The organism is Streptomyces sp. NPDC005963, assembly GCF_040638655.1.
Lineage (GTDB): Bacteria > Actinomycetota > Actinomycetes > Streptomycetales > Streptomycetaceae > Streptomyces.
The window spans coordinates 1-54,525 of record NZ_JBEXVD010000034.1; the positions used below are offsets into that span (position 1 = coordinate 1).

At 67.0% G+C, this 54,525-nt stretch carries 68 protein-coding genes (1 of these 68 only partly in view); 18 read left to right on the forward strand and 50 right to left on the reverse strand.

The annotated features are described in order from the left end of the window. Nucleotides 1-193: 193 nt before the first annotated feature. From ABZ348_RS30700 to ABZ348_RS30720, 5 genes are all read left to right on the forward strand, one after another. Nucleotides 194-415: an acyl-CoA carboxylase subunit epsilon gene (locus ABZ348_RS30700; RefSeq protein ID WP_358938596.1), complete on the forward strand. Its 222-nt coding sequence runs from the start codon at nt 194-196 to the stop codon at nt 413-415. A gap of 211 nt (nt 416-626) precedes the next feature. Continuing rightward, the gene (locus ABZ348_RS30705) at nt 627-1,070 is read left to right on the forward strand and encodes a DUF3093 domain-containing protein (protein WP_358938598.1); all 444 of its coding nucleotides are present in this window, start codon (nt 627-629) and stop codon (nt 1,068-1,070) included. Between the two features lie 316 nt (nt 1,071-1,386). Beyond that, nucleotides 1,387-2,889, forward strand: coding sequence for an FUSC family protein (locus ABZ348_RS30710; RefSeq protein WP_358938600.1), 1,503 nt, complete (start codon nt 1,387-1,389; stop codon nt 2,887-2,889). 505 nt (nt 2,890-3,394) lie between these two features. Then, on the forward strand, nt 3,395-4,492 hold the full coding sequence (locus tag ABZ348_RS30715) for a nitric oxide synthase oxygenase (RefSeq protein WP_358938602.1): 1,098 nt from the start codon (nt 3,395-3,397) through the stop codon (nt 4,490-4,492). Nucleotides 4,493-4,558: 66 nt separating this feature from the next. Then, the gene (locus ABZ348_RS30720; RefSeq protein ID WP_358938604.1) at nt 4,559-5,608 is read left to right on the forward strand and encodes a lactonase family protein; all 1,050 of its coding nucleotides are present in this window, start codon (nt 4,559-4,561) and stop codon (nt 5,606-5,608) included. Nucleotides 5,609-5,741: 133 nt separating this feature from the next. Here ABZ348_RS30720 and ABZ348_RS30725 read toward each other — a convergent pair whose 3' ends face one another. Further along, complete coding sequence (locus ABZ348_RS30725) at nt 5,742-6,734, reverse strand: hypothetical protein (RefSeq protein ID WP_358938606.1); 993 nt, start codon at nt 6,732-6,734, stop codon at nt 5,742-5,744. Between the two features lie 118 nt (nt 6,735-6,852). Then, nucleotides 6,853-7,848: a BadF/BadG/BcrA/BcrD ATPase family protein gene (locus ABZ348_RS30730; RefSeq protein WP_358938608.1), complete on the reverse strand. Its 996-nt coding sequence runs from the start codon at nt 7,846-7,848 to the stop codon at nt 6,853-6,855. Between the two features lie 374 nt (nt 7,849-8,222). On the opposite strand from ABZ348_RS30730, the gene ABZ348_RS30735 reads away from it, so the two are divergent. Continuing rightward, the gene (locus tag ABZ348_RS30735) at nt 8,223-8,900 is read left to right on the forward strand and encodes a uracil-DNA glycosylase (RefSeq protein ID WP_358938610.1); all 678 of its coding nucleotides are present in this window, start codon (nt 8,223-8,225) and stop codon (nt 8,898-8,900) included. Between the two features lie 76 nt (nt 8,901-8,976). On the opposite strand, the gene ABZ348_RS30740 is transcribed toward ABZ348_RS30735, so the two are convergent. Then, on the reverse strand, nt 8,977-10,065 hold the full coding sequence (locus tag ABZ348_RS30740) for an exo-alpha-sialidase (RefSeq protein WP_358938612.1): 1,089 nt from the start codon (nt 10,063-10,065) through the stop codon (nt 8,977-8,979). Nucleotides 10,066-10,241: 176 nt separating this feature from the next. Beyond that, nucleotides 10,242-11,321 (reverse strand): NADH:flavin oxidoreductase/NADH oxidase, encoded by a 1,080-nt coding sequence (locus ABZ348_RS30745; RefSeq protein WP_358938614.1) that lies wholly within the window; start codon nt 11,319-11,321, stop codon nt 10,242-10,244. A 187-nt stretch (nt 11,322-11,508) separates the two neighbouring features. Between ABZ348_RS30745 and ABZ348_RS30750 the strand changes: the two genes are divergently transcribed. After that, on the forward strand, nt 11,509-11,859 hold the full coding sequence (locus ABZ348_RS30750) for a helix-turn-helix domain-containing protein (RefSeq protein ID WP_358938616.1): 351 nt from the start codon (nt 11,509-11,511) through the stop codon (nt 11,857-11,859). A gap of 19 nt (nt 11,860-11,878) precedes the next feature. Here ABZ348_RS30750 and ABZ348_RS30755 read toward each other — a convergent pair whose 3' ends face one another. Next, nucleotides 11,879-13,243 (reverse strand): FAD-dependent oxidoreductase, encoded by a 1,365-nt coding sequence (locus ABZ348_RS30755; protein WP_358938618.1) that lies wholly within the window; start codon nt 13,241-13,243, stop codon nt 11,879-11,881. A gap of 232 nt (nt 13,244-13,475) precedes the next feature. Here ABZ348_RS30755 and ABZ348_RS30760 point away from each other — a divergent pair, with 232 nt between their 5' ends. Further along, nucleotides 13,476-14,063: a DUF6214 family protein gene (locus ABZ348_RS30760; protein ID WP_358938620.1), complete on the forward strand. Its 588-nt coding sequence runs from the start codon at nt 13,476-13,478 to the stop codon at nt 14,061-14,063. Between the two features lie 41 nt (nt 14,064-14,104). Here ABZ348_RS30760 and ABZ348_RS30765 read toward each other — a convergent pair whose 3' ends face one another. Continuing rightward, nucleotides 14,105-14,737, reverse strand: coding sequence for a DUF305 domain-containing protein (locus ABZ348_RS30765; RefSeq protein ID WP_358938621.1), 633 nt, complete (start codon nt 14,735-14,737; stop codon nt 14,105-14,107). 236 nt (nt 14,738-14,973) lie between these two features. On the opposite strand from ABZ348_RS30765, the gene ABZ348_RS30770 reads away from it, so the two are divergent. Further along, nucleotides 14,974-16,536, forward strand: coding sequence for a hypothetical protein (locus ABZ348_RS30770; protein WP_358938623.1), 1,563 nt, complete (start codon nt 14,974-14,976; stop codon nt 16,534-16,536). A 44-nt stretch (nt 16,537-16,580) separates the two neighbouring features. Here ABZ348_RS30770 and ABZ348_RS30775 read toward each other — a convergent pair whose 3' ends face one another. From ABZ348_RS30775 to ABZ348_RS30790, 4 genes are all read right to left on the reverse strand, one after another. Then, on the reverse strand, nt 16,581-17,177 hold the full coding sequence (locus ABZ348_RS30775; RefSeq protein WP_358938625.1) for a helix-turn-helix domain-containing protein: 597 nt from the start codon (nt 17,175-17,177) through the stop codon (nt 16,581-16,583). 155 nt (nt 17,178-17,332) lie between these two features. Beyond that, nucleotides 17,333-18,022, reverse strand: coding sequence for a phosphatase PAP2 family protein (locus ABZ348_RS30780; protein ID WP_358938627.1), 690 nt, complete (start codon nt 18,020-18,022; stop codon nt 17,333-17,335). A gap of 59 nt (nt 18,023-18,081) precedes the next feature. Beyond that, on the reverse strand, nt 18,082-19,017 hold the full coding sequence (locus ABZ348_RS30785) for a M56 family metallopeptidase (protein ID WP_358938629.1): 936 nt from the start codon (nt 19,015-19,017) through the stop codon (nt 18,082-18,084). A 179-nt stretch (nt 19,018-19,196) separates the two neighbouring features. Then, nucleotides 19,197-19,733 carry a DUF5134 domain-containing protein gene (locus ABZ348_RS30790; protein WP_358938631.1) on the reverse strand — a complete coding sequence of 179 codons (537 nt, stop codon included), beginning with the start codon at nt 19,731-19,733 and terminating at the stop codon, nt 19,197-19,199. A gap of 266 nt (nt 19,734-19,999) precedes the next feature. Here ABZ348_RS30790 and ABZ348_RS30795 point away from each other — a divergent pair, with 266 nt between their 5' ends. Further along, nucleotides 20,000-20,551, forward strand: a complete 552-nt coding sequence (locus tag ABZ348_RS30795; RefSeq protein WP_358938633.1) for a GNAT family N-acetyltransferase — start codon at nt 20,000-20,002, stop codon at nt 20,549-20,551. 104 nt (nt 20,552-20,655) lie between these two features. Here ABZ348_RS30795 and ABZ348_RS30800 read toward each other — a convergent pair whose 3' ends face one another. Continuing rightward, nucleotides 20,656-21,339, reverse strand: coding sequence for a glycerophosphodiester phosphodiesterase family protein (locus ABZ348_RS30800; protein ID WP_358938634.1), 684 nt, complete (start codon nt 21,337-21,339; stop codon nt 20,656-20,658). A gap of 440 nt (nt 21,340-21,779) precedes the next feature. Here ABZ348_RS30800 and ABZ348_RS30805 point away from each other — a divergent pair, with 440 nt between their 5' ends. The 6 genes from ABZ348_RS30805 to ABZ348_RS30830 all read left to right on the forward strand — a co-directional run bounded on the left by ABZ348_RS30805 (nt 21,780) and on the right by ABZ348_RS30830 (nt 26,240). Then, complete coding sequence (locus ABZ348_RS30805) at nt 21,780-23,189, forward strand: DUF6421 family protein (protein ID WP_358938636.1); 1,410 nt, start codon at nt 21,780-21,782, stop codon at nt 23,187-23,189. Between the two features lie 87 nt (nt 23,190-23,276). After that, entirely contained in the window at nt 23,277-24,518 is a 1,242-nt protein-coding gene (locus ABZ348_RS30810; protein ID WP_358938638.1) for a helix-turn-helix domain-containing protein, read from the forward strand. Between the two features lie 169 nt (nt 24,519-24,687). Further along, nucleotides 24,688-24,825, forward strand: a complete 138-nt coding sequence (locus tag ABZ348_RS30815; protein WP_358938640.1) for a hypothetical protein — start codon at nt 24,688-24,690, stop codon at nt 24,823-24,825. Next, nucleotides 24,825-24,971: a hypothetical protein gene (locus ABZ348_RS30820; protein WP_358938642.1), complete on the forward strand. Its 147-nt coding sequence runs from the start codon at nt 24,825-24,827 to the stop codon at nt 24,969-24,971. Before ABZ348_RS30815 ends, ABZ348_RS30820 begins: the two co-directional genes overlap by 1 nt. Nucleotides 24,972-25,301: 330 nt before the next feature. Continuing rightward, a complete protein-coding gene (locus ABZ348_RS30825) occupies nt 25,302-25,685 on the forward strand; it encodes a hypothetical protein (protein ID WP_358938644.1) in 384 nt (127 codons plus the stop codon). 342 nt (nt 25,686-26,027) lie between these two features. Beyond that, nucleotides 26,028-26,240 (forward strand): hypothetical protein, encoded by a 213-nt coding sequence (locus ABZ348_RS30830; RefSeq protein ID WP_358938645.1) that lies wholly within the window; start codon nt 26,028-26,030, stop codon nt 26,238-26,240. A gap of 43 nt (nt 26,241-26,283) precedes the next feature. Here ABZ348_RS30830 and ABZ348_RS30835 read toward each other — a convergent pair whose 3' ends face one another. From ABZ348_RS30835 to ABZ348_RS30925, 19 genes are all read right to left on the reverse strand, one after another. Next, entirely contained in the window at nt 26,284-26,670 is a 387-nt protein-coding gene (locus ABZ348_RS30835) for a hypothetical protein (RefSeq protein WP_358938647.1), read from the reverse strand. Further along, entirely contained in the window at nt 26,671-27,018 is a 348-nt protein-coding gene (locus ABZ348_RS30840; protein WP_358938649.1) for a hypothetical protein, read from the reverse strand. Further along, nucleotides 27,015-28,217 carry a hypothetical protein gene (locus tag ABZ348_RS30845; protein WP_358938651.1) on the reverse strand — a complete coding sequence of 401 codons (1,203 nt, stop codon included), beginning with the start codon at nt 28,215-28,217 and terminating at the stop codon, nt 27,015-27,017. Before ABZ348_RS30845 ends, ABZ348_RS30840 begins: the two co-directional genes overlap by 4 nt. Next, nucleotides 28,210-28,428 carry a hypothetical protein gene (locus ABZ348_RS30850; protein ID WP_358938653.1) on the reverse strand — a complete coding sequence of 73 codons (219 nt, stop codon included), beginning with the start codon at nt 28,426-28,428 and terminating at the stop codon, nt 28,210-28,212. Before ABZ348_RS30850 ends, ABZ348_RS30845 begins: the two co-directional genes overlap by 8 nt. A gap of 42 nt (nt 28,429-28,470) precedes the next feature. After that, nucleotides 28,471-28,662, reverse strand: coding sequence for a hypothetical protein (locus ABZ348_RS30855; protein WP_358938655.1), 192 nt, complete (start codon nt 28,660-28,662; stop codon nt 28,471-28,473). Further along, nucleotides 28,659-29,042 (reverse strand): hypothetical protein, encoded by a 384-nt coding sequence (locus tag ABZ348_RS30860; protein WP_358938657.1) that lies wholly within the window; start codon nt 29,040-29,042, stop codon nt 28,659-28,661. Before ABZ348_RS30860 ends, ABZ348_RS30855 begins: the two co-directional genes overlap by 4 nt. After that, complete coding sequence (locus ABZ348_RS30865) at nt 29,039-29,329, reverse strand: hypothetical protein (RefSeq protein WP_358938659.1); 291 nt, start codon at nt 29,327-29,329, stop codon at nt 29,039-29,041. The genes ABZ348_RS30860 and ABZ348_RS30865 overlap by 4 nt, the downstream gene beginning before the upstream one ends. Next, nucleotides 29,326-29,661: a hypothetical protein gene (locus ABZ348_RS30870; RefSeq protein WP_358938661.1), complete on the reverse strand. Its 336-nt coding sequence runs from the start codon at nt 29,659-29,661 to the stop codon at nt 29,326-29,328. The genes ABZ348_RS30865 and ABZ348_RS30870 overlap by 4 nt, the downstream gene beginning before the upstream one ends. Nucleotides 29,662-29,674: 13 nt before the next feature. Further along, nucleotides 29,675-30,325, reverse strand: coding sequence for a toprim domain-containing protein (locus ABZ348_RS30875; protein WP_358938663.1), 651 nt, complete (start codon nt 30,323-30,325; stop codon nt 29,675-29,677). A gap of 14 nt (nt 30,326-30,339) precedes the next feature. Further along, nucleotides 30,340-30,786: a CHC2 zinc finger domain-containing protein gene (locus tag ABZ348_RS30880; protein WP_358938665.1), complete on the reverse strand. Its 447-nt coding sequence runs from the start codon at nt 30,784-30,786 to the stop codon at nt 30,340-30,342. Then, nucleotides 30,774-30,911, reverse strand: a complete 138-nt coding sequence (locus ABZ348_RS30885) for a hypothetical protein (protein WP_358938667.1) — start codon at nt 30,909-30,911, stop codon at nt 30,774-30,776. Before ABZ348_RS30885 ends, ABZ348_RS30880 begins: the two co-directional genes overlap by 13 nt. Next, the gene (locus ABZ348_RS30890; RefSeq protein ID WP_358938669.1) at nt 30,908-31,285 is read right to left on the reverse strand and encodes a hypothetical protein; all 378 of its coding nucleotides are present in this window, start codon (nt 31,283-31,285) and stop codon (nt 30,908-30,910) included. Before ABZ348_RS30890 ends, ABZ348_RS30885 begins: the two co-directional genes overlap by 4 nt. Nucleotides 31,286-31,347: 62 nt before the next feature. Next, on the reverse strand, nt 31,348-32,112 hold the full coding sequence (locus ABZ348_RS30895) for an AAA family ATPase (RefSeq protein ID WP_358938670.1): 765 nt from the start codon (nt 32,110-32,112) through the stop codon (nt 31,348-31,350). A 214-nt stretch (nt 32,113-32,326) separates the two neighbouring features. Further along, nucleotides 32,327-32,764: a hypothetical protein gene (locus ABZ348_RS30900; RefSeq protein WP_358938672.1), complete on the reverse strand. Its 438-nt coding sequence runs from the start codon at nt 32,762-32,764 to the stop codon at nt 32,327-32,329. 89 nt (nt 32,765-32,853) lie between these two features. Continuing rightward, entirely contained in the window at nt 32,854-33,057 is a 204-nt protein-coding gene (locus tag ABZ348_RS30905; protein ID WP_358938674.1) for a hypothetical protein, read from the reverse strand. Beyond that, nucleotides 33,054-33,542, reverse strand: coding sequence for a hypothetical protein (locus ABZ348_RS30910; protein WP_358938675.1), 489 nt, complete (start codon nt 33,540-33,542; stop codon nt 33,054-33,056). Before ABZ348_RS30910 ends, ABZ348_RS30905 begins: the two co-directional genes overlap by 4 nt. 142 nt (nt 33,543-33,684) lie before the next feature. Continuing rightward, the gene (locus tag ABZ348_RS30915; protein ID WP_358938677.1) at nt 33,685-34,497 is read right to left on the reverse strand and encodes a hypothetical protein; all 813 of its coding nucleotides are present in this window, start codon (nt 34,495-34,497) and stop codon (nt 33,685-33,687) included. Between the two features lie 110 nt (nt 34,498-34,607). After that, the gene (locus ABZ348_RS30920) at nt 34,608-34,979 is read right to left on the reverse strand and encodes a hypothetical protein (RefSeq protein ID WP_358938678.1); all 372 of its coding nucleotides are present in this window, start codon (nt 34,977-34,979) and stop codon (nt 34,608-34,610) included. Nucleotides 34,980-35,221: 242 nt separating this feature from the next. Beyond that, nucleotides 35,222-35,683 carry a hypothetical protein gene (locus tag ABZ348_RS30925; RefSeq protein WP_358938680.1) on the reverse strand — a complete coding sequence of 154 codons (462 nt, stop codon included), beginning with the start codon at nt 35,681-35,683 and terminating at the stop codon, nt 35,222-35,224. 123 nt (nt 35,684-35,806) lie between these two features. On the opposite strand from ABZ348_RS30925, the gene ABZ348_RS30930 reads away from it, so the two are divergent. Then, entirely contained in the window at nt 35,807-36,175 is a 369-nt protein-coding gene (locus ABZ348_RS30930) for a hypothetical protein (RefSeq protein ID WP_358938682.1), read from the forward strand. A 49-nt stretch (nt 36,176-36,224) separates the two neighbouring features. Here the strand turns inward: ABZ348_RS30930 and ABZ348_RS30935 are convergent, their stop codons facing one another. The 18 genes from ABZ348_RS30935 to ABZ348_RS31020 all read right to left on the reverse strand — a co-directional run bounded on the left by ABZ348_RS30935 (nt 36,225) and on the right by ABZ348_RS31020 (nt 52,271). Beyond that, a complete protein-coding gene (locus ABZ348_RS30935; protein ID WP_358938684.1) occupies nt 36,225-36,389 on the reverse strand; it encodes a hypothetical protein in 165 nt (54 codons plus the stop codon). A 38-nt stretch (nt 36,390-36,427) separates the two neighbouring features. Continuing rightward, nucleotides 36,428-37,261 (reverse strand): N-acetylmuramoyl-L-alanine amidase, encoded by an 834-nt coding sequence (locus ABZ348_RS30940; RefSeq protein WP_358938686.1) that lies wholly within the window; start codon nt 37,259-37,261, stop codon nt 36,428-36,430. Nucleotides 37,262-37,333: 72 nt separating this feature from the next. Further along, nucleotides 37,334-37,651, reverse strand: coding sequence for a DUF2746 domain-containing protein (locus ABZ348_RS30945; RefSeq protein WP_358938688.1), 318 nt, complete (start codon nt 37,649-37,651; stop codon nt 37,334-37,336). Nucleotides 37,652-37,743: 92 nt separating this feature from the next. Beyond that, nucleotides 37,744-39,012 carry a tail fiber domain-containing protein gene (locus tag ABZ348_RS30950; protein ID WP_358938690.1) on the reverse strand — a complete coding sequence of 423 codons (1,269 nt, stop codon included), beginning with the start codon at nt 39,010-39,012 and terminating at the stop codon, nt 37,744-37,746. Between the two features lie 59 nt (nt 39,013-39,071). Beyond that, nucleotides 39,072-40,619, reverse strand: coding sequence for a hypothetical protein (locus tag ABZ348_RS30955; protein ID WP_358938692.1), 1,548 nt, complete (start codon nt 40,617-40,619; stop codon nt 39,072-39,074). Between the two features lie 3 nt (nt 40,620-40,622). Further along, nucleotides 40,623-42,110, reverse strand: a complete 1,488-nt coding sequence (locus ABZ348_RS30960) for a siphovirus ReqiPepy6 Gp37-like family protein (protein ID WP_358938694.1) — start codon at nt 42,108-42,110, stop codon at nt 40,623-40,625. Then, the gene (locus ABZ348_RS30965; RefSeq protein WP_358938696.1) at nt 42,111-42,938 is read right to left on the reverse strand and encodes a phage tail family protein; all 828 of its coding nucleotides are present in this window, start codon (nt 42,936-42,938) and stop codon (nt 42,111-42,113) included. It abuts the gene before it with no gap. Between the two features lie 34 nt (nt 42,939-42,972). Then, nucleotides 42,973-46,218, reverse strand: coding sequence for a hypothetical protein (locus ABZ348_RS30970; RefSeq protein WP_358938698.1), 3,246 nt, complete (start codon nt 46,216-46,218; stop codon nt 42,973-42,975). A gap of 42 nt (nt 46,219-46,260) precedes the next feature. After that, the gene (locus ABZ348_RS30975) at nt 46,261-46,455 is read right to left on the reverse strand and encodes a hypothetical protein (protein WP_358938700.1); all 195 of its coding nucleotides are present in this window, start codon (nt 46,453-46,455) and stop codon (nt 46,261-46,263) included. Between the two features lie 194 nt (nt 46,456-46,649). Beyond that, entirely contained in the window at nt 46,650-46,991 is a 342-nt protein-coding gene (locus ABZ348_RS30980) for a phage tail assembly protein (protein ID WP_358938702.1), read from the reverse strand. 123 nt (nt 46,992-47,114) lie between these two features. Then, nucleotides 47,115-47,855 (reverse strand): hypothetical protein, encoded by a 741-nt coding sequence (locus tag ABZ348_RS30985; RefSeq protein WP_358938704.1) that lies wholly within the window; start codon nt 47,853-47,855, stop codon nt 47,115-47,117. A gap of 79 nt (nt 47,856-47,934) precedes the next feature. Continuing rightward, the gene (locus tag ABZ348_RS30990; RefSeq protein WP_358938706.1) at nt 47,935-48,432 is read right to left on the reverse strand and encodes a hypothetical protein; all 498 of its coding nucleotides are present in this window, start codon (nt 48,430-48,432) and stop codon (nt 47,935-47,937) included. Next, complete coding sequence (locus ABZ348_RS30995) at nt 48,432-48,809, reverse strand: DUF5403 family protein (protein ID WP_358938708.1); 378 nt, start codon at nt 48,807-48,809, stop codon at nt 48,432-48,434. Before ABZ348_RS30995 ends, ABZ348_RS30990 begins: the two co-directional genes overlap by 1 nt. Then, on the reverse strand, nt 48,809-49,147 hold the full coding sequence (locus ABZ348_RS31000; RefSeq protein WP_358938710.1) for a phage head-tail adapter protein: 339 nt from the start codon (nt 49,145-49,147) through the stop codon (nt 48,809-48,811). Before ABZ348_RS31000 ends, ABZ348_RS30995 begins: the two co-directional genes overlap by 1 nt. Next, the gene (locus tag ABZ348_RS31005; protein ID WP_358938712.1) at nt 49,144-49,608 is read right to left on the reverse strand and encodes a hypothetical protein; all 465 of its coding nucleotides are present in this window, start codon (nt 49,606-49,608) and stop codon (nt 49,144-49,146) included. The genes ABZ348_RS31000 and ABZ348_RS31005 overlap by 4 nt, the downstream gene beginning before the upstream one ends. A gap of 74 nt (nt 49,609-49,682) precedes the next feature. Further along, nucleotides 49,683-50,729, reverse strand: coding sequence for a hypothetical protein (locus ABZ348_RS31010; protein WP_358938714.1), 1,047 nt, complete (start codon nt 50,727-50,729; stop codon nt 49,683-49,685). 64 nt (nt 50,730-50,793) lie between these two features. Continuing rightward, the gene (locus ABZ348_RS31015; RefSeq protein WP_358938716.1) at nt 50,794-51,300 is read right to left on the reverse strand and encodes a hypothetical protein; all 507 of its coding nucleotides are present in this window, start codon (nt 51,298-51,300) and stop codon (nt 50,794-50,796) included. A 2-nt stretch (nt 51,301-51,302) separates the two neighbouring features. After that, the gene (locus tag ABZ348_RS31020) at nt 51,303-52,271 is read right to left on the reverse strand and encodes a hypothetical protein (protein WP_358938718.1); all 969 of its coding nucleotides are present in this window, start codon (nt 52,269-52,271) and stop codon (nt 51,303-51,305) included. Between ABZ348_RS31020 and ABZ348_RS31025 the strand changes: the two genes are divergently transcribed. After that, nucleotides 52,270-52,398, forward strand: a complete 129-nt coding sequence (locus ABZ348_RS31025; protein WP_358938720.1) for a hypothetical protein — start codon at nt 52,270-52,272, stop codon at nt 52,396-52,398. The genes ABZ348_RS31020 and ABZ348_RS31025 overlap by 2 nt on opposite strands. 61 nt (nt 52,399-52,459) lie before the next feature. On the opposite strand, the gene ABZ348_RS31030 is transcribed toward ABZ348_RS31025, so the two are convergent. Continuing rightward, a complete protein-coding gene (locus tag ABZ348_RS31030; protein WP_358938721.1) occupies nt 52,460-53,944 on the reverse strand; it encodes a phage portal protein in 1,485 nt (494 codons plus the stop codon). Between the two features lie 30 nt (nt 53,945-53,974). Next, nucleotides 53,975-54,525, reverse strand: the 3' portion of a protein-coding gene (locus tag ABZ348_RS31035) for a terminase (RefSeq protein ID WP_358938723.1). It continues 1,111 nt past the right edge of the window; only the last 551 of its 1,662 coding nucleotides appear in the window; its start codon lies off the right edge, out of view; the stop codon is at nt 53,975-53,977.

Below are 54,525 nucleotides of genomic sequence, written 5' to 3' on the forward strand. Positions count from 1 at the left end.
CCGAGACCCGTCAGGTACTGATCTCCTCACTCGCCATGCTCCGGACCAAACACGCCGACCTGCCGTCCCGCAAGCACGGCAACCCCCCGCAGTGAACGCCGATCGGTACGGCCGTTCGACAGTGGGCGGGAGTCGTGACCACAGGCCCACCGAAGTGACGGAACCCCCTCCACACCACAGGACGGAGCCCCTCATGGATGCCGCTGTCCCCAGCACACCGCAGCTGTTGCCCTGCATCAACGTGGTTCGCGGCCAACCCTGCCCGGAAGAACTGGCCGCCGTGACGGCCGTGCTGCTGTCGCGGTCGGTGGCACTGTCGACACATGCCGCCGGCTGCTCCCGCTCCACCGCGGCATGGCGCCGACTGGAGCGCAGATCCGGATTCTGTCCGCCGCACAGCTGGCAGCGCGGCTGAGACCGGCGGTTGCCCACCCCGCGCGGGAGGGCGGGGCCGGTTGAGTCCCGCCCGCCTGCGGCCGGGCCGGGCCGACTGGCGCGGGCAGTGCTTCACCGCCAACTGTGCGCACGGCAAGCACCGATCGGGGTGCGCCCTGCGCACAGTTGACGGTGCGCAGGACGGGAACCCCGGTGATCAGCGGGAGGGCGGGGCTTGTGAGGATATGGCCATGCACCTCTACGAAGAGCGCTTGACCGTGCCGCGTACCTGGTGGTTGCTGGCTGCCCTCACCGGCGTAGCACTAGGACTGGTGTTGCTGCCTTTCGGTCTCCTCGTGGCCGCGGTCGCCCTCGCCGGCGGCGCTGCGGCCGTCTCTCTCCTCGGTCACGCCTACGGCTCGGCCCGGATCGTGGTGACACCCGGCGCACTGGTCATCGGTGGGCGCCGCATCCCGCTCGGAGTGCTGGGCGCGACCGAGATCCTGGACGAACGCGAGGCGTTCGCCTGGCGCACGTGGAAGGCCAATCCTTACGCCATGCTGCTGATCCGCGGTTACGTGCACACGGCCCTGCGCATCGAGTTGAAGAATGCGTACGAGGGAGCGCCGTACGTGTACGTCTCCACCCGGCAGCCGATGAACCTCGCCGTCGTCCTGGCCTTCGCCCGGGGGTGACCGCCGGGCTGATCACGCCCCACGGCACGGGTCGAGGAGTCCAGCTGAACCGGACTGGTCCGTTGGCACCCACCTGGCCGATACATGCGCGGTTGAGGTGGACCATTGGCCCAGCGACGCGACGATGTGTTGAGCCAATGCTCCGAAGGTGCTTAGCTGAACCCATCCATGCACCACAGTGCGCCGCGCAGCGCCGGTCGGCAACGAAGCCGAGTTCGGAGCGCGGCGCTTTCGTCGTGTCCGCGTGCCCACCACCCCCGGGCGCCCTGCTCGACGGAGAACGAAGACAGGGGGGCGGCACGCCGTCGTGAAGAGGATGTTCGTGGCTCCTGACCCGGGGCTCCTGAGGCTCAGGACCTCCCTGCGCGCCGTCGTCGGCATCGCACTGGCCGTCGCGGTCGCTGAGATCGCAGGACTCTCCCTGACCGCCTCCATCACCGCAGGTCTGGCCGCTCTGCTGGCCTTGTTCACCGTGACCGATGCGACCGTGCGCGGGCAGGCCGTGACCACCGCGCTGCTCCCCGCCGCCGGATTCCCCGTGCTGGCCCTGGCCACCACCGTCCACCATCTGCCGCTCGCCCGTGATGCCTTGTGCCTCACGGTCGTGCTCTGCGGTGTCTACGCCCGCCGCTGGGGGCCGCGCGGCCATGCGCTCGGCATCTTCGCCTTCATGAGCTTCTTCACCACGCAGTTCCTGCACGCCCTCCCCGCTCAGTTGCCCGAGTTGTACGCGGCGGTGGCGCTGGCCCTGGCATCCGCGGCCCTGGTGCGCTTCGTGTGCTGGCCCATCGAACGACGCACTCCGCCCCCCGCCGCCCCGGCGCCGCTGCCAGGTCGTGGTCTGGCCCGCGCCACCACCCGACAGGCCGTCCAAGCCACCGCGGCCAGCGCGATCGCCCTGTCCATCGGGCAGGTGCTCTCCGAGGACCGCTGGTACTGGGCCGTCGGCACGGTGTGGTGGATCTTCGTCAACACCACCTCGCGCGGCGAGACGCTCGTCCGGGGCTTTCGTCGGGTGCTGGGAACCGTGGTCGGCATCGGAGCCGGTGTGCTGGTCGCCGTCCCGCTCGACGGTTCGATGGCTCCCACGGCCGTTCTGGTCGCCGGCTGTGTGTTCGCGATCTTCTACACGGCATCCGTCTCCTACAGCTGGATGGTGCTCGCGGTGACGTTGATGGCGGGGCTGCTGTACGGGCTCCTGGGGGTGCTGGACGCAGGACTGCTCGTACTGCGCCTGGAAGAGACGCTCGTGGGTGCCGTGTGTGCCGCACTCGCCGTGCTCCTGGTCCTTCCGGTCAGTACCCACACGACGAACAACATCTGGATCGAGCGGGCACTCGAACGCGTCCGCACCTGTACGGCCGAGTCCCTCGCCCGTCTCAGCGGCGTGGCGACGGCCGACCCGGCACCGCACGCCGCCGAACTGGAGCAGCTGCTGGGTCGGGTACGGCTGTCCCTGGCGCCGTTGGTGCATCCGCTCAGCCCCTACCGCGGTCGTCGGGCGCGCGCCCAACGGGTTCTCGCGCTGCTCGACGAGTGCGCGGAGGAGGTGCGCGGGCTCGTAGCAGTGGCTGCCGATCCGGCAGCCGGTCATGACGCACGGCTCGCGGCGGCCTGTTGGCGCGTCGAGGCGGCAGTGGAGTCCTTGATCACCACGGGCGAGGCCCGGGGCGAGGGCTCCCGGCCCGTACCGGCACCGGACGCATCGGCGGGTACCGGTGGGACCGCGCTCACCCATGCCCATGGGCTGGAACGACTCCTGGTCGAACTGGTGGAGCCCCTGCACACCTCGCCCCACGCCCGGCTCGTGAACTCCTGAGCCGTCCGCGGACCACCGAGGGGGCGGGTGGTGTGCCCGAGTCCTGGGCGCCGAGGGGTCTTCGGCGGTGTGGTCCGATGCCCCACCCTTGTTCGCTGCCCGACGCTCACCGTCCATCCCGTCGACGACAGCCACAGGCACCTCGTACGACCTCAGAAGCACCAGAAGCGCAGTAGGGCCACGGAGCCCTCACTAAGGGGCGCACGTGACCGCCTGCGCGCCCTCACGCACCCCCGCGAGCGCCCTTCCCGAACTCCTCTGACCAGCACATGGAACGAAAGGGGCATCAAAGGCGGGTACGCAGGGTAGACGATCGTGTTCGCAGGGTAGCCAGGTCGGCGTCCTGCCAACATTGTCGAGCCTCGGGATGCGCACCATGTGGAACAGATCGTCCAGGACCTTTCTCCGCTCCGTCTCCGCACCGGAGTTGCCGGCGCAGCCACCCGGCTGCCCGGTCGGGCAAGGGGTGCGACCCCTGGGCGTACGAGGTGAACACCATGACCTGATGACGGAAGCGGCGGACTTCCTCACCCTCTACTACCGCGAGGAGCATCCCCATCGTGACCCCGCACCCCGCATCGCGGCCGTACGGGCGGAGATCGCCGCCACGGGCACCTACCGCCATACGACGGCGGAACTCACCCACGGCGCACGGGTCGCCTGGCGCAACAGCAACCGCTGTATCGGACGCCTCTACTGGCGGTCGCTGAAAGTGCGCGACCAGCGTCATCTCGACGACGCCGAGTCCATCGCCCGCGAAGCCGCGACCCATCTGCGCCAAGCGACCAACGGCGGCAGGATCCGCCCGCTGATCACGGTCTTCGCGCCCGACACCCCGCACCGCCAGGGACCCAGGATCTGGAACGAGCAGCTCATACGGTACGCGGGCTACCGCACCCCGAACGGCTCCGTCATCGGGGATCCGCGCAACGTCGGGCTGACCGAACTCGCCCTCGATCTCGGTTGGCCCGGAGGGCCCGGCACCCCCTTCGACGTGCTACCCCTGGTCATCACGGACGGTGACGGCAAACCGCGGCTGTTCGAACTTCCCCCCGACTCGGTACTGGAAGTGGAGATCGAGCCGCCGGACGGCCCTGACTACCGGGATCTGGCCCTGCGTTGGCACGCCGTCCCCGCCATCGCCAACATGTGTCTGGAAATCGGTGGGGTGTCCTACGCCGCCGCTCCCTTCAATGGTTGGTACATGGGTACGGAGATCGGCGCCCGCAATCTGGCGGACGTCGACCGGTACGACCTGCTCCCTCGGATCGCCGACCGGCTTGGCCTGGACTCGTCCGACGATCGGTCCCTGTGGCGCGACCGGGCCCTCGTGGAGCTCAACCGCGCCGTGCTCCACTCCTTCGACCGCGCCGGGGTCACCGTCGCCGACCACCACACCGAATCCCGCCGCTTCCTCGCCCACATCGACCGCGAGAAGGCACACGGCAGGTCGGTGAGCGCCGACTGGGCCTGGATCGTGCCACCGATATCCGGCGCCGCAACTCCCGTCTTCCACCGGACATATGACGCGACGGAGCATCGGCCCGCCTATGTCCACCACCCCGACGCCGCGGCCCGGGCGCGCGGTGAATGGGCCGGGTGAAGACACTTGGTCTAGACCTTGCTACCGTCACCCCGGGCCATCAGGCGACCAGCGAAGGGGATCGACGTGGGCGACAAAAGCACCGTGCGGGCATTTATCGGGTCGTTCACCTCGGCGGGAGGCCGGGGCATCATCGCCGCCGACGTGGACCGGGAGACCGGAGCACTCACCGTGACCGGCGTCAGCGACGCCGTGGTCGACCCCTCGTACCTGGCCCTCGCCGACATCGATGGCGGATCGTTTCTCTACGCCGTCTCGGAGACCGCCGAAGGTGCGGTCGCTGCCTTCGCCATCGAGGACGTCGCCCCGCGCCCCATCGGTGCGCCCGTACAGGTCTGCGGTGCGGGCCCGACCCATCTCGCCGTGTCGGACGGGCACGTCCTCACCGCGAACTATGGTTCCGGAAGCGTCAGCGTGCTTCCGGTCAAGGGCGGCGGCGAGCCCGCCGCCGCCAGCGGGGTGTTCCAGCACGAGGGTCACGGCCCGGACCCCGAACGTCAGCGCGGTCCGCACGCCCACCAAGTGCTGCCCGACCCCAGTGGACGCTGGGTCCTCGGCGTCGACCTCGGTACCGACTCCGTACGCATCTGTGCACTGGACCGTGAAACCGGCGAACTGAACCAACACCACGAGACCGCCCTGCGTCCGGGAAGCGGTCCGCGCCACCTCGCCTTCCACCCCGCCGGCACCCATGCCTATGTGGTCAATGAGTTGGAGCCCACGCTCACCGTCTGCCGCTGGGACGCGGTGACGGGCGTTCTCGACGTGGTGGGAGAGGTTCCTGTGGCACCCGAAGGCACGGACGGTCCCGTCTACCCGTCCGAAGTGGTGCTCTCACACGACGGACGTCATCTCTGGGTCGCCAACCGCGGACCCGACACCATCGCCGTCCTGGCACTCGACGACACCCGGGAGCGGCCCGAACTCGTCGCCACCGTGCCGTGCGGCGGCCACTGGCCGCGGGACCTGGCGCTGGATCCGACCGGCCGCAGACTCTACGCCGCCAATGAGCGCTCCGGGGACGTCACCTGGTTCGACATCGACCCGAACACAGGTGTGCCGCGGCGGGCGGGCTCCCTGACCGCCCCCGCGGCATCCTGTGTGATCTTCTCCTGAATCCTCGGTCCCGACCGGGGCCGAACCGGCGACGAGCGGGCCCGCGCTGCTGGGGTGGTGCAGGCCCGTCGTTCCGCTCCCCCACACGCCCCGGCGGCCATGACCGCCGGGCACGGGTTGGGGTCCGCGGCGCTCAGCGCACGGGCGAACCCTGCGGCTGCGGTGCGATGCCCAGTGTCGTCGTGTATTGCGACAACACCAGCTTCCCGATGGCCGGGTAGGGGCCGAGCGGCTCAGCGGCCGAACATCCCGCTTCCTTCACGGCGGCCTCCAGCAGCCCATCGGGCAGTTCGGGACCGATGAAGTACGGGGCCAGGGCGAGTTGCGTCGAGCCGGACTGGCGCAACTGCTCGGCAATCGCCGCCACCGAGCCCTCCTTGTCCAGCGCCGCCGCCATCACCGGTACGGCCAACCGCGCGGCCAGCAGCATTCCAGTGATGCCCGCGGCCTTGACGCCCTCGTCGCCACCGACCGACGCAAGGATGATTCCGTCGGCAGCGGTGGCCACCGTGAACAGCCTCGCCCGGTCCGCCCGTGCCAAGCTCGCCTCCGAGAGCCGCACATGAACGGCCTCGGCGAGCAGCGGATGCGGGCCGAGCACATCGGTCAGCTCGGCAGCGGCACGGTTCTCCAAGACCGCCTGGCGGATGCGTCGCATCAGGACGTTGTCGGGACCCGCGAGCAGGGGCACCACCACGGCGGCGGGGCCTTCCGGCTCGGCCACCTCACGGCCGGCGGCCCTCGCGATCTCGTAACGCTCCGTGCGGAGCTTCGCGGTCCGCGCGAGAACGCTCTCCAGGGTCGGGTACTCGAAGTAGGCGGACTCGTTGGCGTTCTCCGCGCCGTCGGTGTCAGCGGCGCCCGTCGAGTTCTGCGCGGTCCTGGCGTCTTCGCCTTCGAGATAGCCGATGGCGACCTCAAGGCCGGGCAGCTCCGACCTCGCAATGCTGATGATCTCTTCGGCCAGGCTGCGGGTGGCGGGCGAGGGGGTTCCGGGTACGGCGAGCACCAACGCGGGTGCGCCCTCGGGAGCGGCCACCGGCTCAGGTCGGCGGTGCCGACCTGACTGACGGGGACGCGGCATTCGTACTGGCAGGCCGGGTGCCGGCCCAGTGGGGGAGCTCATGGCGCCGCATGCTACTGGCTTTGTGGGTGCGACTGTTTGGGGAGGGGGTGGTCAAGTGACATCTGTCCATATTTATCCGATGAGTTTTGTGAGCCTTGTCCGCACTGTCGGTTCCTGCTTACTCGGTCACGGCGAGCAGGGTCGGATGACGGGGCAGTTGGAGGGAACTGCCCGCCAACGCACCCGCGAGCAGCACGGCCCCGGCGAGCGGATCGCCCTTCGCGGAAACCTCCCGGACACCGGGTAGTTCCACGGACAGCGCGGCGCGCAGAGGATTGCGCAGAGGGTCCCCAAGCTTCAACAGCCCCCCTGTCAGCGCCACTTCGTACTGCCGGTCGGCTCCGGCCTCCGCGCCCGGCCGAAGGACCGCGGCGGCTGCTTGCGCCATGTGACGGGCAGCCAGTGCCAGGATGCCCGCCGCCACCTCATCACCCTCGGTCGCACAGCGTCCCACCCGAGGTGCGAAGGAGGCGAGCACAGCGGGTCGGTCGGATCGCGGGTACACGGCTTCCGGAATCGACTGCGCCGGGCCGAACGACTCCTCGGCAGCCGCCAAGAGGGCTCGGGAACCATCGGGCCGCCCGTCGAAGGCGCGCAACGCCGCCTCCAACCCCGCCCGCCCGATCCAGGCACCGCCGCCGCAGTCGCCGAGCAGATGTCCCCACCCGTCGGCACGCCGCCACTCGACCAGGTCGGTGCCCATGGCGACCAGCCCGGTGCCGGCGGCGACCACCACACCGGAGCGCTGTCCGAGCGCGCCCGCGTAGGCCGTCACCGCATCGGACGCCAGCGCGAGGCGGCGCACGCCCAGAGCCGAGCCCAGGGCATCCGGCAACGCCGCGCGCAACTGCCCGCCCATGGTGGACATTCCCGCCGCGCCGATGGCGGCGGAGGTCACCGAGGTACCACCGACGGTCTCCAGCAGGGATCTGGCCATCGGCACCAATTGCTCCACCAGGTGCTCGGCGTCGATTCCCGCACTGCCCGTGCGCACCGGCTTGTCCGACACCAACACGGGACGGGGTGATCCCCCCATCGGCATGGAAGCATCGGCGAGGGTCACCCGCAGTCCGGAACCACCCGAGTCGACCCCCAGCACCCATGTGTGGGTCATCGCCGGCACCTGCCCGCACCGGTCGGCTCCGGCCGGAACGGACCTGCACCGGGCGGCTCCGTCGCCCTGCACCGCATCGTGGTGCCCGGGCCGGTGAACGGGCGGACCCCACCGACAAGCGGCCTACACTTCGGTGACCTCATCGAACAACTCCAGGAACTCCGAAAACGGGCCAGGCAGTGTCTTCAAAGGAGCGTCGTCCGCCCGGCTGGCAGACGGGACGTTGAAGTCACTCCCTAGGGGTGGGTGACGGCGGCAGCCTATCCCGGGTGCCACCCCTCCCTTGCGGTACGACCGCCGGCGCAAGCCCACCGGTCCGGCGACCGGGAGGAGAGGGGCCGGTCCGTGCCGATACGCCGGTAGAGTGACACCCCGTGGCAGCACTACCGTTGAATGAACTTGTTGAGGCCGGCTGGGCGGAAGCGTTGCGCCCCGTGGCAGGGCGCATCGCCGCGATGGGAGACTTCCTCAGGGCCGAAATCGCCGCCGGACGCACCTACCTCCCTGCTGGAGCACACGTTCTCCGTGCCTTCCAGCAGCCCTTCGACGAGGTACGTGTCCTGATCATGGGTCAGGACCCCTACCCGACACCGGGCATGGCCATCGGGCACAGCTTCGCCGTCGCGCCGGACGTCCGCAACGTACCCGGCAGCTTGGAGAACATCTTCCGGGAGCTGCACACCGACCTAGGTCTTCCCCGCCCGTCCAACGGTGACCTGACCCCCTGGACACAACAGGGCGTGCTGTTGTTGAACAGGGCCCTGACCACAGCGCCGCGCAAGCCCGGGGCGCATCGTGGCAAGGGTTGGGAAGAGGTCACCGAACAGGCCATCCGGGCGCTCGTCGGGCGTGGCACACCGTTGGTGTCCGTGTTGTGGGGACGCGACGCGCGCAATCTGCGCCCCTTGCTCGGTGACCTTCCGGCCATCGAATCCGCCCATCCGTCGCCCATGTCGGCCGACCGCGGATTCTTCGGTTCCCGCCCCTTCAGCCGTACCAACGAGTTGCTGGAACGCCAGGGTGCCCGAGCGGTGGACTGGCGACTGCCCTGACCCGGCGTGGCTGGGCCCGCCACCCGGAACCCCCGGTCCTCGCCGAGCCCGACGTGCGCCGTACGGTGATGGGTGCTCAGTCCGGGATCACGGCGGCTCGCACGCAGAGGACGTCCGGCAAGTGGGACAGCAGCAGACGCCAACTGTCGCCGTCGTCCGCGCTCGCGTAGAGCTCGCCGTTGCGATTGCCGAAGTAGACGCCCGCCGGATCGGCATCGTCGGTACAAAGCGCATCACGCAGCACCGTGCCGTAGTGGTCTCCCTCGGGCAGCCCGTTGGAGAGCGCCTCCCAGCTCTCCCCGGCATCGGTCGTCCGGTAGACACGGCAGCGCCGTCCGGCCGGCACCCGATCGATGTCAGCGGTGATGGGGAAGACGTACGCCGTGTCCGGCCGGTGGGGGTGCGCGGCGACGGCGAATCCGAAGTCGGAGGGCAGCCCCGCACCGATGTCAATCCAGCTGCGCCCTGCGTCATCGCTGCGGAACACGCCCCAGTGGTTCTGAAGGTAGAGACGATCCAGATCGCCGGCGTCCTGCGCGATCTTGTGGACGCACTGCCCGAACTCGGGGTGGGGGTCGGGCATGAAGACGGCGGACACGCCCTGGTTGGACGGTGCCCAACTCGCCCCGCCGTCCTGCGTACGGAACACGCCGGCCGCGGACACCGCGACCGTCACCGCTGCCGGATCCCGTGGATCGGTCACCACCGTGTGGACCGCTTCGCCCCCGCCGCCCGGCATCCACTGCGAGCGCGTCGGATGCTCCCACAGCGAACGGACCAGCTCGAAGCTCTCCCCCCGGTCGGCCGAGCGGAAGAGGGCGGCTGGTTCCGTGCCCGCGTAGATCGCATCGGGATCGGCAGGGCCCGCCGGGTGCAGTTGCCAGACGCGCTCCAACGACGCACCGGTGTCCGCGGGGAACTTCACCGCGGGCCGGGAGGGCTCGACCCAGGTGGCGCCCAGGTCGTCCGAGTGGAAGACGGAGGGACCCCAGTGGGAGCTGTCGCCCCCGACCAGCAGCCGCGGGGTGGGCATACGGGTGTCGATCCCCACCGAGTACACCGCTTGGGCCGGGAAATGAGGGCCGTCGAAGGACCATGCCCCGTCATGTCTGCGGCCGATGAAGAGCCCTTTGCGCGTGCCGACCGCCAGTAGTACATCGGACATGATCCCTACCTCCTGGACGCCTGTGTCGTGGATTAGGGCCAGTCTGCACCCGCCCACTGACAGTGGCGCTGCGGCGTGGTGTTTCCCCAGTTCAGGCAGGGCGAGGCGAGAGAGATCAGCCCGTCGGCGATCGGGGCCACGGCCCTTCCCATGCTGCCCTGGGAGGGCCGCAGGGCTCAGACCGAGCGGAGGTACTGGCGCGGGACGGGGACCTCTCCGCCGAGGCTTTGTGCCGCACCCCGCGCCCAGGAGGGGTTGCGCAGCAACTCCCGCCCGAGCAGTACCGCATCGGCCTCCCCGTGGGAGACGATCTTCTCGGCCTGCGCCGGTTCGGTGATCATGCCGACCGCTGCCACTGCCAGCCCCGTCTCAGCACGGACCCGTGCGGCGAAGGGCACCTGATAGCCGGGCCCCGTCGGGATGCGGACCTTCGGTGCGTTCCCACCGCTCGATACGTCGAGCAGATCGACGCCGTGTTCCTTCAGCAGCGCTGCGAAACGCACCGTATCGTCCTCTGTCCAGCCCGCTTCCTCCAGCCAGTCCGTGGCGGAGATCCGGAAGAACAACGGCAACTCCGCAGGCCACACCGCACGCACGGCGTCCACGACCTCCAGACCGAATCTGACCCGGTTCTCGAACGAGCCGCCGTAGGCGTCCTGGCGCCGGTTGCTGTGGGGCGAGAGGAACTCGCCGATGAGATATCCATGGGCGCCGTGGATCTCGGCGACCTCGAATCCCGCGGCCAGCGCATTGCGGGCCGCGGCCGCGAACTGCTCGATCACCAGCTGAATCTGTTGCACCGTCAGCTCGATCGGCACCGGATGCCCTTCGTCGAAGGGCATGGGGCTCGGGCCCACCGGTTGCCAGCCGTGGGCATCGGGGCCGACGGGTCGGCCGCCCTGCCAGGGCAGGTCGGTTGAGGCCTTTCGTCCCGCGTGGGCCAGCTGGATGGCCGGAACGGTGCCCTGCCCCTTGAGGAAGTCGGTGATGCGGCGCAGGGACTCGACCTGGGTGGCGTTCCAGATCCCGAGGTCTCCGGGGCTGATCCTGCCCTCAGGGCTCACCGCGGTCGCCTCGACCAGGATCAAGCCGGTGCCTCCGGCGGCGCGGGCCGCGTAGTGGGCGAAGTGCCAGTCCGTCGCGGCCCCCATGTTGGGCCCGGCCATCTCCGCCGAGTACTGGCACATCGGAGCCATCCACACACGGTTGGGGATGGTCAGCGATCGCAGGGTGTAGGGCTGGAACAGGGTGCTCATGGCGGACTCCGTCAGTCAGGGGCGGTGGGGCGGCACGAACGGCAGAGAGTGGCGCCTCCGCCCCGAGGGGACGAGCACCGACAGGTAGTACGATAGACCCCGTAGTACGGCCCCTGTCAAACTATGAAGGTTCTCGTACTATGCAATCGACGGCGCCCCCTCGGGCGATCCACGAAGGAGAGCCAGCATGGACAGCGCGACCAGCACCCGTGAACTCGCCCATCCCTCGCGTGCCGAAATCCGGCTGGAGAGCCTGCTGCACGCGCTTTCGGACCCCATCCGCCTGCGGGTCGTGAGCGCCCTCGCGGCATCCGAAGACCAGGTCTCCTGTTCGGAATTCAGCCTGCCGGTCACCAAGTCGACGACCACGCACCACTTCCGCGTGCTCCGGGAGAGCGGAGTGATCCGCCAGGTCTACCGGGGCACCGCCAAGATGAACGATCTGCGCCGTGAGGACCTGGACGCGCTCTTCCCCGGGCTGCTCGACGCCGTGCTCGCCGCAGTCACCCGCCAGTCAGAGCGCATCGGCGCGAGCTGACCCCCCGATCACGCCGTCGCTAGCCGAGGGCCGCGTTCAGGAGGTCTTCCCACCGGGGAATCTTCACCGACGGTCGCCCCAGCGAGCGGCCCAACTCCCGTTCGGCCGACTCGATCGCCCGCCAGCCCGACCAGAGGACCGGCCGCTGACCCGAGGACGTCAACTCCAGCAGCGGATCACCGGCCACGGGTCGTCGCGCCAACTCGTCCACGTCGTCCAGCAGCGATGCCACCGTCTCCTTGGCACACGGACGGTTGGTGCCGATCACCCCGGTGGGCCCTCTCTTGATCCAACCTGCGACGTACTCGCCCGGCGAGGGCTTCCCTGCGCGCAACACCCGCCCGTCCCGGTGAGGCACGGTTCCCCGATCGGCGTCGAACGGCAGACCCGGCAACGGCACTCCGCGGTAGCCGACCGCACGCAGCACCAATCCGGCCGCAATGTCCTCGTACGTCCCCGTGCCCCGCACCCCGCCCAGGCCATCCGGGGCGGTGCGTTCGAACCGCACGCCCGCCACCGCGCCGTCCGCCTCCAACAACTCCACGGGACGCAGAAAGAACCGCAGGTGAATGCGGCGACCGTCCGGTGGCGGGGTCGGGTCCGGCTCGTCGGCCCAGGTCCTCACGACGGTGAGATTTCGGCGGTTGACGGCGGGGAGCGCAGCTGCCGTGACGCCCGAGACGTCGGCGTGCGCGGGGTCCAGGGCGAGATCGGCAGGGGCGACGACCACCCGAGCGGACGGCAGCGACCCCAACTCGCGGAGTTCCTTGGTGGTGAACCTGGCCTGCGACGGACCGCGACGACCCACCACGTGCACATCGCGCACCCGACTGCGCCCCAACGCGTCGAGCACGGTCGGCGGCACGTCGGTCGCCGCCAACTCCACCGCCGACCGGGCCAGGATGCGCGCCACGTCGACGGCCACATTGCCCACGCCGATCACCACGGCCGTACGGGCGGCGAGCGCGAATCCGTCCGGCACGGCGTCGGGGTGGGCGCTGTACCAGGAGACGAAGTCGGTGGCCGAGTGACTACCGGGAAGGTCCTCGCCCGGGATGTCGAGCCGACGGTCGCGCGCTGCGCCCACGCAGTACACCACGGCGTGGTAGAGCTCAAGGAGCCGTTCGGGAGTGAGGGTGTGCGTGCCTACCTCGACGTGCCCGACGAAGGTGATCCGCTCGTGTTCCAACACGGTCCGGAGGTTGGACTGGAGCGACTTGATCTTCTCGTGGTCCGGAGCGACCCCGTACCGTACGAGGCCATAGGGGCAGGGGAGCCTGTCCAGCACATGGACCTCGACGTCCGGGACCCGGGTCTGTTGGACGAGGTGTTGCGCGGTGTAGACCCCGCTGGGACCAGATCCGACGACGGCGATGCGAAGCACGGTCGCACTCCTTCCACCCGGGCTTCCAGCATGGCACCGGTCGGGCCCCGGGGAGCTGAGCTGACAGGGTGCCTTGTGGGTCATTAACGAGTGCGGCGTAGCAATATGCCAGAGATTGACTGGTTACGTGCCAATTGTGGAAGAAAGTAGTTCTCCTCGTGTAGCGGATGAGAATCGACTGAACGAGGTGCTCCCGTATCCCCCGGCCTGGGAAGTGCAGGGGCGCGGAGCCGTGACGACCACCGTCGTTCCTCCGTCGGGTGCCGGGCAGCAGTCGGCCTCGTCCTGGGTCGACGTTCGGCTGACCTTCGCCGACGGCGTGCGGCTCGATGTGATGGCGGTGGCCGACCGGGGGAACTGGGCGGTCGAGGAGTTGCGCGCCGATCCGCCCCTCCCCCTGGGGAGCCTTGCGGTGCTCGGCGACCGGATCGCGACCCCGTTGACCGAGGCGTGCCGGGCCGCTGTCGAGGGGCTGCTCGCCGAGGGCCCCCCACGCGCGACCGACGAAGAACCCCGCTGCCCCGAGCCCACGTCGACGGGCCGAGGGACGCTGACCCTCGCGCAGGTCCGGGCCGGCCGGACCGACGGCGTGTCGGCGGCGCCGGACCACCGCCGTGTCCGCGCCGGCCGACTTCGCGGCCGGGCGGCACGACGGAGGGCCGCTGACGCCTATCTGGCTGCCCAGCAGCAAGGACTCGATCCCGTCCTCGCCGTGATGAGTGCTACTGGCCGCAGCCGTCGCAAGTCGCTACGGGTGATCGCCGGTGCCCGCGACGAGGGGCTTCTCCCCGCACGACACAACCGCCGCCGGGGCCAGTGAGGGCGCGCGGAGAGCCTCGATCACATCTTCCGCATACGGCATCACAACTTCTGCATACGGCCGATCTCGCTGGTCTGTTGGGCGATCACATCGTTGGCCATCTCCTGGATGAGGATGTTGTTCCCCGAGGAGACCGCGTCGGTCGCCATGGTGACCGCCCCCTGGTGGTGAACGATCATCAGTTTCAGGAAGAGCTCGTCGAACGCCTTCCCCTTCGAGGCGCCCAACTGCTTCAACTGGACTTCGGTGGCCATTCCGGGCATCGGTTCGGAGCCGTGCTCGTGGTGGCCACCACCCTTCGGCCTGTCCTTGCTGTTGTTCTTCAACCAGCCCTGCATCGCGGTGATCTCGGGCTTCTGGGCAGCGGCGATGCGTTCGGACAGCGCCTTGACCTTGGCGGAGGACGCTCGATCCGGGGACAGTGCCGCCATGGTCAGCGCCTGCTTGTGATGCTCGATCATCATCTCCGCATAGCCGAAGTCGGCATCGTTGGGAGTGTCGTCGGGGACGGACTTGGCCGCCTCCTCCGCGGAGATAGTTCGAGCGGGCTCGCCCGGTTTGCCCGGTGCAACCACTGAAGCGGTGCTTGTTCCCTTCGACTTGGCAGGTGCATCGGACTCCGACTCGCAGGCTCCCAGGGCGAGTACGGCTGCGGTGACGGCCAGTCCGGTCACCGATATGCGAACACGTCTATTCCGTCGGCGGTTGAACACGGATACCTCCTGGGGCACTTGCGATGTTTGGCGACCGTTTGGTGCCTGTTTGGCGACAGTCCTAGCACGCTTCCCACGCGACTCGATCAGAAACTTTCATTACGTGTGTGTAGCCATCTATTGATATGGCCACGCAAAGGAAGATACTGCCGGGGTCCGTGAACCGTTCGATTAGAACGGATACTAGGGAGGACGCAGTGACCCTGTTGCACACCACCCGCGTGCGGCGCAGACGTCTGGGCGTGGCAGCCGCCGCGGCCGGACTGTTTGCCACTTTGCTGACGGCGGGCCCCGCCGTCGCCGTTCCCGACCCCGGGGACCCCGTCGAGAAGGAGGCCACCTCCAGCCAGCAGTCCAAGACCCGGTCCGCCATTCAGAGCGGTGACATACCCGGCGTGGACGAGATCGTCCGCAGCAAGAACGTCGAGCACATCACCAACATCCCCAAGGACGCGCTCAAGGGGATCAACTCTGACCTGGCCTTCCAGGGCAAGTACGCCTTCGCGGGCAACTATGACGGCTTCCGGATCTTCGACATCAGCAACCCGAAGTCCCCGAAGACCGTCTCGCAGGTTCTGTGCCCCGGTAGCCAGAACGACATCTCGGTCTCCGGAAACCTGCTCTTCCTGTCCACCGACTCCTCACGGAGCGACAGCTCGTGCGCCAGCACGGGTCAGTCCGCCACCGTGAAGGACTCGTGGGAGGGCATGAAGATCTTCGACATCAGCGACAAGCGCAACCCCAAGTACGTCGCTGCTGTGGAGACCGCCTGCGGTTCGCACACCAACACCCTGGTGCCCGACGGCCGCAACGTCTACATCTACGTCTCTTCCTACTCCCCGCAGGCGGTGTTCCCCGACTGCCAGCCCCCGCACGACGGCATCTCCATCATCAAGGTGCCGCGGAAGGCACCCCAGCAGGCCAAGGTCGTGAACTTCCCGGTGCTCTTCCCGGGTGAGGGACCTGACGGCGGTGGCAACCCCGGTGGGCCCACCAACCCCGGAGTCTCCAAGACCACCGGTTGCCACGACATCACCGTCCTGCCCTCGAAGGACCTGGCTGCCGGCGCCTGCATGGGTGACGGAATCCTGTTCTCGATCAAGGACCCCGAGCGTCCCAAGGTCATCGACCGCGTCCAGGACAACGTGAACTTCGCGTTCTGGCACTCGGCCACCTTCAACCAGGGTGCCAACAAGGTCGTCTTCACGGACGAGCTCGGTGGCGGCGGCTCGCCCACCTGCAACGCCGAGGTCGGCCCGAACCGCGGCGCCAACGGCATCTACGACCTCGTCGGCAAGGGAGACAAGCGCAAGCTGATCTTCCGCAGCTACTTCAAGATCCCGCGCCACCAGGGCGCCACCGAGAACTGTGTGGCGCACAACGGCTCGATCATCCCGGTCAAGGGCAAGGACCTCATGGTCCAGGCGTGGTACCAGGGCGGTGTCTCCGTCTGGGACTTCACCAACTCGTCCCGCCCCCAGGAGATCGGCTTCTTCGAGCGCGGTCCCATCTCCGCCACCCAGTCCGTCGCGGGAGGCTCCTGGTCCGCGTACTACTACAACGGCTACGTCTACTCCAACGACATGGACAAGGGCTTCGACGTCCTGAAGATCAACGACAGGCGTACGGACCCGGCGAAGCGCGTATGGCTGGACGAGCTCAACGTCCAGACCCAGCCCGACTACTTCGACCGTGACGACGATGACGATGACGATGATGACCACGGCCATGGCCACGGTCACGACCGCGATCGTGACTGATCTCTGATCGGACTCATCACAGCATGACGTGTTCCGCCGGGTGGTCAGCCACCCGGCGGAACACCCATTTCCCACTCCAGTCCGTAGCGTTGGAACAACTCCGCGCGCAGTTCGTCGAGCGGCATCGGAGCACCGGGCAGCACGATGGCGAACACCGCACCCATCAACTGGGCCCGCAACAACGGGTAGTCGACATCCACCTGACGCGATCCGTAGCGCTCCACCGCGCACCGCAGGAGCGCCGCCAACCGCTGTTGTTCCGGACACTGCACGAACCCCTCCGCCTGGAGCACTCCGGACATGTGCGTCCGCATCAAGAGGGGGCGGTCCGCAGCGAGTCCGAGCACGGCGTCGATGGCACGGGCCAACACTTCGAGCCCGTCGTCCGATTGCGGCTCGCGGTGGAGGGCCGCGTCCAGCGTTCGGTGCATCAGCCGGTGTACGGCCGACTGGAAGAGTTGACGCTTGCCGGGGAAGTAGTACGAGATCAGGCCCCGTGCCGAGCCGGCCCGGTCAGCGATGTCGGCGAGCGTAGTCGCCTCGAATCCCCGTTCGCCCACCAGCTCCACCGTTGCTTGAAGAAGTCGTTCCCGGGAACGCCGGCGGAGTTCTTCATTGACCGATGGGCTACGCGGGGACATGCTGGACTCCTGCGTTGACTGGCTCCGAGCCAATATACTCAGCGCGTTCCGTCGTCGGGCCGGCGAGGCCCGCGCGGATGGGCTGCCCGGACCGGGCGACGCGGGGGATCGCCCGGTCCGGGCAGCGCTGTGTCCAAGGGGGGCGTCACGCAGCCCTAGCGCTCCCGGGAGCGTACGTACCGGTCGTACAAGATGATGGAGAAGGCCACCCAGGCCAGGCCCATCAACCAGCCCTCCAGCACATCGCTCGGCCAGTGCACCCCGAGGAAGAGCCTGGTCAACCCCACCCCGATGACGGAGACGACTGCACCGATCAGGCTCCACCGCCACACTGCGGTACCCGCGCCGTGCCGGACCAGCAACCACAGCAGCAGGCCGCACGTCACCGTCGCCGTCAGTGCGTGACCGGATGGAAACGCCGCGTAGTGTGCCGAATCCACCGGGTCGGGCCAGTGGGGTCGCTCCCGTCCGACCGCTGCTTTGACGCCCTGCTGGAGGAAGGTCCCCGTCGCGCTGGTGACGGCGATCCAGACCGCCAGCAGTCGCTCGTGCCGCCACCACAACCAACAGAAGGCCGCCGCGACCAGTGCGCGCATGGTCCACGGGTCCCACACCCAGTCGCTGAGCACGCGGTTGAACCGGACCAGGTCGGGTGAGTCGACGGCCCAGCGGTGCCAGGAGGTGGAGACCGAACGGTCGAAGGAGATCAGGGGAGACCAGGAGACGGCGACCAGGACCAGGAGGACGACCGCCGCGACGGTCAGGGCGACTGCGGCACTCAGGAGCTTCGACGGAGACGGAGGGGATGTCGTTCGAACTGGGGATGTGGAGCGTGGGGAGGGCATGGGGAGGATCTTCCCCCTATGGCGCGATGTACCGGCGTCGATTGCACAACTCCGTGTAACTAGCCCAGGGCCAGGATCGCGGGCACGAACGCCACGAGCAGGGGAACCACCGGGACGAACGCCGCCGCCGCCGTCAGCCGGAGCCGGCGGCCGGCAGTCAGTCGCGGCGTTGCGGACAGCAGCCGGTGGACGCGCTGCGGGAGCTGGGCGTCGGGGGTCGGACAGGGCCCGAACACTCCGCGGTCCTCGTTGAGTTCCACCAGGGCGAGGGCGATCGTCAACCGTCCGAACCGCTTCGATGCCACGTCGTCCGCGGCGAGCTCCACCAGGCGGTGCATCTCATCACGGAATGCGGCGAACACCGGGATCTGCGGAAACCCGTTCGCCAGGGCGGCCGAGCAGTGCAGGAGCCAGTCGTGCCGGGCGCGTGCGTGCCCGTGCTCGTGCGCCAGTACGGCATCGAGCTGCCGACCCTTCAGACGGCGCAATGCAGCCGTCGTGATGACCAGTTGTGGCGCGGCTCCCGGTAGCCACCAGGCCCCCGGGCGGGCGCCCTCCAGGACGACGAGTCGATCTCCCGCCGTAGCCTCGCCCGGCATCAGGGGGGCGCGCACCAAGAGCTCGGCGCGACGCCGCTTGCGCCGAGCCCGGGCGCCGGTGATCTCCCGGGTGAGCATCGCGAGGGTCCAGAGACCGCCGCAGGCCAGGGCCACTGCGAGAGCTGCGGCCCAGGGCTCGTCGGCCCCGAGCGCATAGGCGTCCACGACGGCGCTCGGCGCGGGCGCGAAGACCTGTCCTCGTACCAGCTGCCAGGCCGCAGCCGCGCTGAAGGTCATCGAGAGCGCGAAGGAGAGCAGTACGGCGGCAACCACGCACTGCCATACCCACAACGCCACGATCGGCTCGCGCTCCAGCCAATCGGCACGCGACACGAGCCGCGGCGCCAGCACCGCGGCCAGTGCTCCGAGCGTCAGCAGCACAAGGGAGACCAACATGTTCGTCACTTTATGAGCACCGAACTGTCTGTGGGTCCGATCACGCGCGGCAAGTGACGTACGCCACGGTTTCCGAGCGTCTTCGGCCGTCAAGAATGGTCGAATGCCCAGAATGAAGCGATGTTCGGAAAGAGTGAAGAGGTGAAGGAGCCTCTGCTTCCGTGTGGTGCGGCAGGGGGTCACAGCATCAGCAGCATGGCCAACATGGCGGTGCCCATGGCCAGTCGGCAGGCGGCGAGCATTTCCGTCGGCACCTCCAGGGGGCGGGGTCGTACCGCACCGCCGGTCGGGACGAGCCGTCCGGCGGCACCCAGCACGTAGCCGGTGTAGTACAGCACCAGGGCGCCGGTCAGCAGGGGCAGACCGCCCGCCGCATGGCCGGAGTGCGCAGTGCCGGAGGCCATCGCGACCGCCATGTAGACCATGGCGAGGAAGCCGATGAGATGGTGCAGATGGTCCACGCCCCGGTGTAGCGCACGCAACGCGGCGATCGCGGCACCGCCGTAGACCACCGCGTACACCGTCCAGGCCCAGTCCGGTGGGGCGAACGCGGCGGTCGGGACCGCCATGGCTGCCATGCCGCATCCCATCAGCGCCTCGCCACCCACCGCCTCGCGGCTCGGGCCGGAACGGGTCCGCAGCTGGACCAGCCCGTAGGCGCCGGTCCCTGCGCAGAGGGCGACGAGCAGCCAGCCGGACACTGCGGGTCCGTGCATGGCCGCTTCCCCCTCCACCGACGTCCCGGACACCTGGTTCCCCTTGTCTGGTCGATGCCCATCGGGAGGAGGAGCGCACCGGGGCGCACGGGGGTGAGCAGGGAGCACGGCGGTGGCGAGCGTTCGCCCGCGGGTGCGCAGATGTGCAGTACATCCACCCCGGTACGCGCGGCTGGGTGCACCCCGTACCCTCGGGGCGTCCGTACCCGCCGAGCACAGTTCGTGTACCCGCCCGCCCCGTGCGGAGGAAGTAGGAGAGCGCCGCCATGGATACCGCACCACCCCGTGAGCCCGACGAGATCACCTTCAAGGACGCGGTGGAGGCCGATGCGCCGGCACTGGTCGAGCTGATCCACTCCGCGTACCGGGGCGAGGTGAGCAGGGGCGGCTGGACGACCGAAGCCGATCTCCTCGCGGGTGGGCGCACGGACGCGAACGACGTCCGTCGGGTCATTTCGGCCCCCGGGAGTCGCTTGCTCACGGTCGAACGGGCGGGGGAGCTGATCGCCTGCTGCCAGTTGGAGCACCGCGGTGACGCGGCGTACTTCGGCATGTTCGCGGTGCGGCCACAGGCCCAGGGCGGCGGGCTGGGGCGCCGGGTGCTCGCCGAAGCGGAGCGGACCGCGCGCGAGACGTGGGGCGTGAGCTCGATGCAGATGACCGTGATCTCGGTGCGGGACGAGCTCATCGCCTGGTACGAGCGCCGCGGCTACCGTCGCACCGGCACGATGACCCCGTTCCCCTACGGCAACGAGCGCTTCGGCATCCCGCTCCGCGACGACCTCGCGTTCGAGCTGCTGGTGAAGGACCTTGTCTGAGGGTCTGGACTGAGGATCTGGTCTGAGGACCTCGCCCCGGGGTCGTACTACCTGTCGGGTGCCGCCCGATCCGCTCGCAGGGATCGGGCGGCACCCGCCGTGCGTCAGGCGGTGAAGCGGCCGGTGCGCTTGATCGCCGGATAGTCCGTGGTTGCGCCGTCGAGTTCCAGGGCTCGGACCAACCGCAGGTGTTCCTGGGTGTTCACCACCCAGCCGATCACCGCGATCGCTTCCTCATGGGCGTGTTCGACGGTCTCCAGGGTCAGCCTGCGGATGTTGAGGGCGAGCGTGCCCGCGCCGACGGCCTTGGCCCGGTCGACGATGTCCGCCTCCCATCTGCTCGCGATCAGCACGGTCTGTACGCCGGGTACGAGTGCGGCGATCTCGGCGACCGCCTCGTCGTGGAAGGACGAGACGGTGATCCGGTCCAGCAGGTCGCGGCTGCGGATGACCGCGGCGAGGGCGCGGGCCGCCGCCACATCCTTGATCTCCGCCTGGAGCGGAGCGTGCACGGCGTCGAGTACCTCTTCGAACACCGGGACCCGTTCGCCCTGGCCCGCGTCCAGTCCGCGCAGCTCGGCGAGTGTCTTCTCGGCGATGGGGCCGCTTCCGTCGGTCGTGCGGTCCACGTCCGCGTCGTGCATGACGACGAGTGCGCCGTCCTTGCTGAGATGCAGATCGAGCTCGATCGCGTCCATCCCGGACCGTTCTGCCCGGATGAAGGAGCGCAGGGTGTTCTCCGGCTCCACGCCCATGACCCCGCGATGACCGATGGTGAGGAACGTCAAGATTCTCTCGCTTCCGTCGACGGCGGATCCCGTGCGGCGTTGCCTGAAGGCGCCGCTCGGCAAGGAGGCAGCCTAGTAGCCGGGACGGGCGGGGCAATGGTGCACGCACGGTCGGGTGAAGTGGTCCGCCGGTGCCCTTCGTGGTCCCCTGGGAGGAGGGACGTCATCCGTTCGTGGGCGCGCCTTCGGATCCGTTGACGTCGGGGCGGACGGGGTGCGGCGGATTGCCGGAGCCCGCGCCGAGGGGCTCGCGAGAAGGGAGCGATGGCATGGCCGGATGAGGAAAGGAATGGCGGAAGACATCGCGGGTAACCTCACCTACCGGAAACCTTCCGGTGATCATGGGTGGATGCAGGATATTTTGCTAGATGCCACTTGTCCGAAAGAAGGTCGAATGGATACGGTGTCTTGACGCGAGGTTCTCCCGTGGAGGAAGTGACATGACGGAAATTCTTGTGCAGGACGCTGTTGTAGCGGCCATATCCATTGCCGACCGGGTAGTGGACCACCCAGCTTGGCCCCGGCTCAAGAATGCCGTCGAGGAGATCCGCGTCTGGCAGTCCAAGGACGGTTCGATCGACTTCGACGCCGACGGTGCACCCACCCGCGCCGGTGTCGAGACGGTGCTCGGCCAGGTGGCCGACGCGGTGGAGGAGCTCTCGCCCCTCCTGCCGCACGACGTCGAATATCACCGCGCGCTGGTCGCCGACCTCCGCAAGTGGGCCGACGGTGCCTTCGGCGTGCCGGACTTCCTCGACTCCCTGCTCGCCTTCCAGCCCGCCGCATCGCGTGCGGACGGCCGCCAGCACCTGGTCGTCTTCCCCATGTACACGCAGAACGGCAACCCGGACCGCAACCTCGAAGCGGTCGTGCTCCGCATGGTGTGGCCCGACTGGCTGGCCGAACTGGAGCGCACCCGGTACGACAACCCCCTCTTCTGCGGCATCACCTTCGAGGACTTCACTTCCGGCTACGACACCAACTCCGCCGTCCTCTTCCCAGAGACGATCGCCGTCCGTGAGGCTCCCGAGCGCTTCACCTGGGGCGGCATCTTCTGCGACCGCGAGGCCGCCCGCTTCCGCGCCGTGACCACCGCGGCCGTCGACATCCTCGGCCTCGAACTCCCCGCGGACATCGAGGAGATGGTCGAGGACCAGCAGCGCTGCCAAGAGGCGTTCGTCCTGTGGGACATGGTCCACGACCGCACGCACAGCCACGGCGACCTGCCCTTCGACCCCTTCATGATCAAGCAGCGGCAGCCGTTCTGGATGTACGGGCTGGAGGAGCTGCGCTGCGACCTCACCGCCTTCAAGGAGGCCGTGCGCCTGGAGGCCGACGGCGTCGCACAGGGCCGTGACGTGCAGTACGCCGTGCTGTTCGACCGGATGTTCCGCTTCCCGGTCACCGGCGAACGCGTTCGCAACTACGACGGTCTCGGCGGCCAGCTCCTTTTCGCCTACCTTCACCAGCACAACGTGGTGCGCTGGACGGACAACAAGCTGAAGATCGACTGGGAGCGGGCGCCCCAGGTCACCAACCAGCTCTGCGGGGAGATCGAAAAGCTCTACCGCGACGGCATCGACCGCCCCAAGCTCGTCCACTGGTTCGCGGCGTACGACCTGGTCTCCACCTATCTCTCCCCGCACCCCGGCTCCCGCTGGGCCAAGGGTCCCGACGCCCTCGACCTGACCCAGCCCCCCCGTAAACTGGTCGACGACGTGCTTCCCGACGAGTTCCCGCTCAGCATGTTCTACGAGGCGCTCGCCAAGAAGCTGAAGAACGTGATCGCCTCAACGAAGGGGATACGCGGAACCACTTCAGATTTCGAGTTCCAGATCGCCAAGACCTGACCCACGACCGACGAGCCAGCCCCCGCCTTCCGCGGGGGCTTCACTCGTTTCTGGGGAATACCCTGCAAAGGAAGGGTGGTGACGCACATGTCGGACGAGCTGGCGGACAACTTGCGGAAGTACAGGCGGGCCAGGGGGCTCAGCCAGGAGGAGCTGGCCCACCGCGCCGGCCTCTCGGTGGGGCCCGTGCGGAGGGTCGAGCAGGGCAGCGACGGAGTCAGGATGGAGACGCTTCACGCACTGGCACGGGTCCTGGGAGTAAAGACGTCGGACCTCATGGCGGCCGGGCCGCCGCGCCCGATTCAGCACGAGGACCCCAACAGCCAGAACTTGCGCGAGCTCCGCATCGCGCTCACTCCTGCACCCAGCCTCGCCCCCGCGGGTCCGCCGATAGGGGATGAGCCCAACCTGCGTGCGCTGCGGCGCATGACTCACGATCAATCCGTCTTGTACTTCGGGGACTCGTACGAGTCCATTGCTGCGGACCTGCCCACGCTCATTAGGGCGGCGAACAACGCCGTGGCCTACTACGACTCAGGCGAGGAGCACGCGAACGCTCTGGTGGAACGCTCGCGAGTCCTTAACCTGACCGGGCGGTACCTGACACAAATCAGACAGTTTGACCTTGCTCACGTAGCCGCCAGGGGGGCCATCGAGGACGCGAAGGCGGCCGGCAATGACCTTGTGGCAGCGTCAGGGGTCGGCGGGATGTGCTGGCTGCTCGTACGGACCGAGCGGTTCGACGAGGCCGAGGACATCGCGGTCGCGACCATGGACATCGTCGAGCCGAGGATCGCGGGGGCCACTGACGACGACTACTCGACCTGGGGCGGCCTGGCCATGGAGGCGGCAGCTGCGGCGATGCGAAACAACCGCCCCAAGGAGGCCAAGGCCCTTCGCAAAGCAGCTGGGACCGCGGCAAAAGCGGTCGGCAAGACACACAAGAACCTGCTGCGCCACTGGTCGCGGTTCGGCCCCGTCACCGCAGCCATGAAGGAACTGGAGGACTACATGATCGCAGGAGATGCCCGGTCTGTAGTCCGCAAGTCCAGGGATGAGCCCGCGCTTCAGCCTGCGACCTGGGAACGCCTCGGCGGACCAAGCACGAACGACGGGAACCGTTATCGCCTCGACCTTGCGCGTGCGTACGTCAGGTCGGGCGACCCCACCGCAGCCATGGAAGAACTGACGCGCCTGGCCGGCATCGCGCCCGAGTGGTTCCGCCACCAATCGTCGGCCGCCGCCACCTTCGAAGAGGTGGTAAAGAAGCGCCGCACCCTCACGACAGAGATGCGCGAGGTAGGCACCCACCTGGGGCTTTACCCCTAACTGCATTTCACCGATGCACTTCTGACGGGCCGTCGACAGAAGTGCATCGCTACGCGCCTGGCCGCGAAGTGTCACCACCCGTAACTTCGTGGTCATGGCGAGCAACGACGACCCCCAGTTCGAAATTGGCCTCCCGGCCTTTGATCGCAAGCTCAATCGGATTGGCATCGTGACCGACATACAGAGTGGTCGCGTCCAACTGCGCCCCCTGCCAGGGGGTGTCGAGTGGGAGGCCAAGCCGGAAGACGTGGGCCCCCTCAAACCCCACAAGGAGCTCAGCGCAGACCTGAACGGCAGGCGCCCGTGATGTGCCGCGCCGTCGACTGGGTCCGAGGTGCCTTCCAGTGGGTCCGGCGCACCGCCAGCAAGCAAGCCGGCGCGATCATGACGATCACCATGGTGTTCGCCTGCGGGCTAGTCGTCTGGCTCGCCCTGTTGGGTACCCCCTCCTGAGCCGGTCCACCCCGGGCGCGGCGCCCACCCGCCGCAACCCCTGCACCCCGGGGTGGACCCTTCCCACCCCTCCCTGGACGCCTGGCCATAGTCGCAGGGCCTCCAGGGAGGGCTTCACTGCAACACTCCTGCAAGGAAAGGGATGCGAATGTCTGACCATCACCTGCACCTGATCGGCGGAGACGAGGACGACGGCGGGGAACCCAACCCCCCGACTGGCGACGGAGATGACGGGCGCCAGTACGAAAGCTAAGCGATACCCTCGCGTGTGACGCGAGCTGGGGCCGACTCCCGACCGTGGGGGTCGGCCCCTTCTTTGAAAGGGCGCCGATGGTAGCGAAACACTGGCACGCATACGCCTGGGTAGGGCACGCGCGACCCGACGACAACGCCAGGAACGACCCTAGCCAGCCTGTTCCGCCGCTGGAGATCGCGCACTGGCTACGCAAGCCGGCCCGGCATATCGCTGAGACGTTCGACAACACCCCAGAGGGTGCCGGGTCGGCCATCGAGTGGATGCGAACGGGTGGCGCGGAGAACGAGGCGGCCGACGAGGTCCACTTTCCGCTCGCCGAGCGCATGACGTACGTCGAGGACGATGTCAGCCGCGGCGCCGATGCGGTCTGGGGCTACTACTCGGAGACACTCCGGTACGTATCCCGAGCCCTGGTCGCCTGCCCGCGAGAGGGGCAGCCCTGCCCCTACGGGCGGTAGCTCCCTACTATCGAACCCCGAAGGGTTCAACACCATCCGAGCCCCCGGCTGTTGAGCTGGGGGCTCTCTGTGCCCCCGACGGGGCGATCGTGATACGTTCCCGACATCTCAGCTGTGGACGACACCGCAGCTAGATCGACCCTCCAGGAGTCAGTCCGCCCGGAGACCGAGCCACGGGCCGTGAGTAACCAGCCTCTGAGTTTTGTTTGTCTGGACTGATCAGACAGAGCTCGACCACCGCCATCCCACCGTAAGTGCGATAGCGGTCTAAACGTCCGTTGAATGGGCGAATGGTCGAGCACTGTCATGCTCACCAATCGCCTCCTTTGTGAAGGAGCGTCGGTGAGCGCAAACCAGAAGAAGCTCATCGCTGTCGCGGTCTGCGTCCTGTTCTCACTCGTCGTCGGCTTTGTGGCTGGCGTCATGCTGGCAGCGCTTGGCGCCCCGGTGCTGACGTGCGTAGGAAGTGGCGCCGGAGCCTGTGCCACCAGCGCACTCATCGGCGTAGCGGTGATTGCGCTGCTCGACTTCACGGGAGGGCCCTCCAGCCCCTGAACACTGCAAGGGGCAGCCCGAGTGGACTGCCCCTTGCCCGTCTTCACACTTCGTCGGGATGCGTCTGCGCGTCGTATCCATCGATGTATGGCTCGCCGTTGAGCCAGGCAGTCAGTTTTCCCACTGCTCGCTCAGTGGCTTCCTGTGCAGACTGCTTTCGCACTCCACGCGTGGCGCCGATCTCCGCGTACTCCCAGTCCAGGCCATAGCGCAGAAGTAGTGACTGCCGCTCGATCACGGTGAGGTCGGCCGCCTTCCATCCGCGCCGGACGTCGGCGAGGTGGGCGAAGAGGGGGCTGCCCTTCTTGGGGTCTCTGTACCCCCTGGGCATATCGGCATCCGCCACCTGCTCGCCCTTGATTCCGTACGCTGCCTCGGCGTCCCACACTGCCGGGAGGACGTGCTCGACTAGGTTGCGGGTGTATGCCACTCAGCACTCCCCCGCAGCGACGAGCCTGGACCGATTCTCTTCCCACGACGTCACTTTTGAGCGACGCTTAGCCTCCGTCAGGTGAGCATCTCGCAGCCTCTGCGCGAGCCATCGATACAGGACGCCCGCCCCCATCTCCAGGGCCGTCCTGGCTGCGCCAGGGCGTGTCGCAAGTAGCAACAACGCCTCCTGGTGGGCATCTTCGTACTCCAACGCTGCACCGAACTGCTCGGCCGCTTTACGGGCAGCCCGCTGGGCGATCTCGGCAGTCTCCTCAGTCACCACCGACCAGTCAGTGTGCGCCTCCTCGGCGGTGTCGTAGGCGTTGGTAATCTCGATGATGTTCACTGATTCACCACCTCCTTTACGGGGACGCGCCCGTCCTTGGTTACTGCGACGATCAGGCCGGGGGCTCCGGTCGTCCCCTTGGAGTGCCGCCACCATGTGCTCTCTGACTCCATGGCGGGCGGCTGGATGAACGTCCGCGGGCCGTCACTGTCGACGTGCTCGTGGTGCAGATGACCAGCAAGGAGAACGTCCGCCTGATGCATGGCGCTCGCCTTGTTGAACGCCTGGCCGCGCCACCACTCCCAATGCTTTCCGGGGCGCCACTGGTGGCCGTGGGCATGGGCAACCACCGTGCCCGAGCATTCGACGACCACCGTCAACTCGTCCGTGTCGGGGACGTAGAACTCGACGTGACCGAACCGCTCAGGGTTCAGGTCGGCCGCGTCCTTGACTGCGATCAAGGACTCGGTGTCGTGACTGTCGTCGTACCTGGTCACGCCCTTGCCGCTGATCCGTACCGCTTCGCCGTGATTGCCGGGAACCGCGGCCATGGTCAGGCGGCTGACCATCGGCGCGAACGTCAGGAGGGCATGGAGCATCACGCGCCGAGTGAGGCGGATCTGTTCATTGAGTGTTAGCTGTGTCCGCCAGGTATTGGCGCCGCCCTGTGAGACGAAGCCCTCGGTATGGTCGCCGAGCCAGGCTATGTGCACGTGCCCGATGCCGAAGCGCAGCCGGTACAGGGCTAGCAGCTTGGCGGCCCGGTTGAGGCAGTGGATTGTCCGATGGAGCGTGCCTTCCACTCCATCGCCGTCGATCTTGCCGAACTGCATGTCGCCGAGGCTAACGATGAACGTATGGTCCCCTGCCCGCTCCTCCTCGTCGAAATTGAAATCCGGCGCGGAAGTGTCGATCGCGGCCAAGAGCTCGTCGAGCGGGGGCCGCTCCAGCATTGTCACACTTGCACACCTGCGCACGAAAGTGAAACGGGTGCTCACGCCCGTGCTGCCGTTCGCCATCGTCCACTCTGAGGAGCGAAGGCCCGTGACGGTCCACTCAGCCGGATCGAGGCCCTGCCCCTGAAGTACCGCGGTGGCCGCGGTCTCGTTGTCCTCGAAGGACTCGCCCCGGACCGTGACGGCAGCCTCGTCACCGCTCACCTCGATCTGCTTGGTGAAGTCCTTTTCTGGGTCAGTCTTCCTGCCGGCGACCGCGGGCGCGGTCGGCTTGGCGAGCAGTGCATCGGTCAGGTCAGACACTGTTCACCCCCTCTCTGCGCAGTGCGCGCCTGTATGTGCGGATGGTTGACGGGGAGATGGTGTAGCCGTTGGTTGTGAGGATGGCTGCGATCACCTCTGCGGCCATGGGGGACTCGACGAGCGCCTGCACCAGCGCGGCCTTCTCCGAGTCCTCCAGGGAGGCGTGAATGGCCTCCAGCTTGGGGCCGGGCTTGCCGGGAAGGTCAGACATCGTCGCCGGCCTCCCCGCCACACCAGGGTTCGAGGTCACAGATCACGACACCGGCCTCACCACGGCGAGCTCGACGATCTCGACGCCCTCGGGCCAGTCGTTGTGCTGGACGCCAAAGTAGGCGAAGTAGCCGCGCTCCTCGTCGTCGTACTGCGTGAAGCGAGCGAGGACCACCTCGCCGGAACCGTTGGGTACGACATAGGCCAGCCGGCCGTGCGTCAGATCGTGGCTCACTCGGCCTCCTCCGGGTAGAGAAGCGCGACGCCGTGGTCATACTCGGTCACGCCGTAGCTGTGGCAGTAGAACTCCGAGGACCAAGCCTCAACCCAGTAGCGCCCGGGGATCAGGCCATCCGTGGTCGTCACCCCGTGTTCGATGTCGGCGCGATGGAAGAACGAGTCGAGCCCGACCCACTCCTCATTCCAGTTGATGTCGCAGCCCACATCGCCCCACTGGTCGAGGCAGTCATGCATGTGAACAACAGTGAATCCGTCGTCCACATGGTCCTCGACGACCATCTCGTGAGGCTGGCCGTCGACCGGCCGCTTGCCCGGATAGATGACCTCGCGCGCCAAGGGGATCTCGTCCCAATTCAGTTCGAAGCCGGGGATCACTTAGTCGCCTCCGAGTCCGGTCGAGCCAGCACCTCGTACGCCGTCGCGAGCTTGCGCGTGTTCTCGGCGATGCGCGTCACGACGTAGGGCTGAAAGACGGAGGCGAGAGGGTTGGGGTCAGGGAAATGGCGCTCCAGCTCGTCCGCGTACGCGACCAGGAATGCGGACGACCACGCACCCACAACCACGTCGGTTAGCTCGTGAACTAGGTCGCCAGGAAACAGCCGACCGACCTTTGCGTTCATTGCCTTGCGGGCCGCCGCTAGGGCGGCGTCGATCGGCTTCACTTAGCCGCCTCATCGATGCGCTGGACCTCGGCCAAGGCCGCGGCGGCGAGCTGAATGAGCGAGTGGCGCGTTTCGACCGGGTTGAGCGCCGCTCCGACCTCGAAAGTGAGGGACAGGAGCAGGGCGTCCAGTGCGCCGGTCTTCACGTGCTCGCGGGACCAGGCGGATGCTCGCCCCTCATTGAGGCGGCTCCTGAACGCGGGCACAGGGGTCGTGGCGCCCATCTTGGCGATCCCGGCGCGCAACACCTCGTCTACGATCTTGATCAACGGGTCGGCAGGCTTGCGGGGCACTCGCTTCGGCTTGGGCGTGACGGTTTCGGTGTCGGTCACTCGGTAGGGCTCCTCACTTCATCAGGGCGGACAGCGCGTCTGCGCCCTCTGCCAGGTAGGTGTCTGTGACGTCAGCGCGCAGGCGTACCGACTTGGCGGAACGCAGCGCGCGAGTGATCTTCGATGCGAGTTCGGCGCCCGCGTCGTCCGGGTCGGCCCAGACCCATACGCGGCTGAACCCCGCGAGCATCCTTCGATGCCGCCCGAACCACATGTTGGCGCCGGGGATGGCCACAGCCGGCAGGCCGAGCTTGTTGAGGATGATGGCGTCGAGCTCGCCCTCGCAGACGTGGATCTCGTCGCCCGCGCGGTGGACGGCTCCGACGTTGAACATGCGGGGGGTGTCGTCCTTGATGGTGTTGTACTTGCCGTGGAAGTAGTCGCGGTGGTTGTGCTCGCTCAGGCAGCGGAAGCGCACGGTGAGCGGCTGCCCGTCCCGACCGAGGTAGGGGATGGCGAGCATCCCTCGGTGCCTCTCGTGTCCAGGTGCCGGGTCGGCGACGATCCCGAGCCGGAAGGCGAGCGCCTCATCTCGCCCGATACCGCGGTCTATCAGATACTTGGCGGCCTCGGCGGTCACGTGCGTCTGATAGGTGCTCACCGCCTCCTCCAGCATCTCCCTCTGGGACTGCGAGAGCGGCGTGAGCGGTTCGTGCTCGGCCAAGCTGGTTCTCCTCCTTACTTGCGCTTCCAGGCCGGCACGTAGCCGCCCCCTGGCTTCCGGTCGGGCTTCTTGCTCGACGCCCGATGGCCGCCCCCGTAGCGACTGGCGTAGCTCTCCTCGCGAGGCCCTGTCGCACACTCCTCGATCGCTTGCTCGCGGGCGTAGTCCTTCGCGCCCTTAAAGGCGATCTCCTTGCCCAGTTGGTCGCGGTGGTACTCGATGATCAGCGTGTAGCTGTCGCCGCCCTTGCCGCAGGAGTGGCAGCGCCACAGGCCCTCGTCGAGCCGATACGACATTGACGGGGTGTTGTCGTCATGGAGCGCGCACTTGGCCATGCCGGTGTTGCGCTGGTCGTTGAAGTCAACTTCGAAGTGATGCAGTGTCGCCGTCAGCGACGGCTTGCTGTCGTCGCCTCCACCACTGGAGCGCTCCTCCACCCGGCGCCATCTCACGGCAGCCACCCATGGTCGATGTCGCTCGTGTCGACCTCGTACGCCCGCTCGATGCGGAAGACGGCGAGGATGTCCGACTCGGGGTCGACGTCGTAGGCCAGGAAGGCGGCGATGCTGTCCTCGGTCGCGTTCACTGGGGGGCCAGCCCGAGGTAGTCCTCGACTGTTGTGAGCACGAACGCATGGCGCCAGTTCTTGCCGCGGCGCTTGACGATGACGATGGATTCGACGTTCTCCATGTCCAGGCCGCGGTGCTTGGCGAAGTTCTCGCGCTCAGTGATCGCCTCGCCGAGGAAGACGCCGGGCTCGAACTTCGCGTTCTTGGCCTCGATCACCAGATACTTGCCGTCGTCTTCCCGGATCACGAGGTCGCCCTCGTCCTCCTTGCCGGCCAGGCGCAGAGACTCGACGTCGAACCCCTCGGACCGAAGCCCGTCACGCAAGTCCGACTCCCAGTCGGCACCCTTGCGCTTGTTGCGCCGGTTGCGCGCTGCGATGCTATTGCTCACCTCGTACACCACCTCCCGATAGGGCCGGGGCGGGCCCGGCGTCTCTTGTCACACTTGCACACCTAGGAACCGAGATTGAGCGCCACCTTGGTCGGGCTCCACTCCTCGGCGGGTTTCGGTTGAGCCGCTGCGACTTGCCGGATCTCCGCCTTTCGGAAGCGAGTGAACTCCGGCTCACAGATCATCGTGGCGTAGCGCTGCGCGGTCGGGTCGCAGGGACCCATTCTTTGCTTTACGCAGGCCACGTGGTACGCCATCGATGTTGGGTCGAGCGCGACCGACAGGGACAGCTCAGGCTTCTCGGATAGGCCGCCCTTGATCTGGTCACGACTCGGCGGGTTCCAGGGGGATGTCTTCGCCTCCCACGCCTTGTCACTCGCGTGGTGTAGGAGTATGACCGTGGCGGCCGTATGGCGGGCGAGCTCGGTAGCCCCCTGCATGACGGCCATCTGCTCGGTGTAGTCGCTCTCTGCGCCCTCGAAGTCCATCAAGTTGTCGCAGATAATGACCTCGGGGTATGCGTCCCACAGCTCGACGTACGCCTCCAACTCCTCGTCAACGGCACGCCAAGTGATCGGCGAGCCGAACGAGAAGGTGATGTTCAGGTTAGCCAGGGCGTCGATGTAGCCCTGGCGGTACTTGCCGCCCTCCGCCATGCCGGCCTCGACCATCGCCGAGGTGTCCTTCGTCATCATGGACGCGAGTCGCGAGGACGCGGTGAAGGCGGACATGTCCGCACTGAAGTACAGCGTCGGCAGGTTCATCATCGCCGCCCAGAAGAGAGCGAACCCACTCTTCTGCGTGCCTGAGCGACCGGCGATCATCACGACCTCACCGTGCCTGGGCCTCACACCCATGGCGTACAGGGCCTCGAACGCCTCTACGCGTGGGAGCTCACGGCCCGATTCGGCATGGAGCGCCAGGGACCTGCCAGGAGTAAGCAATTGCCGACCTCCTTCCTGCGTTGGCGGCTCTCGCCGCGCGGGGCTGATGCCCCGTCATCGCCCCCCTTTCTGTCGCTTGTCACACTTGCACACTAGGTCAGTCGAAGTCCGGCGCGTCGTCCGCGGCCGAGACGGCCGCGGCCTCACGCCGGTTGGCGTACTCGATCACGCCGTTGCGCACCGCAGCGTCCGTGAGGGGACGCCAGACCCAGGCCGGATTGGCTCCGGGCTTCTTCGGAGGGACCTGATCCAGCGTCACGATGGTGGCACCGCCGACGATGGTCTCCAGGTCACGGGCGAGGACGGTCTGTTCGATCCTCTGCCCCTTGGCGATCTGGGGCGTGCCAGCCGCGAGCGAGGCTGCATCCTGGAAGACCGTCACGTCGCACAGCGCGCTGTCCTTCGGCCCGTTCGGGGTGGGCCGCTGACGATCGAACGAGTGAACCTCGATGAGGATGGCCACCGCGTTGACGCTCTCCTTCGGCTTGAACCAGCCGCCGCCCTGAATCGGAATTTCGATGATGTTGAGAGCCACTGTGTTGTTCTCCTTCGCTCGTTGCCTACGCGGCAGTTACGGTGTGATTCTTCACTTACTGATGCAGCAGGCCGGCAACATGCCGGCCTTCACCAGACCTTCTCCGCTACCGCGACCGAGGTCGCCTTCACAGACGTCAGCTTCGCTGTGCTGCCCCGGAAGCTGGATCGGGCTTCCCGCTCGATCTCAGCAGCCTGACCGCGGGCCAGCTCCTCTTCGTCGACCAGGAAGCCGAGCGGGATGTCGAGCTCGACCACATAGGTCACGGTGCTCACCACCGTCACCCGGCTCACGCGGCTGGCGCCTGGAGTGACCGGCCCTTCGCCTTCCAGGCCGCCATGACGGCCGAGTCCTTGAAGAAGCCCTGGTTCTCCGCCCAGAGCTTCTTCAGGCCCTGAACGGTGGTCGCCTTCTCGATCTGGCCCAAAATGTAGGCGTTGGGGTCCTCGGCAGCCGCACTCGCACTCTCAGCCCCAGTAGAGGCCCCTTGGCCGCCTGCGGCTGCCGCCCAGGGGTCTCCCTCGGGCTTCGATGGCCCGCCCGTGGCAGTCTCCTCGACGACCGTTGCGCCGAGCGCCGTTGCGATCACCCCCTTGCCGTGGGCGATGCTCGTGGCGTTGACGATGACGCTGCTCAGGCTCAGTCCCTGCTGGGTGGCGGGGTCCATCCCGAAGGTGGCCAGGATTTCCGCCCTGACCTCCCCCGGGGTCCCTCGGAAGGTCGCCCACGTGGCGTCCTTGTCGCCCGAAAACTTGATCGTGATGCTGATCTCGCCCACTGTTTTCCGTGCTCCTCTCTCGGCTGTCTTGCTCTTGGGACTCAAAGGAGGCGTGTGTGCTACTTTAGCAGGCGCCTCGTGCTCCGCACCCCGTCTGCATTGCTAAACTTACACACTTGGGGCTGGAGAAGCAACTCGTGGGTTATGTGGCCTGAGTCACAAAGGGGGTCAACGCCCCCTTCATACTGCGCGTCTGACGGATCGTGAGCGCGAGATTGGCCAGGGCCCACCCGATACGCAGGTCGGCCCAGTACAGCTTGCACGTGGCTTCGCCCTGCGGCAGGTGCACGACTATGCCCCAGTCCTGGTTGACGGGAGGCAGTTCCGAGTACGCCTCGGCTGCCTGGTCCGCAGGGAATGATGTCTTCTTCCAGGCCGCGAACGCCTTCTTGTCGTCCGTGTCCACGGGGAACTTGCTGTGGTCGTACAGCCTCCCGCGCGAGTACGTCGCGAGCTGCGACGCCACCTTCAGCCTGCCGTACTCCAGGGAGCCGGTCTTGGTGTCGGTGATGAACTGGCCCGAGATGTGCTTGCCGTCCGGGCCGGGGCCCTCGTAGCGCGCCAGGCGGTCGAAGGTGCCTCCCACGGACAGCTCGGGCACAACGACGAACTGCTCGGCGGCGACCACCTCCAGCGGCGACGTAGCCAATACGTACTCGGCCATGTCGTCGAGATCCTGCTCCGAGATCGCCCTGGGGAGCGGCTCCCCGCGGTCCACGTACTCGGTCAACTCGTGAAGGTAGGTCCCCTTACGGGACTTGACGTTCGCGCCGGCCGCGTCCTTGGCCTGCTCGGCCAGGGCGGTGAGCTTCTTCTTGTCGACCGGGTCGTCCGGGTCCAGACTGCGCGCCAGCTCCAGCAGATCGGGGCGAACCATCGCGCCGAGCAGAACCATGCGGCAGAGCCAGTCGGTGAGGTTCGACTTGTCCTCGATGCAGTCGATGAACGTGGTCACGCGGGTGTGACCCTTGGGCCTGCCTCCCTCGGCCGGCACAACGAGAGGTCGCCCCCAGCCGTCCCGTGGGACAGTCAAGTTCGGGTGCTTCGCCTGTACTTCCATCAGGTTCAACGCCATACGAGCGCCCCCTTCAGGGGGAGGAGCTCGGCGGGCACGCAGGTGGCAGGGTGGGCCCCCACCGGCTTGCGTGAGGGGTGCGCGGGGGTCTGTGCGCAGTAGATGCGAACGGTTCCGTCCTCCAAGATCTCGGGGTCACACTCATCCTCGTCGAGGGGTTCGATCCCTCGACGGGCAGCCGCAGTGAGCACGGCCTTCATGCTCCTCGGGCGATACCCGGGGCGCGCGTCGATGTGGAAGTCACACTCACGCTCATCGATGTGGAGTGTGATCAGTCCGTCCAGTGTTGTGAAGTCCTCTCCCTCCCCCTCTCCGCCCGGGATCTGAACCGCCAGAGACGCGGGAGTAAAGAGTTCCGCCATAACCAGACCTCCAAGTGTGCAAGTTTCGCTGCGGTGTGCTCATAGTGTAGGAGGGCCTACTGAATGTCAACATCCATTCAGGCACCCCCCGTCCGTTGGGAAGTGAACCCGTGATGCCCCATCAGAACTGTTACACCCGATCCGCCAGAAATTGAAGGTTCAACGGAGCATGAAGACGGACTGGAGCTGAACCGATACAAAAAAGCCCCCCGCGATGCGAGGGGCCTCAGTGAGGGGCGCTGTCAGGTTGGCGGATCGGCATTCTTTCGCCGGGTTGTCTTCTCCGGGGGGCGGTGAATGAGGTCGTCATCTCCCGGCTGCCGCGGCACATAGAAAAAACCTTCCTCCGTGTCCGGGTCATAGTGCACCACGGCCCCTTCTTCGGCGAGCATCTCCTTCCATGACGCAAGTCGAGCCGTCTCCGCCTCGCTGAGTCCTCGCCCGTCACGGCGGCGAGCTTCGAATCGCAGCATGGCAAGCGGATAGAGCCAGCGGTGCTCCTCCTTAACGAACCAAGGGATCAAATCGTCATCGCGAGTAATTCGGCGAACCAACCCCTTACGTCGGCGGAAGTTGCCCCACATGGACGGGACCGTGTCGATCCCGTACTTGCGCTTGTACTCATCGATCATCCAGGCGTACGTCCGCCCCTCTTCGAACCAGCGGATAACCTCGCCCTCGTCCTGAATCTTGCGCTTGGCCACGCCTCCTACTTTCTGCTAAACGATCACTCTCTTGTCTACATACACTTGCACAATACGCGGGACGCGTCAAGATCGCTCGGGTATCGTTAAGCCGCGTAGCGCAACGATCACACCGAGGAGCGGATGATGGTAAAGATCGAGGTCACCGGGTGCGACATCGACCACGCGATTCCAGCGCTGACCTACCGCATCGCCGTGAGCGATGGGCGGCTTGTGGAGCTGGACCTGTGCGAAGTGCACGCCGAGCCGATCGAGCGCGTAGTCGGAAGCGTGCCCGAGGTGGCCGATGAAGGCCCCGAGGGCGCGGACCCGCCCGCCGGGCCCTCTCCGACTCGATCGCAGGTAGAGGCGTCCTCGCCCCCACCGCCCGCCGCGAAGAAGGTCGTTGCGAAGAGGGTCACCGCCAAGAAGGCCACCGCGAAGAAGGCGCCGCGGCGCCGCACTCCCATGGTGACCTCCCTCGAAGAGATCGAGGCCCGAAAGCGCAGGTAGCACGAAAAGAGCGCCCCCACTGACCAGTTGGCCGGTGGGGGCGTTCGTTCTACATCTTCGCGCCGTTGGGCTGTGCATACACACCCAAGGCGGTGAGCACCTGAATGGCCGCGGCCACCTCGGGGCTGTCCGCGCAGACGAGGGCCGCTAGGCCGGCCAGGCTGCCCAGGGTAGCCACTGCGGCCTTCGCGTACGGCCGCAACTGTCGAGGCAAGAGCGGAAGGATGAGTGCTAGGGGCCTCTGAGTCATCGTCACGCCTTCACAGAGAAGCCGCGCTTGGCGCCGAGCTTCTTCAGGCTCGCCAGACCGGGGATGCCGTTCGCAGCCGCTCCGGTGTAGCCGAGCTTCTGTTGCCACCTGCTGTACGCCGCGACCGTGATGCTCCCGAAGGAGCCGTCCGAGGCGTAAGCGGCAGGGAGTAGACCCTCCGCCCTCAGTGCGGCCTCGACGATCTGCACGTCAGCCGCGTGAGTGGTGCCACCCTGACGCAGGCCGGGGTCGCGCTTCGCAGCCGCCACGATGTTGGACAGGTCGACGACGACCTTTGGGGCGGGCTTCACCGGGGTCGGAGCGGGCTTGGTCGGGGCGGGCGTGTTGTCGACCGGGGCGGGCATCCCCGCCTTCACCCAGGCGTACAGGGGCCCACCCGGGCAGAGGGTCGCGATGCCGTCCTTGTGGCCCCGCTTGGCCAGTGTCCGCCCGGTCTTCTTGCACGCCTCGTCATACAGTGCGCGAGCCGCAGCGAGGGCCTTGTCGCTCGGCTTCTGGTCGCCACCGATCGCTATCTGCACCCCGAGGCCACTGACGTTGTGCCCAGGGCAGTGCGCGCCCTGACCGGTCCATCCGCGACCCTCGTAGATCGTGCCGGCCTGGTCGACTATGAAGCTGTACCCGACGCCGGCCCAACCCTGCTGGCGGTGAATGCGCTCGATCTCCCGGGGGACGCGGACGCCAGTTGAGTGCGGAGGCTCGCCGCCGTGGTAGTGGATGAAGAACTCGGTGCGGCGCGACAGTGGGACGTGGGCGGGGACGCCCTTCCAGGGCTGGGCACCCCACGCAGAGCGGGAGACGATCGAGATGGACATTCGGGATACCTCCAAGGGGAATGGGAAAGCCCCTCCTCGCGTCATCGAGGAGGGGCTTGCAGGGCGCTGGACTCAGTCGGTTCCGATGACCGCAGCGACGGTTGCGGCGGTAGTGGCGGCGACGGTGGAGATGTGGTGATCGAGGCGTTCGGACACGGCCAGCCGTTCGGCGCGCTCGTGGCTGATGTCGCCCCGGAGCTCGGATATCTCGCGGCTCTGCTCACGGAGCGACTCTGTGTGACGGGCCTGGCCGTCCAGTACGCGATCTAGCCTCTCGGCCACCGCGTCGAGGTCATCCCGCAGGTTGGTTGTGTGCGTGTTGGAGACTTGATCACGGGCCTCCTGCGCGTTCTCGCGCACCTCGCCGAGAGCGGCCATCTGCCGGCGCATGAGCTCCGCAAGGACTCCCAGGAAGCCTACGGCGACTGCACCCCCGGCAGAAATGAGTGCAACTTGCACACTTGGCTCAATGGACAGCAGGGTCACGAGAGCGTCGCCTCCAGGGCCTCCAGGCGCTCGGTGAGCGCGCGAATAGTGGTCGCTTGGTGTTGAACGACCGGCAGCAGGGCGACGCCCAGCAGGTCGTAGCGCAGGCCGTCCACCTCGCCGTCGAGGTAGGTGACGAGCCAGTCGAGGCCGGCAGCCTCCACCTCCTCGGCGATCAGGCCGACCTCGTCCGTGCGGCCTTCCTTCGCCGAGCCGTCCTCGTTCACTGTGTCCTTGCGGTCGTAGACCACCGGGCGCAGAGAGAGGACGCCGTCCGGGTTGACCTCGACGTCGCGGACGTTCTTCTTGAACCGGATCGAGCTGGTGTTGCGGCAGAAGGTGCCGTCACCCTCGACCCAGACCGCGTACCAGGTACCGCCGCCCGACGCCGCATTGTTGTGTGGCCGCTTCGAGCCGTTCGCCCAGGCGATCGTCTCGCCCGAGGTGAGGTAGTCGTGGCTGTGGGGCGCGGGCGGGAATGTGGCCGGCTTGCCTGTGACCGAGGACCACGTGTGGGCGTGGGTCGAGGGCGGGAAGGTGGTCGGCTTGCCCGAGACGCTAGACCAGTCGTGGGCGTGCGAGGCCGGAGGGAATGCATCCGGCTTGTTGGTGATGCTTGGCCAGTCATGAACGTGCTCAGAAGGCGGGAGGGTCGTCGGCTTACCCGTGATGTTGGCCCAGGCGACGGACGGGGCCAGGTTGACCCACGCTGCGCCGTCCCAGAACTCCCACCCCATGAGGGTTCGGTTGTAGCCCAGGTGACCCTGGCGCGGCACGGCCGGGCGGGTGTTGGTGGTCCAGTTACCCACTCGCGTGCCCGTGTAGCGTCGCCCCTCGATCACCGACCCCGAGGTGATGACAGTCACCCCCGGATTGACCCTGACCAGGCCGAGGGAGAGCTCGAAGACGCCCTCTTCGGTCTGGGTGGGGTCGAGAGCTTCGCCGCCCGGTATCCCAGGCAGCACATCGAGGGCGATGCTGTTGGCGGCCGGGTCGAGTCTCAGGACCACGCGGTCCCGCCTCTCCGCGGACTGCGGGGCGGCGATGGGGAGCGTAATGACCTCGGGCGAGTGCACCGCATGGCCCCGGAGGATGGCAAACCCGGGCCGCACGAAGACGCGCATCCCCGACCCATCGGCGGTGACCTTCAGGGCCTGGGAGTCCGCGGAGGCGGCCACTCCGCTGTCTTGGAGCTCGCCGAAGAGTCGCGAGTAGTCCGTCTCGGAGACGGTCTGCCCGTCGAACGGGTAGGAAACGAGTGCCACACATCCTCCAGGGGTGAAAGGCCCCGAATGGGGCCGCGGTTTGTGTTTTCGTGCTGACTTCAGACGCGGCGAATGATCCTGAGCGAGCGGGCGTAGAGTCCGTCCCCGACGAGAGCCCCTGAGCCTCCAAGGTCCCCGAAAGTGACCCCATTGGGCGTCTTTCTCGAATTCAGGAATCGCGGAAGCCCGTGCGCATCCCACCCGATGAGCATTCCATCGTGATCGATCTCGCCCGGGTCGGCACTATCGGCATCGAAAAGCACGACGTCGCCGATTTGGGCTTCGGTGAGCGGGGTGGGCGAATCCGTGGTCTGAGCGACGATGACACCGGGGCCATGCGGACCGATATCGCGCGTCCGCCTGGGGAGATTGAGCCCATCGAAGTCCTCGTCACGCACCATGGGAACTCCCATGTGATATCCAAGGATCATGCGGATGAATCCCGAACAGTCGAAAGTGCGTATCCATGCGGCACTCGGCGCTGGGACGTGTTCGCCGTTGGCGAAAGTCCACGGAACGCCCATGTACTCGTGGAAGTCGCCGCCTTCGCGGGGAACTCCGCTAGTCGCATCAAGTGGACCGTAAGCGGATTGCCCGAAGACGGGCGCTCCGGTCGAGGCGTCGAGGACGGCCGGCGCGTATGCCAGGTACATGGCCCCATACGCCAGGGCGTCAGGGGACACATCAACCGCCCAGGCCCTGATCTGATCGGCCAGCTCGGGGGTCCAGTCACCGCTGAACGGGGTGTCCAGGAGCCGGACCCAGGTGGAGTGGGTGACGGTGGGCGGGTCGGGCCACAGCGCCGAATGGACGGCGAGGCGACTCACGAGGAATCGGAGAGGGAGGGCCGTACTTCCACTGCTGAGGAATCCCCGGAACCCGACGCGGCCGGCACCGAGGGAAGTGTCGGTGACCGAGTGAGTCCACGCGGCCGGCTGCGATTCCCCCTCGCGCCACGCCTTGCACCTGACGGTGCTTCCAGCCCTTTCGGCCCGGATGTTCCAGAGGTCGCCCGGCGTGAATCCGGTACCCAGGCTCACCGCTGCGGCGAGGGTAGTTGTGGACGATTCGATCTCCTTCTCCAGAGTGAGGCGCACCTCGCCGCTGGTGAGAACCGAAAGCCTTGCACGGTAGTGGTTCGAGGAGCTCTGATACGACAGGAGCAGTGCCAGACTGGCCGCATTGCCTGTCGGCATTCGGTCCATCGTGAATGTCGCGGTCGCGTCCGCGTCTGTGACGTTGTCGATCACGCTCGTGTATCGCGAGGAGTTGGCAGAAGTCATAGCAATGACGCCGGCTCCGCCCTCCGTGTAGTAGTCGGATTCGCTGCCCCCCGATCGACTCCAGTTGCCGCCGCCCGGCGAGATGCCCCAGTCGCCGCTGGATGTGCGCTGGAATTCATCCGCGAAAGGCCGCTTGGCGTCTCGGAATACCCTTTCCGGGCCCCGAGTCGTCACCGTCTTGGCGCCAACGGTGAGCGTTGCCACTACGCCATGGTCGTCCGAGACTTGCAGGCGCTCGGGCGAGCCGGGAATGACGGACGTGGTCAGGGTCGTGGGGGCGGACCTGTACCAGACGGGGTCGTCGGACACGATGAGGACGGACACTGATTAAGCCTCCTGATAGTCGACTTGGATGGTGATCGCAGACGGAGTTCCCACGACGGCGCGGACAGCGACGGCCAGACTGTCGCCCGGCTCCAGCGAGGCGCCCCCTGTCGGCGCACTGGAGAGCCAGGAGTCGGCGACCGCGAGGGAGAGGTCAAGGTCGAGAACATCGACACCTCCGGCCTTGGCATTGATCGTGGCGCCGAGTCCGCCCGCCCTGTATCCACGGACGGCGACGATGGAGCAGGCGCGAGGCGCCTGCCAGATGACGTGGGATGCGACCGCGGCCGGCGTGATGACGACTGAGCGGCTAGCGATCCTCGGGCCACCCTCGCCGGACCGCTCCAGGTGGGAAACTCGCGACTCGGTGTCGGTTACGCGCTTGCTCAGCGCGGCGTCCCGATCGAACCCTGTTGGGTCGCCCAACAAGGCGCCGACTCGAAAGCCATCGGCACCCACCTTCAGCGCTACGCCGGTCGCCGTGGACTTCAGCTCTGCGCCTCCGGCCACGACCGACACGCGGTCGCCGAGGCTCCAGTCGACGCCGAGTCGCATCGCGGAGTCGTCGACAGGGACGACCTGCGCCCCGATTGTGGTGTAGCCCTCCTCCTCCATGACCTGTGTGCCGGCCTGTTGGAGCTCCTCCGGCTTGTCGGTGTTGCGCTGGTCCACGAAGCGCTCGATGCGCCGCCCCCACTCGTCCTCGGCGGCGACCGATGCGGCAGTGTCGACCTGAAGGAACTGTCGGCTCGTCAGCTCACCTTGTCCAGCCACAATTGCTCGCGTGGCCCCGGGCGGAGAGACCTCTACCCGCTGCCCCGAGAGGGTGCCGTTCAGCACGTCCAACCGGATCACATCGGACCGATCGGCGATAGCGCGCGTCTCGAAGACGAGCACCCCTCCGCGTTGAACAACCCGAAAACCTAGGTCGCCGAGCGCGGCCAGCTCTGCGAGTAGTTGCCCGAGCACCGGGAAGCGGGCCGACTTCGTGACGACCGGCCCGCGCCCCAGGTCGGGGCCCAATGTCAGGTTCGTCTTACGTCGTTGGATGGGTGCCAGCGGGCCGATGTTCGCAGCTACGTATGCGTGCATGACGGTCTCGACGGGGCCGTGTCGAACATCGTGAGACAGCGTTTGCGTGGCACCGTCCGCGTTGGTTGGATCGGGATAGGCCAGCATGTCAGCAAGCACAACACTGTCTGACACACCCTCGAACACAACGCTCCCACCCGGGTCTTCGGGCGTCGCTGTGTGCTCGGACTTGACGACCGGGCCGGAGAGGAGGACGTCTCCAGGGCCGGTGATGATCAAGCCCGCACCAGGCGTGCGAAGGATGTCGGCGAGGGGGTGCTCCGCGGCCAGGGTGGTCTTCCAGACACCAACGTTGTTGAAGCGCTCCTCCATGTCGAGCGATAGCTCCTCGGGGCGTATGAGCCCGCGGCGCGCGAGGGACTTGTCCCGAACCTCAACGGTGAGATCGTCCAGTCGCACTTAGACCACCATCCACTTCCGGGGGCGCCAGGAACACACGATCTTCGAGGAGGTGTCGACGCCGTTGAGCGAAGCCACCGCGACGGAGGTCCCGGGTCGGACCGTCCAAAACCTCGGAGCCGGAGCGAGCTGCGAGTAGCGGTTGGCGCCCGACTGGTCCACGACCGTGCCGCGGCGGGTGTCGAGTGTGAGCGTCTCGCCGGCCGCGAGGTTGCCAACCCACTTCAGACGCTCACCTGCCGGCGAGACCGCCTCGAAGTCGGCGCCGGGGCCGTGGACTTCCCACACGGGGTAGGCGTCCGCATCTCCGTCGTTGGTCAGGGTGATTTGACCGATGGCCTGAGACGAGGTGACCTTCAGCCGGACTAGATTGGACAGGAAGCCGGCCGTCCCGGCAGAGCCGATCGTTCGACTCTGGGACTGCGACGATGTCCAGTACGGATCTCCCGCGCGAAGCGTGATGACTGATCGCCACTCCCGCTCTCCCGTTGTGTCCACGCCGTACGCGGCCTCCCCACCGCCTACGCGGCGCACAGTGGTCGACCACTGTGCGCCAGTGTCGTCCTGGAGGATGAGGCTGCACTCCCCGGCCAGCGCCAGGGCCAGCCGGGAGAGCAGCGTTTGTAGGTGTCGGCGGTCGCGAGCAAAGATCTCCAAGGGGAGGTCGATGTCGCGCGCCAGGATGCGCGTACGGCGATAGAGGGCGCCGTCTCCGGCGCCTTCGAGCCACTGCACAGCGACGGCCGGAAGACCGAAGCCCGTGGCGCCGGACGTCGCCTGAAAGCCCGTCCCCTTCTCGGCGATACCGTCGAGGTCCAGGATATCCACGCCGCTATCAAGCAACAGCTTCGGCATTCTTTGATCACCATCCAAACCGCGCTCGACTCGCAGCAGAGAACAGATCCTCTTCGGAACTGATAGAGGAGCCGGGCGCTGCGAAGTAGTTGAAGACCTTCGTGGCTCCGCCGCCTTCGGGATGGGCGAGCGAGGAGCTAATGGCGGACGTGACGCCGCGAGCCGCGCCGAGCCCACCCATGCCGGGTGTGTCGAAATCGACGCCAGCGACATCTCGCGTGAGCCCGTATAGCGACTTACGCACGGCGCCGTATCGGGATTCCAGGCCGCGAATGAATCCGTCAATCACCAGCTGTCCTGCACCCACGAGAAGGACTCGGTCCAGGGATTCGGGGCCTTTCCAGTCCGTCAGCTTGCTCGTCAGGTCACCCAGCGTGGATTTGACCGAGCCGAACATGTTCTTCACGCCGTCAATGAAGCCCTGGATTAGCTTTCGCCCCGCGCTTGCGAGCGTGGACCCCAGGTCTCCAAGCGCCGACTTCGCCTTACCGGGTAGATCGCGGATGAATTGGACGGCAGTCCTGATGCCGTCCTCTACCGCGGTCTTCAATCGGCTCATCCCTGTAGTGGCGAGCGACTTGACGGTGGTCCAGGTGTCCGAGAAGAAGCTCTTGATGCCATCCCAGATCCGGGTCCACGCGCCACGGATCGCGCTGAGGCCGTCATCGATGGCCCCGCGAATGCCGGCCATGAAGACGCCAGCTCCGCCCTTGATGCTGTTCCAGATACCAACGACGAATGACTTGATGCCGTTCCAGATGTCATCCCAGAGGCCCTTGATTCCCTTCAGGGCCTTTCCTGCCACGCCGAGAAGCCCGACATTCAGGAAGACCTTGAAGGCTCCAACGATCACATCCCAGATGCCACTAAAGACGTCCTTGATTCCGTCCCAGATTCGACCCCAGTCGTCCGTGAAGAATCCGGCGAAAATTTCCCAGACACCTTTGATGATGCCGATTGCGCCCTCGAAGACCATGGCCACGCCGTCGATAGCTGCGGCCAGGGATTGACCGATAAGAATCGCAACGAATTCGATTGCTGGTGCCAGGATCGGCATCAGGAAGTTGACCACCGCGAGCAGTGCATCCAGGAGTGGAGTAACTGCCTCGACAAGGTGCGCGAAGGCTGCGGCGAGCGGCGGGAGCACCGCGGAAACTATGTTCTGGATCACCGGAATGAGCGGCATGATCACCGCAGAGAGCAACTGAAGGAGGATGTCCACCAGCGGCATTGCGGCCGTTACGATCGCGGTCAGGAAGGTGGCAACAACAGGGAGGATCGGCGCCAGGCCCGCAATGAGTTGAGCCACAAGCGGCACCACTGCCGTCATGATCTGCGTGAACAGAGAGGCGATGACCGGGAGAATGATGCCGAGGGCCTGAAACGCCATTCCGAGCGCGTCACCGATAACCGGCACAAGCGTCATCAGGATGGGGGTGAGTTGCTGGATTACTCCCGTTAGCGTCCCGCCGAGCAGGGTGATGATCGGGGTGACCATCGGGGCGAGCTGGGCGAACGCCTGGCTGAGCGGTATCAGAGCGGCGGCCACCAGCGGGCCGAGCATCGCGGCGAAGGCCGAGACCACCTGCATAAGGGCGCCGAGCGCCTGCCCGAGCGGATTCATGGCCGGGGCGAGCGCCTGTACGGCCACAAGCAGGCCGTCGAACATCGCCTTGACGCCTTCAGTCACTGCCGGCTGCGCCAGGGCCTCAGAGATGGCGCCGAGCGCCGTCCCGATGATCGTGCCGACCACTGGAAGAACTGAGGTGAGGAGCCCGCCGAGTTCGCTGAACAGGTTTTTGACTGCCGGGCCACTGATATCGGCAATGTTGCTCATCGCCTGATGTGCCGCGGTGAAAACCTCAGTCAGGCCCTGCTGAAATCCGGGACTGTCGACGACATCATGAATCGAGGCGAGGGTGTCCCTCATCATTCCGAGGGATGAGCCGCCCGCGGCCTCGGCTGCACGAGCTACGCCCGAGAGGATTCCACCGGTCTCGTAGAGAATGCCCCCGAGGTCTTTGAGGGACTGAATGCCCTCATCGATCTCGGCTTTCAGGCCGAGCTCGCCCTTCCTGGTAAGCCATGCGTCGAAGTTCTCGGAGATCTTGACGAACCAGCCAGCCAGGTCTGGGAGATAGGACGCGCCGACCTCGCCGAGCTTGGCGATGATGGCCGCGAAGGTGTCGGTGCCGGTCGTCGCCGTGGCGATCGACTCATTGAGATAGCCGAACATCGCATCGACGACGGCGGGATTGAGGGCCGCAGTGAGCTGCGTCGCGAACGAGCCGAAGAACTGGCCCGACGCTGTCGCCGTTTGCCGAAATCCCTCCGCAAAGCGCGGGAGGAGGACGTCGACCAGCTCCTTGATCGGAGCCTTGGCCTGAGCCCAGAATTCTGCCGATATCTGGTTCTGGAGCTCGGCGAGCTTGACCTTGACTTCAGGGAGGACTTGATTGAGATCTTTGAATGCGGCAATCGTGACGCCGAGTCCAACGGCGAAGCCGCCCAGAATTCCAGGCAGCGTGAGCGATACGGCGCCGATCTGAGCGAGCGAGGCCGACAGCGCGAAGAGGTTGCTGGATGCCGACAGGCCCCAACCCGCCAGTCCGGCTATCGCTGTTGCCAGCGTTCCGATGATGGGAACGCTCTTGTCGAGGTTCTTCAGGATGTCGCCGAACTTGGTGAACATGTTGTTCAGCACGCGAATGCCAGACAGGGCAGCGAGAGACGCGGCGACCTGCGCGACAGCCGCATTGTTCAGCCGGGGGATAATGGAAACCGTGCGCGGGCGTGTAAGCGAGGCCAGGCGAGCGTTGATCGCAGCCCCAGCCCCAGCTGGCCAGTTCAGCTCTAGGTCGATTTTCTGGGGGCTGTTCTTGTCGCGCCACTCCTTCAGCTGATCGCTCATCTTGTCGAGCGACTGCTGATTGATCTCCAGATCGACATCCGTCGCACTGAGTCGGGTAGCGAAGGCGATCTTGTCGCTGGCATCAGCGCGGGCCTGTAGGGCCTTGACTGCGTTCTTGATCTCGTCGCGAATGCCCGCCATCGAGATCATCGTCAGGAAGCGGATTTTGCGAGAGTCGCTCGTCCGGTTGGTGGCGTTGATGTCTCGGATCTGCTGGAGCATCTGCTTGGTGAAGCCGGTCATGTCCAGTCGCGCCTGGATCGCCACCGGCTTGGCCGAGGCTTCTATTCGGTCGAGCTGCTTCTCCATCGCCGACTTGAAGCGGTCGGTGTCAGGGAACACTCGGACGCTAATACGGCCAACGACCTGACCTTGGGGCATCACTCACCTCCGGGCGGTGAACTTCTTGTAGATCTCCGCCACGGAGACGCGGCGCTTCGAGTCCTTCTCGGCAGCCTCGGCCACCTTGCTCTTGTTCTTGGGGCGGGGCCAGGGCTTGAACTTCGGCGCCTTGCCCTTGCCCCACTGGCCGGTGGCTCGGGTGTTCTGGTTCAGTGCGTCATAGAGGTCGGCAGACATGTGCCGGTCGACCCCCCAGCCGAAGTGCTCCCTGCCGCCCGACGCGAGAGCGACAGTCAGAGAGGTGTCAGGCAGCCTCCGCGTGAGGGCCATCACGAACATCGGGGAGGGGCCTCGCCCCTCGATCACGTCCACCAGGTCGATGCCGTAGTGAAAGCGGAGGTCGGCGTACAGCCCCTCCCCGTACTCGTCGATCAGGCGGCAGAGGCCGAGGCTTCCCCCACCTGGGCACCCTTCCCGTAGACCTCGAAGATCTCAGCGAGGACCGCCAGGTCGTCGCCGACCACAGCCAGAAGGGCTTCGGCCTTCTTGGGGTGGTCGGCGACGAGGCGGATCGCGTCGGCGATGACCTGCTCCTGTTCGGAGCCGTCCCTCTCCAGTTCGTCCTGGAGCCCGACGAGGCGCTGCCGCTTCTCCTTCGGCAAGCGGAGCGGGTTGAGCAGGTGGACGGTGGTCTTCTCGTCCACGTAGATGTCGGTCGAGCTGTACTTCGCGTCGGCTGCGGCGCGGATGTCGTCGAGAGAGAAGCTGGCCATGGGGTGCGGACCTCCAAGGAGTTGGGAGCGAGAACAGGTGCGGACCGTTGATCGGGAGCCCTCCGCAAGGAGGGCTCGGCGCGCAAGGAGGTCCGCGTCACTTGCGCGCCGAGGGCTCGGGGGTCAGGAGGCGATGCCGGTGATCCAGTCGGTGCCGTTCCAGTGGGCGTTGGAGTTGTCGCCCAGGACCACGTACTGACCGGCCGACCATGCGGTCGTCGGGCTCGCGGTGATCAGGTCGAGACCGGCGAGGTTGGCCGGGACGAGAGATCCGGAAGGGGTGAAGGCGCCGGGGATGCCGGCAGTCGCACCAAGGGCGGACACCGTGCCCAGGGGGGTGATGGCGTACGTCCAGTTGTTCGCGCCGTGAGCCATCGGCTTCACGCCGAGCGGGAGGCCGGCCAGCGACTCGGTGTCCCCTATGGAGAGGTCATCCGCGCGGTAGATCTCCGACTTCGGCGCATAGATGGCGAAGACGTTTTCCCCATCCACGAAAATGGAGAGGAACGCACAGGATGTGGGCACCGGTTCGTTAGGCACGCCGACGAGGCCGTTGGACAGGAGGGGGGCGTTCGCGCCGTAGTACAGGCGCAGCCCCTTGACGTCGAACTGCTGAAGGGTGAAGGCGATCACCTCGACACGCGTCGAGTACTTCGTTCGCAGGCTCTTGTTCTGGAGCGTGCCGATGGTCGTCGCCTCGCCACCCTCGGAGGAGATCGAGAGGATGTCCTCCAGGGATGTGTGCCCCACGGACGCCCAAGGGGAAAGAGGGGCCAGGAGGTCGGACGGCAGGTCAGTGCCGACAGGGGCCGTCAAGTAGTTGCCGCTACCAATGACGAGGGTCGCGGCGTCATTCAGTGTCACTGAGGGGCTCCTTGCTCGCGCACGCAGAGAAGCCCCGGCCGCACCTCTAGGGGCACCGGGGCTTGCGTCGCGCGGGAAGTTAGGGAAGGGGGAAGGGCTTGCTGCGCGGCTTCCTGATCTGGACGTCGTACTGCGTCTCATAGCGCCACACGCCAGTCGGCAGGTCGGCGTACTGGACGGGTCCGGTCGCCGTTGCCCAGTCGGTTGCTCGCCGGGGGGCGGAGGCCAGATCCACGCGGGTGATGTGGCCACGGCCGGGGTAGACCCGCTGGCGCAGCCAGGCTTCACGCAGGACCACGCGGACCGCCTCGGCGAGGATCGCCGCATCCTCGTCGCCATCGGGGTCAACGCAGAGGGTCTGCACTGCGATTCGCGCGGGGTCGGTGAATCGGGTATCCCCGCCCCAGCTCCCAAAGCCGGGATCTCGGCGAACGAGGACGAACGGAAAGCTCTGATCCTTTTCGATCAGCGTCTGCACGGAGATGCCGGGCAGGCCCTCGCGGAGGACCGCCAGGAGTAGGTCTTCAACCGGGGAGAGCTCAGCTAGAGCCCGGATTTCAGGGGGCAGTCCGGCCATCAGTCGAGCTTCACCTTGCCCTTCCGCTTCTTTGGCAGGTGTGAAGCCCTGGCCAGGATGAACAGGCCATCCATCTCCGCCCATTCCACAACTTCGAGCTGACCGGTCGTTCGGTTCACCCTGATGTCCTCGCCGGCCTCGCGGCCGTACTCGATCGACAGGGCCGCCTTCTGACCGCGGTCATCGGACAGGACCACATAGAAGTCGATGTCACCCTGGGCGACGTCAATCGCTGCGTGACCATCTGCGCGGTGCTCGATGAGGAGCTCCTCGGCGCGGACTGCGACCTCGAAGGCTCGCCGGTCGAGCTCGTCGGTCACGCCCTCATGGCGGGCCACGATGTGCGCCAGCCGGTCGGCGCTCTTGTACCACCGCATCAGGGGCGCTCCCTGATATCGATCGACCAGTGCCGCGTTCGGCGGGTGCCATGGTGGTAGGCGGGTGGGGTGACGATGTCCCATTGGGTGCCGAGCACCTCGACGCGCGACCAGAGAGTCACGCCGGGGAGGTCGGCATCGACGATCATGCGGGTGATGTTGATCTGTTGCTGGCCGGGGACCTCGGCGCGGGCCGACCGTTGGGGAATCAGCGCGCACCGCACCTCGTGCGGGTCGGCCGGCTCTGCGATCTGCACCCGGTTGCCGCGGTTGTCAATGTGCTCAGCGGTCTTCCAGACCCGAGCCGTCAGGCCCCGACGTCGCTGGTAGCTGCTCACCAGGGCTCCTCCTCATGTGCGAAGAGGGGGAATGGAGCTCCACCCTGGGTGGGCACGAGGCCGGCCGGCCCACGCGGGATGCGGGAGTTCCAGGCGGTCACCTCGACTGAGGTGAGTCCGCGCTTCCTGCCCCCTAGCCCCTCCAGGAGCTCGATCTCGTCGGCCGAGAAGTAGACAGTGCCCGCGTTCTCGCCCTGGTCGTCAGACCAGCCGAGCGTCTCGTCGCCGGCTCGGGACTGGGTATAGCCCGAGGGGTTGTTCATGTATCGCCGGCACGCCTTCAGCACGAGCGTCCGGGCCAGGCGCGGTGCAGACGCAGCAGTCGGCCAGTCGCGGCCCGCATGGGCGCGGGCGAGATCGGACGCGTCCTCTAGGGCCGTGGTCGCGATGCGCTCCTCGTCGGCGTCGAGCGTCCAGTCGAGCCGGCCCTTCAGCTCGTCGAGCGTGGCGAGGTCCGCCATGTCGACACCCCCTTCACTTGCGGCCACCGGCAGGGCTTGTCACACTTGCACACCCTGCCGGTTCGATAGCCCGGTCAGACCGAGGCGCCGTCAGCCGGGCCGGCGATGCCGGTGATCGCTGCCAGCTCCTGAGCCTTCGCGTCCGGACCGTCCGGGTCGGGCAGCACGTCGACCGTGGCGTCCAGGTCGAGCTTGATCGCGCGAACGAAGTGCTCGTGCGTGGACACGTACGCCTGGCCGGTACCCTCGTTGATGCCGATGAGGTGGTCCTTGATCTCGCGGAAGCCGCGGTAGGTGTTGACCACCGAGCGGTCTGTCAGGTAGTTCGCGTCGTAGTCCTGGAGCCAACGCAGGGCCACGCCGTTGTGAGAGGCGGTGCCGCCAGTCACCGAGGACGGGACGGTCGGGGCGCCGGTCGCGAAGATGAACGCGCTGCGGTGCAGGGCGAACGCCGCGTCAGCCGGGACCTCCAGAGAGACGACGATGTCGAAGCCGTAGCGCCTACCGAGGCTCGCCTCGCGCAGGGAGGAGACGGCCTCCTGCTCACCAACGTTGCTGGCCAGGTTCAGCTTGTCGTCCGACAGGAGCGCGGTCTCCCAGGCAGAGCCGACCAGGAGGACGCGACCCTCGCGCGGGACCATAAAGCGGGTGAGCACTTCGCGGGCCCGAATGAGGATGCCCTTCAGGTCGCGGCCGGACTTGGCGCCGGCCAGTGTGACGGCATAGCTCTGGCCGAGCATCTTGTCGACCGCGCCGCGCTCCAGGCCGCGCCCGATCGCTTCGACCTGCTTGGCCATGAGCTTGGTCCAGCCGCCCAAGTCCATGTCGCGCTGCTCGTCGGTCATCTTGACCGCGGAGTAGGTGTTGCCACCGAAGGCGACCGCGACGGTCTTCTCGGCGTAGTCGTCAAACTGAATGGGCGCGGCACGGTCGTTGCGCCATCCGTAGGTGCGAAACGGTAGGACGCCTTCGACCTTGACGTTGATGGTGTCGTTCTCGGTGCCCTTGTAGGCGTCGATACCCTCGCGCTGGAAGATCGCAGGCACGACGAGGGACTGCTCCAGAGCAACCGCCGCAGTTGCGGCGATTTTCCCTGGCTTGACAATGACGTGTTCGGCCACTGGGGCTTACTCCTTACGGTAGAGGGGCGCGACTCAGCGAGCGTGCCGGTTCAAGGGGTGATGGTCAGTAGCGGTTGCGGCGGAAGTCGGCCACAGCCTTGACCGGGTCGAAGTCCTCGTCGTCGTCCCCGGGATTGAGGCCCCCAGTGAGCGACTCGGGGGCTGGAGCGACCGCGAACTGCGAGAGCGCCTTCGCGTCGGCCTCCAGCTCCTCGGGGGTGGCCCCCACCAGTCGCTTGGCCAGGGCCGCGGGCAGCTCGTACTTGGCGGCCACCTCGTTGAGCAGGATCTGTCGCTCCAGCGCCTCGACCTGCTCCTTCAGTACAGCGGTCGCCGCCTCGAACTCCTCGACGGTCTTGGCCGAGCTGAGCTTGGCCTCCGTCTCGCGGAGCTTGGTGCGGTAGTTGGCCGCCTCGGCGTTGGCGTCGGTCAGCTTCTTGCGCAGCACCTCTGCGGGGACCGACTCCTCGGCCGGCTTCTGTTCCGTCTCGTCGCCCTTGGGGGCCTCGCCCTCCGGGGGCGTCTCGACGGTCTGCTCGGTCTCGGTGTTGGGGGTTTCCTGCTCAGGCATAGCTACGCCTCCTGGACGCTCGTTGCGGATCGCCGAGCCTCCTGGGCTGCGGCCTTCTGTTCTTGCCGGATGAACCGGCGCCAGGCGGACACTGCCGCCTGGCCCGACAGGCCCCGCGTCACCTTCGGCCACAGCTCCGCGTAGGAGCGGTTCAGGGCGTAAGCGGGGCTGCCGTACTGCTCGGGCGCGAAAACCGGCTCGGCGTAGCAGTGACAGTTGTCGTGGTACCGGTCGCCATCGGCGTACTCGCCTGAGTCCAGTTGGGCCAAGGTCGGCCCCGCGGCCTCCTGTGTGCGGTACGCATCGCTGCGGACGAAGCCACGCGAGATGAGCATCGCGCACCACCCGCAAGGGGTTCCCGTGCGCGAGAGTCGGACGTAACCAAGGGCTCGCCGGTCGCGGCTGGCGTGGTTCCAGACCGCGGACCGACCACCATTCATTGCGATGCGCGCGGCGGCTGCCGCTTGTTGGGCGCCCGCCTGCCGGTGGGCTTCGTTGCGCAGCCTGTCCACTTCGTCGGCTGGCTGGCTCGTGTCGATCACGTCGACCTTCGTGCCGAGAGTCTGGGGTCCGAGGGCTTCGAGGACTGTCCTCAGCTCCTCCTCGGCGTCGCGCTCGATCCGCTCCTCGTCGTCCCGCAACCCTTCGAGTTCCTCGACCAGAATTCGGTCAAGCTCGGCGTCCGAGTCTTCCTCCAACTCCTGGCCGGAGGGGCTCTCGGGGGCCTCTACAACTCCAGCGGGTGAACCGCTAGCAGTCGACGAAGGAGAGGTCGAGGGGCCGGAAGGGGAGGGGGCCGGGCGCCCCTCCTGGGGACTCGCGGCGGGCTCTCCTGCCAGCGCGGCAAACTCTCGCCGCAGGACGTCCAGAGTCACGTACGTGGGCTCCGGGTGGTACGGATCGGCGACCGTGGTTCCCGTCCGCAGGGCGCGAGCCAGGCGATAGTAGGCGCGGGCAAGGTCGCGGCTCATGCGCCGCCGAGTCATGACCATTGTGATGGCCCGCCTCAGCCAAGCGCCCGCGGTGGACGCCTGGCTCGTGACCGGCACCTCGCCCCAGAGGCTGATGGCCTCGGCGGTGGTCTCGACCCCGATCTGAGTCAAGGCCACCTGGAATGCGGCTGACGCGCGATCAGCCTCGGACTGATGGGCCGCGGTTGTCATGCGGCGATCAGCCCCTCACTGGACGTGGCCGGCACTGAGGGTGCGGGCGTCGCGCGAGTCAGGGCGTTCGCCAGCCGCCCCACCGAGTCCTCGCTCTCGGCCAGCTCCACCCAGTCCTCATACTCAGATTGAGTCACGCCCGGCACGCGCTTCCACAGGCCCCGCCTCGGAATACCGAGCAAGTCGGCGAGCTTGCCGAGAGCGTCAGCGGCCTGCGCGAGGCTGCGCGACTCCATGTCGCGCCACTTCACTTCGCCGTGGAAGTCCTCGGCGGCGGACGTCTGCCCCTCCAGCTCGGCGGCCAGCCTGAACACTCGCTCCCATGCTTCACCGAAGATGCTCCGGAACTCGCCCACCTTGCGCGCTAGCGCCGTCTCGGCGGCCAAGAGGGCCTCGGCAGACAAGTTGGCGATCTGGCCAAGCAGGTGGTGGGGCGGGGTCTGCGAGATGGCGGCGAGATGCCGAATACTCATGTCTACCGAGTCGATCAGCGAACCGATCGGACCGGCCGGAAGGGAGCCGAATTTGACGTCCGGATCTTCCGCGAACAGGAAGCGCCTGGCGTTGTGGTTGATCTGCTCCGGGATTGGATGCCCGTCCGGCCCGAGCTTGGGCCGGCTCTCGACAGCAAGGGCCGGGTCCGTGACCACTGCCCCGTTCTCGTCCAGAAGTTCCATCTGCATGGGCGGGGCCATGCCGGTGGCGTATCGCACCTCGTGCGAGGTGTACGTCTGGGCGACCAGAGTGTCAAAGACGGTTTGATTGATGCGATCCTGGAGCGAGATCATCGGCTCGATGACACCGATCGTTCGACCTTCGAGGTCGACCGAGGCGGCGAAGCGGGTGACGGGGCACTCGCTGGCCCCGTGCGGCTTCAGCGCCGTGACCCGCACGCTGTCCAGGTCGGCCCTGGACGCGTATGTCACTTCGTATTCGCGCTTAGCGTCCCACATGCGGGCCTTGCCGCGGGTCTTGCCCTTGGGCTTGGCGACGATCGTGAGAGCGGCGTACGGGGTCTCATCGTTGGCAGGGTCCTCATAGAGAGCCGCAGTCTTCAGGGCCGACAACCCCTTAGAGATGACGCCCTTGCTGGTCCTCTCCGTCACGACGAACGAGTGCCCGAACTTCAGGGCCCCCCTATAGATCGCGGCTTGACGGGCGTCGAGTCGCGAGCGCTGCCAGTGAGACCACTCAGTGCTCTGCGAGGAAGGCGCCTCGGGGAGGCCATCGACCTTCGCGGCGCCGGGCCGGAACCCGTCGACATAGAGGGCCTGAGCGGGAGTCCCGACCAGCAAGGGCATCCAGTTGGATACCGCACGCTTCGCTAGGAGTCGATACTCGTCGTCCGCGCGGGGCGGCATGTACGGATCGTCATGTTCGCCCCGGTCGTAGCGGTCGATCCTTTCGAGGGTTTCCATGTCGCGGTCGAGGACCGCAAGGAGCTCCCTCGCTAGCGCTACCGAACTGACAGCGCTCGCCATAACTCACCCCCTTGTCACACTTGCACACTGCTACATGAAATGACCCCGCCCGCTCCGCTTGCGGACCCGCTTGCCGCGGGCGCGCAGGTCGTACAGCGCCTCGTGCGCGAGCATCAGCGCGGCGTAGGCGTCGACCTTGCGGGGCGAGTCCTTGGACTTCTTGCGGAACGAGATGCCATGGCCGTTGGTCGCCCTCTGGGCGTTCAGTGCGTGCCGGCGCAGCACCGCACTACCGTCGTAGCGGAGCTTCTCATCGAAGACGGACCGCATCAGGCGCTCGTGCGCCAGGGTCGAGGTCTTCAGTGACGATCGCATGTCCCAGCCGATCGAGTCCTTCCCGAGCGGCGAGCGAACCGCGAGGCCCTCGCCGTAAGCGTCGTCCCACTCGGAGATGTACGACTCCCAGAGGGCGACGTCGGCGTAGAAACCCTGCACTGAGTACGTCCTGAAGGCGTCATGCACGGCCGAGTCCACAGCGGCACGAGGAACCACCCAGCCGTCGCCCTGGGGGCCATCCGGCCTCTCCCAGACTCCGAGCACGAAGGCGCACATGTCCCGCACGCGCAAAGCGATCAGGGCTG

What these genes read in the sequence shown, in the direction of transcription:
- ABZ348_RS30700 (WP_358938596.1), top strand. Translation starts at nt 194, where the DNA reads ATGGATGCCGCTGTCCCCAGCACACCGCAGCTGTTGCCCTGCATCAAC.
- ABZ348_RS30705 (WP_358938598.1), top strand. Translation starts at nt 627, where the DNA reads ATGCACCTCTACGAAGAGCGCTTGACCGTGCCGCGTACCTGGTGGTTG.
- ABZ348_RS30710 (WP_358938600.1), top strand. Translation starts at nt 1,387, where the DNA reads ATGTTCGTGGCTCCTGACCCGGGGCTCCTGAGGCTCAGGACCTCCCTG.
- ABZ348_RS30715 (WP_358938602.1), top strand. Translation starts at nt 3,395, where the DNA reads ATGACGGAAGCGGCGGACTTCCTCACCCTCTACTACCGCGAGGAGCAT.
- ABZ348_RS30725 (WP_358938606.1), bottom strand. Translation starts at nt 6,734, where the DNA reads ATGAGCTCCCCCACTGGGCCGGCACCCGGCCTGCCAGTACGAATGCCG.
- ABZ348_RS30730 (WP_358938608.1), bottom strand. Translation starts at nt 7,848, where the DNA reads ATGACCCACACATGGGTGCTGGGGGTCGACTCGGGTGGTTCCGGACTG.
- ABZ348_RS30740 (WP_358938612.1), bottom strand. Translation starts at nt 10,065, where the DNA reads ATGTCCGATGTACTACTGGCGGTCGGCACGCGCAAAGGGCTCTTCATC.
- ABZ348_RS30745 (WP_358938614.1), bottom strand. Translation starts at nt 11,321, where the DNA reads ATGAGCACCCTGTTCCAGCCCTACACCCTGCGATCGCTGACCATCCCC.
- ABZ348_RS30750 (WP_358938616.1), top strand. Translation starts at nt 11,509, where the DNA reads ATGGACAGCGCGACCAGCACCCGTGAACTCGCCCATCCCTCGCGTGCC.
- ABZ348_RS30775 (WP_358938625.1), bottom strand. Translation starts at nt 17,177, where the DNA reads ATGTCCCCGCGTAGCCCATCGGTCAATGAAGAACTCCGCCGGCGTTCC.
- ABZ348_RS30780 (WP_358938627.1), bottom strand. Translation starts at nt 18,022, where the DNA reads ATGCCCTCCCCACGCTCCACATCCCCAGTTCGAACGACATCCCCTCCG.
- ABZ348_RS30785 (WP_358938629.1), bottom strand. Translation starts at nt 19,017, where the DNA reads ATGTTGGTCTCCCTTGTGCTGCTGACGCTCGGAGCACTGGCCGCGGTG.
- ABZ348_RS30790 (WP_358938631.1), bottom strand. Translation starts at nt 19,733, where the DNA reads ATGCACGGACCCGCAGTGTCCGGCTGGCTGCTCGTCGCCCTCTGCGCA.
- ABZ348_RS30795 (WP_358938633.1), top strand. Translation starts at nt 20,000, where the DNA reads ATGGATACCGCACCACCCCGTGAGCCCGACGAGATCACCTTCAAGGAC.
- ABZ348_RS30805 (WP_358938636.1), top strand. Translation starts at nt 21,780, where the DNA reads ATGACGGAAATTCTTGTGCAGGACGCTGTTGTAGCGGCCATATCCATT.
- ABZ348_RS30810 (WP_358938638.1), top strand. Translation starts at nt 23,277, where the DNA reads ATGTCGGACGAGCTGGCGGACAACTTGCGGAAGTACAGGCGGGCCAGG.
- ABZ348_RS30820 (WP_358938642.1), top strand. Translation starts at nt 24,825, where the DNA reads ATGTGCCGCGCCGTCGACTGGGTCCGAGGTGCCTTCCAGTGGGTCCGG.
- ABZ348_RS30825 (WP_358938644.1), top strand. Translation starts at nt 25,302, where the DNA reads ATGGTAGCGAAACACTGGCACGCATACGCCTGGGTAGGGCACGCGCGA.
- ABZ348_RS30850 (WP_358938653.1), bottom strand. Translation starts at nt 28,428, where the DNA reads ATGTCTGACCTTCCCGGCAAGCCCGGCCCCAAGCTGGAGGCCATTCAC.
- ABZ348_RS30920 (WP_358938678.1), bottom strand. Translation starts at nt 34,979, where the DNA reads ATGGCGGAACTCTTTACTCCCGCGTCTCTGGCGGTTCAGATCCCGGGC.
- ABZ348_RS30930 (WP_358938682.1), top strand. Translation starts at nt 35,807, where the DNA reads ATGATGGTAAAGATCGAGGTCACCGGGTGCGACATCGACCACGCGATT.
- ABZ348_RS30940 (WP_358938686.1), bottom strand. Translation starts at nt 37,261, where the DNA reads ATGTCCATCTCGATCGTCTCCCGCTCTGCGTGGGGTGCCCAGCCCTGG.
- ABZ348_RS30945 (WP_358938688.1), bottom strand. Translation starts at nt 37,651, where the DNA reads ATGCGCCGGCAGATGGCCGCTCTCGGCGAGGTGCGCGAGAACGCGCAG.
- ABZ348_RS30975 (WP_358938700.1), bottom strand. Translation starts at nt 46,455, where the DNA reads ATGTCTGCCGACCTCTATGACGCACTGAACCAGAACACCCGAGCCACC.
- ABZ348_RS30980 (WP_358938702.1), bottom strand. Translation starts at nt 46,991, where the DNA reads ATGGCCAGCTTCTCTCTCGACGACATCCGCGCCGCAGCCGACGCGAAG.
- ABZ348_RS30990 (WP_358938706.1), bottom strand. Translation starts at nt 48,432, where the DNA reads ATGGCCGGACTGCCCCCTGAAATCCGGGCTCTAGCTGAGCTCTCCCCG.
- ABZ348_RS30995 (WP_358938708.1), bottom strand. Translation starts at nt 48,809, where the DNA reads ATGCGGTGGTACAAGAGCGCCGACCGGCTGGCGCACATCGTGGCCCGC.
- ABZ348_RS31005 (WP_358938712.1), bottom strand. Translation starts at nt 49,608, where the DNA reads ATGGCGGACCTCGCCACGCTCGACGAGCTGAAGGGCCGGCTCGACTGG.
- ABZ348_RS31015 (WP_358938716.1), bottom strand. Translation starts at nt 51,300, where the DNA reads ATGCCTGAGCAGGAAACCCCCAACACCGAGACCGAGCAGACCGTCGAG.
- ABZ348_RS31025 (WP_358938720.1), top strand. Translation starts at nt 52,270, where the DNA reads ATGCGCCGCCGAGTCATGACCATTGTGATGGCCCGCCTCAGCCAAGCG.
- ABZ348_RS31020 (WP_358938718.1), bottom strand. Translation starts at nt 52,271, where the DNA reads ATGAGCCGCGACCTTGCCCGCGCCTACTATCGCCTGGCTCGCGCCCTG.
- ABZ348_RS31030 (WP_358938721.1), bottom strand. Translation starts at nt 53,944, where the DNA reads ATGGCGAGCGCTGTCAGTTCGGTAGCGCTAGCGAGGGAGCTCCTTGCG.